This is a genomic window from Acutalibacter intestini, assembly GCF_034334985.1.
Lineage (GTDB): Bacteria > Bacillota > Clostridia > Oscillospirales > Acutalibacteraceae > Acutalibacter > Acutalibacter intestini.
The window spans coordinates 1-57,671 of record NZ_JAWXXL010000001.1 but is presented as its reverse complement, the minus strand read 5'-3'; the positions used below and the strand labels follow the sequence as shown (position 1 = coordinate 57,671).

The following is a 57,671-nucleotide window of genomic DNA, read 5'->3' as shown; positions in this document are numbered from 1 at the left end:
CATTGCTGCGGCCTGCCGGAGAAGATTTCTGATAGAGATATGCCCCATATCCGGGAAGCCGTGCGGACCTGCCACTGTGTGAACCTCCGGCTGTTGGAGTTCTGTGAAAGAATGGAGGCAGGCCATTGAAAAGTGAGGTGTTCGCCCCTGCGGATGATATCGCCGATGGCGAGATGTACCTACGGCTGGCGGCTGATATAGACAGTCGGATCGCGGAATTGAAAATACGCTTTAGGGCCACCGGGGACAAGAAGATTTATTACAGTATACAGGATTTGAAGAAGATCCGGCGGGAGCACCTGGACACAGCAGCGCTTTTGCTGTACCGGGGCGAGCGCCGGAGACAGGCGAAAGGAGCGATTGATTGAGCGATTACCATGTAATAGCCGCTTCTGGCGGCAAGGATTCGACAGCCATGCTCTTGCTGATGATTGAGCGAGATATGCCCATTGACGCGGTGCTTTACGCAGACACAAGTATGGAGTTCCCGGAAATGAGAGAACATATGCAAAAACTGGACAACCTGCTTTTTCGGGAACGGGGTCTGCACATCACCACCCTGCGGCATCCCCACGGCTTTGAGTGGTTGATGTTCGATGAGCCAAAAGTCAAGCTGTCCAGCATAGAGAACCGGCAAAGACTTGGGGAACCCATCTGCGGTAACGGTTGGCCTGGCCCCAAAGTGCGGTGGTGTACCGGCCAACTAAAGACAAAACTGATAGATGAGCACTTAAAGCCACTGAAAAAGAGCGGGTGTAATGTCATACAGTACATCGGGATAGCCGCAGATGAGTCCCGCCGGTGCAAGAATGAAGCCGGTATGCGCTATCCTCTGGTGGAGTGGGCCATATCCGAGGCCCAGGCACTGCAAATCAGTTATGACAGAGGCTTTGATTGGGGAGGATTATACCGGATTTACACCCGCTGCTCCTGCTGGTGCTGCCCATTGCAGCGAATCGGAGAACTGAGAAAGCTGCGCAAACATCACCCTGAGTTGTGGCGGCGGCTTTTGGATATGGACAAGCGGGCCAATGAGATGTTCGGAGATACTCCGCTGGGCCGGTTTAAGGAAAATTGGACAGTTGAGCAGCTGGACCAGCGGTTTGCAAAGGAGGAAAGACAGCAGAATTTTCTGGAATGCGAGGTGATACTATGAACATCAGAACAAACGCGGGCTACATCATTACCGACTCCATCCACGTTGGCGAGACGGAGTTTGTGCTGGGAGTACACAGCACTGCCGCCAACCAGTTCGTGACCTGGTCCTGCAAGGACGGTAAGGACTACAATTGGGGACACTACTACTCCGACCTGCTGTCGGCTACGAAAGACCTGCTTGAGCGGGCCACACAGGAATTGGAATACTGTATGAGGCCCGAGGAAAAGGACAAGGCACCCAAAAAGATGCCGGAGGAACCCTGTCTATGACGAAACTCCTGCAACGGCGGTCCAACTTTTTTGCGGCTTTTTCTGACTCTGTTGGGAGGTGGTGTCTGTGCAAGAAATGGAACGCTTGCATGGATTTATAGTGAAAAAGCTGTCTCAAAAGCCGGACTATCTCCCCATATCCCAGGAGGAATTTGTGGAGCGAACTTTGGCGGCATGGGTTGCTGGCGATGAGGAATCCCGCGTTTCAGCGGCCTTTCGTGGCGGGGAGCGGGAGTGGGCAGCGTTATGGAGTGATGAAAGCTACAAAGTTCGCGGCGCTGTTGCCTGTCGAGCCAGTGAAAAATACCAGATGAAACTGCTCATTGACCCTGTTCCGGAAGTCCGAAAGCTGCTGGCGGTTTATGGCACAGATGGTGTGCGACACGCCCTGCTCGATCGTGGCGAAACCGACCGGGATATACTCACCCAAATAGCCAAATACGGCAGTACAACTACCCGGCACCGGCTGGTAGATGTGGCCTGGAACGACCCAAAAACGCTGCATGAAATAGCCCGCTATCTGCCAGCTAGTGCGCTGGAAAAACTGCTTACTCACCCCAATATGGAAGTCCGAATTGACGCCGCATCCCATGGCAGCATAGACCAGTGCCAGCGTGTACTGGCTATGCCCTATTCACGCCATGACATTACAGTGGTGTTCATGCGGGAGTGGCTTATTGAGCGTATGAAGGAACTGGATGAGGCCGCAAATGCCATCAATGTTGGCAGAGATAGAACACGAAATATTCAAGAAATGGGGCTATCGTCATGAGCAAACTAAATCTTACCTATATGCGCCCTCAGAGCGCCAGGGGCTATCGGTATCTGGTTGTCCCCAAGGAGCTTATTGAGAACCCGGCATACTCCGGCCTGGACTTCGGCGCGGTGATTCTCTATTCCAAGATGCTGGAGAGGGCGGGCCTTTCTGCCCAGCATGAGGACAAGTTTACAGACGAGAAAGGGCGGCTTTTCATCATCTATACCGTGGAACAAATGGAGCGGGATTTGCAGCGCTCCCATCCCACCATTGTCAAGCTGACAAAGCAGTTAGCGGACATTGGCCTCATAGAAAAAGTGCGCCAGGGCCAGGGCAGGCCCTCTAAAATCTACATAATGGATTTCACTTCCGTGCCCCATGATGAGCCTGATAATCCCGCAAGTAAAGACCTTGAACCTCAAGAAGTTAAAGATTTTAACTTCAAGAAATCAACACCTTTAACTTCTGGAAGTAAAGATTCTGAACTTCAAGAGGTTAAAGATTTTAACCCAATAGAACTAGAGAATAAAGAACTTGAAAATAATGAACTTCCTTCCTACCAACCTTCTGCTGATTGGGAGGATGGAAGGGTAGAAGATGTGCAGGCTGATGTTCGTGACCAGATAGAGTACCCGGTGCTCTGCGAAAATTACGGCGATGAACTGGCAGATGAAGTGGTGGAGATCATCACGGAAGTGCGCTGCCGGGACAGCCCCAAAATGCAGATCGGCGCAAGTAAATATCCCATGGGCTTTGTTCGTGGCAGGATGAGTGCTCTGACCTACGAACACATCAGCTACGTGCTGGACAACCTGGGACGCGCCGGGCCGGTTCGGAACCCTCATGGGTATCTTCTGGCGCTTTTGTTCAACGCCCCTGCCTCCAGCAATGCGGCGGTGCAGGCTCTTTATAACGCAAATAACGGCTAAAAACTCTCAAAACAGGAGGATAATGCGATGAATAACAAGTACACGAATCTGGAAAAAGATTACCAAAACACAGTCAGAGAGCTGGCCGAGGTCACCGGCTGGACAGCACAGCAGTCGGACAAGGTCCTGTCGCTTCTGACCGGCCTGACCCGACGGCAGGCAAAGGAAACTGCCCGTCAGCAGCGCACGGCGCAGAAGAACGCAAAAGCCTCCACGGCCCGCAAGCTGCTGGAAAACTACCGCGCCCTCAAAGTTTCCGTTGCCTGCGGAACGGAGCATACCCTGAGGATTTTGGAGGACGCGGAGTACCTGCGCCTGATGCAGCAGGAAGAGAGTTTGCAAAACCAGTCCCTGCGCTCCCTCGCGGAACTCACTGCCGGGAACCGGGTGCTGTGGACCCAGCTGAACACGGCCCTGGATTGCTACAAGGAAATGTGCGAGCATGACAGCAAACCACAGATTCGCCGGGGTTATCCTCTGATTTACGCCCGTTACTTGTCAGAGAAGGAAATGAGCGTGGACGACATTCTGGATAAGTTTGCTATTGAAAAGTCTCAGTATTATCTCTGCATGAGCGAGGCGTACTCGACTCTGGGGGTGATCCTTTTCGGCAGCGGCTGCGCGGAGGATTTTTGCGCTGGGGCAAGCGTCTGACAAGAAGAAACCCTCTATCTTTTTGCGAAGAAATCTGCTATAATGTTCCTGCACACATCCGCAAGGGAGGCGTTGACATGGAACAGGCGCAGCAGCGCGCCGCCGCGGCCCGGTTTGCACAGGACTGGGCCGGCCGGGGCGATGAGAAGCAGGAAACGCAGCTATTCTGGATTTCCCTGCTCCAAGACGTGTTTGGCGTGGAGGAGCCTGCGAAATACATTCAATTTGAGCTGCCGGTGAAGCTGGACCACACCAGCTTTATCGACGGCTATATTCCTACCACCCGCGTTCTGATCGAGCAAAAGGGGCAAGACATTGATCTGCGCAAGGGCTACAAGCAGTCGGACGGCAGTATGCTCACGCCCTATCAGCAGGCCAGGCGTTATGGCGGCTACCTGCCCCACAACGCCAACCCCCGCTGGATCGTGGTTTGCAACTTCCGGGAATTCAGAATCCACGACATGAACCGGCCCAACGATGAGCCGGAGATTCTCTATCTGGATAATTTTGAAAAGGAGTACCACCGGCTGAACTTCCTGGTGGACACCGGCAGCGAACACATCAAAAAGGAGATGGAGATTTCCCTCCAGGCGGGCGAGCTGGTGGGGGTGCTCTATGACGCGCTGTTGAAGCAGTACAAGGAGCCCGACAGCCCCGAGACGCTGAAAAGCCTCAACAAGCTGTGCGTCCGGCTGGTGTTTTGCCTGTATGCCGAGGACGCCGGGATTTTCGGCGGCAGGAATATGTTCCACGACTACCTGGAGCGCCACCGCGCTGAGGACCGGCGGGCGCTGATCAACCTGTTCCGCGTTCTCGACCAGGACATCCCTCAGCGGGACAGGTATATGGATGAGGACTTAGCGGCGTTTCCCTATGTCAATGGCGGTCTGTTCGCGGATGAGGACATCGAAATTCCGCGGCTGGGTGATGAAGTGATCGACCTGATTTTGCACCGGGGCAGCGAGGATTTTGACTGGTCGGAGATCAGCCCCACCATTTTCGGCGCGGTGTTTGAATCCACCCTGAACCCGGAAACCCGGCGTTCGGGTGGGATGCACTATACCAGCATCGAGAATATTCATAAGGTGATTGACCCGCTGTTTTTGGATGGACTGAAAGCGGAGTTTGAAGAAATCAAGGGCATTGCTGTGGAGCGCACCCGCAAGGCAAAGCTGGAAGCCTTTCAAAAGAAACTGGCCCGGTTAATGTTCCTTGACCCTGCTTGCGGCTCCGGCAACTTCCTGACGGAAACCTACATTTCCCTGCGGCGCTTGGAAAACCTGGCTATCTCCCTGCTCCACCAGGGCCAGATCATGCTGGATGTGGGCAACCCGATCCAGGTGTCAATCGGTCAATTCTACGGAATTGAGATCAATGATTTTGCGGTCACTGTGGCGAAAACGGCCCTTTGGATTGCGGAAAGCCAGATGATGAAGGAGACCGAGGGCGTGGTGCATATGTCCCTGGACTTCCTGCCGCTGAAATCCTACGCCAACATCACCGAGGGCAACGCCCTGCGGCTGGATTGGGAGAGCGTGGTGCCTAAGCATGAGCTGAACTATATTATGGGGAACCCGCCGTTTGTGGGTGGTATGATGATGAATCGTGAGCAACATTCGGATCTTGAGGAGGCATTCCCTGAATGTAAAAAAATAGGTGAAGTGGATTATGTCGCCGGATGGTATGCAAAGGCTGTCAGTTTTATTCTACATACACAGATTCGCTGTGCATTCGTATCAACCAATTCCATATGCCAAGGTCAGTCTGTTGCATCAGTTTGGAAACCATTGTTTCAAAAGGGAACTCACTTTGACTTCGCTCATAGAACATTCCGGTGGGATAGTGAAGCAAAGCTGAAAGCTCATGTCCATTGTGTTATAGTGGGATTTAGTACAGCAAAAAACGGCACAAGCAAAATCCTTTATACAGCGGGAAAGCCAGATTATGTCCATAATATCAATGGCTACCTTTTGGACGCTGATAATATTTTCATAGAGAATCGAAACACTCCTATTTGCAATGTTCCAAGAATGTATTTTGGGAGTATGCCCCGAGATGGTGGTGGTTTTGTTCTGAGTGAAGATGAAAAGAACAAATTAGTTGAAAACGAACCATTGGCAGAGAAGTGGATACGTCCATATTTAGGTGCTGATGAGTTTATCAATCACAAAAACAGGTATTGCCTTTGGCTTGTAAATGCAAGTCCCAATGAGATTCGTGCCTGCAATGAGGTTAAACGTCGGGTTGAAAAGGTTAGAGAGTTCCGAGCATCAAGTAAAGCGGCAGCTACCCGAAAATTTGCTGAAACGCCCACATTGTTTTGCCAAATTGCGCAGCCGGATACAGATTATATCATTGTACCTGCTGTTTCATCCGAAAAAAGGCGCTATGTACCGATTGGATTTATGAACAAGGAAACGATTGCTTCTAACCTTGTCCAAATCATCCCCAATGCAGAGTTATATCACTTCGGTATAATAACCTCTAACGTCCATATGGCTTGGATGCGGGCTATCTGCGGGCGTTTGGAGATGCGTTACCGCTACTCAAAAGACGTTGTCTACAACAACTTCCCCTGGCCCACCCCCACCGACAAACAAAAAGCCAAAATCGAGCAGACCGCCTGGGCCATATTGGACGCCCGCGCCCTCTACCCGGAGGCCAGCCTTGCCGACCTCTACGACGAAACCACCATGCCCCCGGAGCTGCGCCGTGCCCACCAGGACAACGACCGCGCGGTGATGGAGGCGTATGGGTTCCCGGTGAAGGGTATGACGGAGAGCATGTGCGTGGCGGAGCTGATGAGGATGTATCAAAAGCTGACCGAGGGTTCTTAAGATGGTTTTCGGCGGAAACATATCGGAAAACCGTCGGAATACAAACGGAAGATTCTGTGTTATACTTGTATTGCTGAAAAAAGCAGGACCACTAAGTGGCCCTGCTTTTTCATATTTTTTCATGAAGGGAAGGATGCTTTTGCAGGAAGATTGGAAGAAATTCATTGATAAAATGGGGCTTGAGGACATGGACGACCCCATGGAAGAACTACCCACGGAGGTGATGCTGTATCGCTGGGAAAATGAATAGAGCGCGGGAGCAGCTGGCAGAAATGTTCCTGTCTTGCTTGCAAGAGGAGCGCCTGCCTTGGAACCAGCCTTGGGTGCAGGAGCTGCCCAGTTTTGGAACCCACCACAACCCCATCACCGGCACCCGGTATCGGGGCGTGAACGCAACCATGCTCTGGGCCATGAGCTTAGAGCACCAGTACCCTGACCCCCGCTGGTGTACGTTCAAGCAGGCGCAGAACAAGGATTGGCATATCAAGAAGGGCGAAAAGGGTACGCCCATCGAGTTCTGGTGCGTCTACGACACCAGGGAGCGCCGCAAGCTGACCTTACGGGAGGCAGATGAAATTGTCCGGCAGGACCCTGACCGGGAGAAAGATATGCGGCCTTGCAGTAGTGTGTATGTGGTGTTCAACGGTACGCAGATCGAGGGCATCCCCGAACTGCCCCAGGCCCGCCATGTGGCCCCGGAGTACACCAATATGCTGCTGGAAGGCTTTGCGGGAACGTATCTGTCCAATGAGGGTATTACGCTGATTGAGAGCAGCAAGGCGGCGTACAATTTCGCCGAGGATAGCATCAAAATGCCGCCAAAGCGGGCATTTCTCAGCGAGTTGGACTACTATGACACCCTTTTTCATGAGTGCGCACACTCTACCGGCGCGGAAAGCCGTCTCGACCGGGGATTGCAGACCAAAGACAAAGAGGAATATGCGATTGAGGAGCTCCGGGCAGAAATGGCCGGGGCTTTCCTTTTGTCGGCGGCGGGAGCGCAGGTGCCTGAGAGCATTTCTCAGAATAACCGGGCTTACATTCAAAGCTGGGCCGAGGACATCAAGGACGCGCCCAACACGCTGTTTCAAGCCATCAAGGACGCGAGTACCATCTGCAATTTTGTGTCGGCACGGGGTGAGTTGGAGCGGTTAAAGGCAGAGTATGAGACCGTTCCCGCAGCAATCTCTCAGCACTATGTTCCGGAAATTGAAATTGAACTCTAGGGAGGGAGCGAATGAATCCAAAAGTACAGACTTTTTCAGAGCTGGCGACCGGCACGTCCGGCCAGCTTACCAGCAGTTACGCCGAGTGGACGCACTTCTTGGAAACGGCGGCAAGGCTCTACAAATACCCATACCATGAGCAAGTCCTCATTTACGCCCAGCGCCCGGAGGCCACCGCCTGCGCCAGCTACGATGTGTGGAACACGCGCATGGGACGCAGTGTCCGCCGCAGCTCGAAGGGTATTGGCCTGCTGAGCGCCAATGGGGTGCGGTATGTGTTCGACATCTCCGACACCGTTGGCCGGGATGGGAGCCGCTTGCCTTACTTGTGGGCGTACCGCGAAGAACACGCCGAGGCGGTTGTCGCTGCCCTGGCCGAACAGTACGGCGTTACTGACGAGGGCGGTCTGCCCTACCAGCTGGAGGCCATTGCCCAGGAATTGGCGGGCGAGTATTGGGAGCAGAATTGGGAGGACATTTTAGCGAGTGTCCCCGGTTCGTTTTTGGAGGATTACGACGAGCTGAATGTGGAGGTCGAGTTTCGCAATGCGGTCACGGTCAGCACCACTTACGCGCTCATGTCGCGCTGCGGGCTGAACCCCAGCGAGTTTTTCACTAATGAGGACTTTCTGCCGGTTTTCGACTTCAACACGCCCGATTCCATCACGGCTTTAGGAACAGCAGTCAGCGGCAACAGCGAGCAGGTGTTACGGCAGATCGAGGTCACCATCAAGAATTATGAGCGCACACGGCGCGTGGAAAGGAGCGGTTTATATGGAGAACACCCTGACCTACCGGCAGGAGGGGGACTTCCTGCTGCCCGAATTAGAGACGGAAACACCATCGACTTTGGGGAAATACGGACGGATGAGGGAGCGGTATCTGAGGGAGGAACGCCCGGTGCTGTACAACCGGCTGATACTCAGCGGGAAGCTGACGGCACACCTGACGGAGATAGAGCAGACGGCGAACCAGAGGTTGGAGCTGATAATGCCGGAGCTTCAGAAGTCCATGGGCCTGACGGAACAGATGAAGGCCAGCGACCCCATGAAATGGGTGGGTCTGATGAACAACGCGAAGGCGAAGGCGGAGGAGATGATTCTCAGCGAATTGATATACAGTTAGGAGATGAACAAGAGGGTGAAATCCCCAATCTGTTTGACCTCGCTGGTTCGACAATCCCGTTAAGAAGTGGCAGTTCCGAAAGTGCTGCCACGGTTCGCCCCGGCCTTTCCCAAAGTGTGATAGACGCCGCCCTGACCTTGGGAGCTAACGACCCGGACAGCCGCCTTCGCATTATCGCGGAGTTCATGAAAGATAAGCCTTTGGAGGAAAATGCCCGGTTTTTGCAGACCCACTATAAGGAAAACGGCGCTGGGTTTTACATCGGGGAGCGCAAATATTCCCTCTGGTACGATGAGGCGGGTATGCAGATCGCGCCCGGTGAAAGCGCGCTGACATTTACCGCCACAGCGCTCACCTGGGAGCAGGCGGCGGAGAGAATCCGGGTGCTGCTGGACGAGGGCCGGTACGCCAGCCAGTCCATGCTATACCGGGCCTGGCCCTTTGAGAAGAACCGGGTAGCGGAGGCGCTGCAATATCTGCACAGGGATATTGACGAGAAGTACAAGGACATATATTTGCCCACGCTTACCGCCGCTCTGAGCGGTACTTTCGGCTATCCTGACGTGGTGGACAAGACAAAGGAAGTGCTGGAACAGCCGGAGCAGCTAAAGAGCGTGATTGACGATTTTGCGCTTTTCCAAAGGGATTACGCCCACAACCGGGATATTCTCCGTTTCCATTTCCACCGCCCTGACGAAATCATGCAGGGTTTGCAGGATTTGCAATGTGCCCCCCTCAAATTTACCGCCTCGCCGGACTATGCGCCGGTAGAGCGGTTTTTCATTTCTCAGGATGAGATAGACGATCTCCTGCGGGACCATCCTGACCGGCATGATTACCGCATTGGGGTCTACAACTTCTTTGAGCAGTACCCTGACCGCAAGGAGCGGGAGAAATATTTGGGCAATCTGCATGGCGAATACTCCGGCTACCATGGCGGCAACGACAACATCACCTATACCCACAAAGAGCTGACATTTACCCACGGCGACATTATTGAACCGTATGCTGCGGTGAAAATGAAGTGGTCTCAGGTGCGAAAGCGCATTGAGGAACTGATAAAGAGGGACGCTTTTCTCTCGCCGGAGGACAGGGGAATCATGGAGAGCCGTACACCGGAAACGCCCGCTGAACCCTCTGCATCCATTACTGAGCCGGAGTCCCTCTCAGAGCAGGACGCAAAAAAGCGCGACATTCTCATGGATAATACCAAAGCCCACTTCGCCAGCTATGAGGAAGTCAAGCAGGCCCACCCCGGAGATATCGTCCTTTTTCAGCGAGGGGATTTCTTTGAAATGTACGGCCCCGACGCGCGGGTGGCCTCTGTGGAGCTGGATATTCTCCTGACCAACCGCAATATTCCAGAGCTGGGCCGGGTGGCTATGTGCGGCGTCCTGGCAACTGATTTGGAAAGATATTTGGAGATTCTCCGCAAGGAACATGACGTTACAATTTCCGTTGTGCCCGATAGCGGTACGGAGCGGCAAACCTATTCCTTATCTTCTTATAAGGATGCTCCCGAAGTTTCCCCGGCTTCACCGACTACTGATTCCTTGAATCAGGCCAGTGAGCAGATGATCAAAGCAACACCGGATATGGTTCCCATCATAGACGAATATGCCAGAATTAAGGAACAGTTTCCCGGCTATGTGATAGGGGTACAGAATGGAGATACGTTATATTTTTACGGTTCAGATGCCGAAAAAGCTGGCCCTGCCTTTAATCATAACGTACTCTTGCGGGATATTTCCGGTATGGGCGCAGTTTCCATCACCGGCGACGCGGAAAGCTGGCAGGCGAGTCAGGAAAAGCTGCTGCGAAACGGACTGGACCTGACCTTTGTCCGGCTGGATGATGCCGGTAAATATGAGGTGATTACCTCCCGTACCGCGGCGGAGTATATTCCGATAGGCATGGAACTGGATGTGGATGGGCGGCGCTGCCGGATCGATAGCGTGGATTTTCAGCAGGACGCGGTGCGATTGGCCGTTCTGGATTCTGATATGACCCTGACGGAATCTGTCCGCTACGTGCGCGAATATGTAGAAGAAGCATATAACAAGGAGCTGGAAAAAGCTGCGGAAGAAGAAAAAGGCCAGCTCTTTGTGGAGCAAGTCCTGGGGGACGTGGAGCGGTTAACTGAGCCGGAGCAGGCCTCCACTGTCCGGGAACTGTACGGGCATTACAAGGAAATCCTATGGGGCAAGCTGATGGAGGACGAGGCGTTTCAAAACGCTTGCCTAAATTCTGACCGGCAAAACGCCATGGACGAGGGGCGTAACGCCGTAGAACGCGCAGCAAAAGACCTTGGAATTACACAAGGGGATATGCAGTTCTATCAGCTATACTTTGGCAATACGTCTTTTCACAACCAGCTGAAGGAGGAACTGGCAAACGAGGGTTATGATGCCTATATGGCCCTGTCCGCCGAACTGCCGCCCTGGGGAGTTGAAATTGGGAACCACTCCCCATGGGGTATCATACAGACTACTCATGAGCTGGCAGATGGTATTTTCAAGGTCGGCACACCGTCCCATGGCGGTATTATGATCCGGGAACCGTTGGCAAAAGAGTGCATTTCCCCGGAACTTTTGGCCCTTGGCGGTGAGGAAAACGGCTGGTGTTTTTTTGAGGAAGATGAGCTTGCGCCACTAGTGGAAGCGGAACTGGAAGGGAATCGTGTTCGGCAGGGACAGCCACAGGTAGCAGCAGATACGTCCGTTTCCACCCACGACCCTCTCGCCCCTGCTTACAGTGTTGGCGATACGGTGTACTTGGACAACACGGCGTTTACCATCACGGAAGTCGGCCTGTTTAATGTTCATCTGCAAGACCCGGCCATGACTTACCCTGTTTTCCGCGCAGAGAGCAAAGAGAATTTTGAAAAGCTGCTTCGCCGGGACGAAAGGAATTCGTCTATCACCGATTATTTGTCTGTTACAAGAATTGGCCCTGCCGACAATGGGGACGACCTCCGGGATGTTCTCACCAGCGAGGGCGGTCTGTTAGATGGACAGGCAAAAAATGAGGTCACAAGGTGGCTACAAGATGGTGTTGGCAACGCAGAAATCGCCCGCCGCCTGGGCGAAAAATTAGACAGAACCGTTGAAACCATGTCCCTTGAAACCGGGGAGCAGGTGGATTTCAGCATATTTGGCGACAGATTGACGCTGGATATACGGGGAGATTCCCGCGCCGTGATGATGTATGATCTGCGGACGGTTGCCGGTGTGCTCCGTGCCATGTACCAGCAGGAGTTGGGCGGTTTACGTCATGATGAGCCTTTGCAGGAACCGCCCGACGTAGAAGTTGCCCCTGCTCCGGTTCAGCCGGAAATTACCGTTCCGCCGTCCACCGCGCCATCCGACAAACCCAGTTTCTCCACAAAAACAGTAGCCGTCTACCCAGCCGAAAAGAATAATCTTCCCTTTGATGTTGTCATTGAAACGCTCCACGGTGATGAACCCCAGCGTGGCCCCAAGCCTCAGAACTTCCACATCACCGATGATAATTTAGGCGCTGGCGGTGCAAAAGCCAAGTACCAGATGAACATGGCAGCACTCAAGACTTTGCACAATATTGAAGCTGAGAACCGTACCGCCACGCCAGAGGAACAGGCCGTTCTCTCCAAGTATGTAGGCTGGGGCGCTCTTGCCGATGCCTTTGACGAGGATAAACCCTCCTGGGCTACCGAGTACAAGGAGCTGCTGGAAACTCTCACTCCCGAAGAATACGAATCGGCGCGGGCCTCCACCCTCAATGCCCACTACACGTCCCCAACCGTTATCAAGGCAATCTATCAGGCGCTGGAAAGCATGGGCTTCCATAGCGGCAACATATTGGAACCCTCAATGGGCGTTGGTAATTTCTTCGGCCTGCTGCCAGAGAGCATGGCAAGTTCAAAGCTCTACGGTGTGGAACTGGATGGCCTCACCGGGCGTATCGCGAAGCAATTATACCCCCATGCCCATATTGAAATCAAGGGCTATGAGGACACGAACTTTCAAAATAATTCCTTTGATATCGCCATCGGCAACGTACCCTTTGGACAATATCAAGTCTTTGACCCGGCTTACAACAAGCTGGGTTTTTCTATTCATAATTATTTCTTCGCCAAGACCATCGACAAGGTGCGGCCCGGAGGGATCATCGCCTTTGTGACTTCCCGGTACACCATGGATTCAAAATCGACAGATGCTAGGGAGTATATAGCGCAGAGAGCAGAGCTATTGGGTGCGATCCGGCTCCCGGAAAACGCCTTTCTATCCAATGCAGGGACAGAGGTAGTGGCGGATATCTTGTTCCTGCAAAAGCGGGAACAGCCCATTACAGAACTGCCCGATTGGGTACATACGGACAATAACAAAGACGGATTTGCCGTCAATCACTATTTCATTCAGCACCCGGAAATGGTGCTGGGAAGTGAAATCTCCGACAGTACGCGGTATGGGCAGGATTATACCATCAAGCCCCATCCTGATGTGAACCTTGATGAACAGCTAAAAGAGGCTATTTCTCATATTGATGGCCATTATGTAGAGGCTGAAATCGTCCAAATAGAGGACGAAAAGGAGCAGGAAACCATCCCCGCTGACCCGGATGTCAAGAACTTTTCCTATACTATTATAAAGGGAGACGTGTATTACCGGCAGGATTCCGTCATGGTAAAGATGGACTTGGGGGCAACAGCAAAGGCCCGCACCATGGCCCTGATCGACCTGCGGGACTGCACCCAGCGGCTTATTGCCGAGCAGATGGAGTTGTCCACCAAAGATGAAGATATCCGCTCTACCCAGGCAGAACTGAACCGACTCTATGATAATTTCACCGCAAAGTTTGGCCTTATCAACGATAAAACGAACGAGCGGGCTTTCTCCCAGGATTCTTCTTATTACCTTTTATGCGCCTTGGAAATTCTGGACGATGAGGGCAAATTCGTCCGAAAATCAGATATGTTCACCAAGCGCACCATCTATCCCCGGCAGGAGATCACCCATGTGGACACCGCTACGGAGGCCCTGGCCGTGTCCATTGGGGAGCGGGCCAGGGTGGATATTCCTTATATGGCGGGGATTACCGGTAAAACCGAGGAGGATATTATTAACGATTTGCAGGGGCAAATCTACCGTGTACCTTTCCGCGACCCGCCCATTTATCAGCCCGCGGACGAATATCTCTCCGGCAATGTGCGTGAAAAGCTCAAGGTTGCGGAGGTTGCAGCTGAGAGTGATCCGTCATACACAATTAACGTCCATGCCCTTGCCGCTGTGCAGCCCAAAGACCTGGACGCTTCGGAAATTGCCGTCAGGTTGGGCACGGACTGGATAGGGCCCGAATATGTGGAGCAGTTTATGTATGAGCTACTCAAGACACCTGGCTATGTCAGGGAGGACATTCATGTTCAGTATTCCTCAGTTATCCATGCGTGGAATATCACCAATAAGGGCTATATCCCCAAAAACGATGTGTCGGCATATACCACCTATGGCACAAGCCGCGTCAGTGCATATAAGCTGCTGGAGGACGCATTGAACCTGCAAAACACCCGCGTTTACGATACCAAAACGGTGGACGGTGAGGACAAGAGGGTACTCAATGCCAAGGAAACGACCCTGGCCCAGCAGAAACAGGACATGATTAAATACGCATTTCAGGATTGGATATGGAAAGACCCTGACCGCCGCCAGAAGCTGGTGCGAAAATACAACGACGAGATGAACTGTATCCGGCCCCGGCAGTACGATGGGAGCCATCTTGTTTTGGCTGGCATGAACCCGGAAATTCAGTTAGAGGAACACCAGAAAAATGCCATTGCAAGGGCAGTCTACGGAGGGAATACGCTGTTTGCCCATTGTGTGGGGGCAGGGAAAACCTTTGAAATTACCGCCTCCGCTATGGAGATGAAACGGCTGGGGTTGTGCTCCAAATCCATGATCGTGGTGCCCAATCACTTGACACAGCAATGGGCTTCAGAGTTCCTGCGGCTCTACCCCAACGCCAATATTCTCGTCACCACCAAGAGGGATTTTGAAAAGGATAGGCGTAAGAAGTTCTGCTCCCGCATTGCTACCGGCGATTACGACGCCGTGATTATCGGCTATTCACAGTTTGAGAAAATACCAGTCAGCAAGGAGCGGCAGATCAGGCAGCTTAACCAGCAGATGGACGCGATTATTGACGGTATTGCCCGCGCAAAAGAGGAGGACGGGCAGCGCTTTACCGTAAAAAGTCTGGAACGCACCAAACGAAGCCTTGAATTACGGCTGAAAAAACTGCAGGCAGATAGCCGTAAAGATACTGTGATAGACTTCGAGGAATTGGGTATTGACAGGCTGTTTGTAGACGAGTCGGACAATTTTAAGAACCTTTTTATGGTGACAAAAATGCAGAATGTGGCCGGACTTTCCACCTCTGACGCGCAGAAATCCTCTGATATGTTCAGCAAAACACAGTACCTGGATGAGATCACAGACTACAAAGGCGTGATTTTTGCCACGGGAACGCCCATCAGCAACTCCATCACGGAGATGTTTACCGTACAGCGCTATCTCCAGTATAATGCCTTGCAAGCCATGAATATGGAGCATTTTGATAGCTGGGCCAGCCGGTTCGGTGAGACAGTTACTACCATGGAGCTGGCCCCGGAGGGGACCGGATATCGCCCGCGAACCCGGTTTGCCAAGTTCTTTAATCTGCCGGAGCTTATGAATATCTTCCATGAGGTGGCAGACATCAAGACGGAGGACATGCTGAACCTGCCCACACCGGATGTGGAATTTCATAATATCGTGGCAAAACCTACTGAGTTTCAGAAAGCGTATGTGCAGGAACTCTCAGAGAGGGCTACTGCTGTTCGCGTGGGTGATGTGGAGTCTACCGAGGATAATCTTTTGAAGATAACAAACGATGGCCGGAAACTAGGACTTGACCAGCGGCTCATAAGCCCCTTAGCGGAGGACTCTCCCGATTCAAAACTCAATCTCTGCGTGGACAATATCATGCAGTTTTGGGAGGATGGCAAGGAGAATAAGCTGACCCAGCTTGTGTTTTCTGACCTGTCTACTCCCAAAAAGGGCGACAGTTTCAATGTGTATGATGATATTAAGCGGAAGCTCATGGAGCGAGGTGTGCCGGAAACTGAGGTTGCTTTTATCCATGACGCTGAAACAGAGGTCAAGAAAAAGGAGCTGTTTGCCAAGGTGCGCAGCGGGAAAGTGAGGGTACTGATTGGCAGCACACAAAAGCTCGGCGCTGGCACCAACGTGCAGGATAGACTTATCGCGTTGCACCACTTGGATTGCCCGTGGCGGCCTCGAGATTTGATCCAGCGGGAGGGCAGAATCATCAGGAGGGGCAATAATAACCCGCTTGTACACGTTTTTCGTTATGTAACTGAATCGACTTTTGACAGTTACTTGTTTCAGACCGTGGAGAAAAAGCAACAGTTTATAGGGCAGATCATGACCTCAAAATCCCCCGCCAGAACCTGCGAGGACGTGGACGAAGCGGCCCTTTCCTATGCGGAGGTCAAGGCTCTCTGTGCTGGCGATCCACGCATAAAAGAACGTATGGAGCTGGACGTTGAAGTAGCAAAATTGCAGGTCATGCAGGCCAGCCACCGCAGTCAGCAGTACGATTTGGAGGATAAAATCCGGCTCTACTTCCCTCAGGAGCGGCAGCGGTTAGAGTGGAGGATAGAGGGAATCCAAAGAGATATGGCTACTCTGGCGGAGCATCCTCTGCCCGTTGAGGGCTACATAGGGATAGAAGTTCTCGGCCAGCACTTTGACGAGCGCAAGAAAGCCGGTATTGTGCTTTTGAATGAGTGCAAGCAGGCCAAGGTGTTTACGAGTACGCTTGTCGGCAAATATCGCGGGTTGGAGGTGCTTGTAAAGAAGCATAATCTTCTCAGCGAGGTGCAGATTGTCCTCAAGGGCGCGGTAGAATACGCCTTTACCGCCAGTGATTCCGATATAGGAAATATTACCCGCATTGACAATGCTCTTGAGCGTCTGCCGGAGGAACTCGCTAAGGCCCAGGCCAGTTTGGAGAATGTCAAGCAGCAGTTTGAGAGCGCAAAGCAGGAGGTGGGCAAGTCTTTCCCGCAGGAGCAGGAGCTCAAGGACAAGCTGGCGCGGATCACTGAACTGGATATTGCGCTAAAGATGAATGATGGTTCCCAACGGGTGCGGGAGAATGAAGAAATCGTAGATACCTCGGTTTCTCTCTGAGCCATTTTCATCGGAGAAACATCGGAAAACTATCGGAAGACAAACGGAAAGTCATGTGCTATAATGTGTATTGTAAAGAAGTGCAGAGAGGCGGGACTGGAAACAGTTCCGCTTTTCCATGCTCAATTTATGGAAAGGAAGGATGCCATGTCAAGACAGTGTGAGGACCCGCCCATCTACCGCCAAACCGCGCAGTACGCTATGGAGCATGGCGAACGCGATGCTTATTTTGCCTGCCGGAGAGCCTATTGGGACTGCAAGAGAGCCTTAGAGGATTCTATCAACAGCCACTTTGACGGTATGTACTTGGGAAAGGATTGCATTTCGGAAGTCATGGAGCAATACGGCCCGGAACGTGTCAGAAATGTGCTGGCCTGCACCATTCAGCATAAGGAATGGGACGCGCGGTTTTCGCGGAGCAATCGGGAATGGGCTATGAAAGTTGATACCGCTCACATGGGAAGGGAGCCGTACCAGTTCATATGCGAGAGCCATTCGGCGGTGCTGGATGGCTTTGTATCTATGTTCCGCAGGGAGGTTTTGGAGCAGGGGAAGGCTCAAGAGACTGCGGCTCCTGCACAGCACAAGTCCCCGGAAAGGAGTGATGATTTTGAACTCTGACAACAATTCTGCCGCCGCAAGAGCGCCCCCTTGGGGGGTTTTTCTTGCAAAAAATCAATAATCTGCTTGGAGAAGGCCGGTGCTTTTCCGTAGGAAAAGAGAGGCGTTTCACGCCTCAGGACTTCACCGAATGTACGCCTTGCGTACATTTTACCACAGAATCGAGGTGAAAGCTATCTCAAAAAAGGAAAATATCGTGAGCTTTTCGGTGCCGTTTTCCTCTGAAAAGTTTGAGGCTTTGGAGTTCCATGCCCGGGAGCGCGGCGAAAAAGTTGAGGATTACATGGCTGAATCTTTGGAGGATTGGTACAGAAAAAAGGTGCCTGCTAGTATCCGCAAATACCTTGACGCCAAGTATGAGCGTGAATACGGAACCCCGCCGGGGCCTCTTAATATCCCTGCCCCAGAGCCGGAAGGGAGCACCGACACTCCCTCCTGGGACAGCTGACGAGGGGCAAAAGTGGGGGCGCAGCCCCCACAAATGGAGGAAATGTCCGAAGGGCGTTTCCTCCATGAGCCAGCATCGCATTTGTCGGACAAAGCGTCAGACATTCTGTCTGACACTCTGCCCGCAAATGCCCGCTGACGCGGCTGGGTAGGGGCGCTGCCCCTACAACCCTGCTATGATGAGAGCCCCGGCGGTTTTTGGAAAGGAGCTGTTGCACATCGCAAGTACAAATCGAACGCAGAGAATCACTCTGCGGTTAAATGAGGTGGAAAATCGGAGAATCACAAGGAGAGCCAGGTCCTGCGGGCTGAACAAGTCGGCGTATGTCCGGCAACTCATAGTTGGGTATGAGCCAAAGGAATCCCCGCCCGCTGATTATTTCGCCATGACCCGCGAGCTGAAGGAGATCGGCAACAATCTGAATCAGCTGGCGTTCGTGGCAAACGCCACCGGCCTGATTGACGAGGCGGCGTACTATGAGGAAGTCGTTCGTCTGCGGGACATCCTGCGGCGAATTGAGAAAGCAGTATTGGGGACATCAGATGGCGCAGACGAAGATATGGCCGATTAGTAATCACCTTGGCCGGTCTATCCGCTACATCATAAACCCGGCAAAAACTCAGGAGGGCAAGCTGGTGACCGGCGTAAATCTTTTTATCCCACAGAACGATTGGCAGGCTCCTGCTGATCAGATGCTGAGTACCAAGCTGCGCTTTGGGAAACAGGGCGGTCGGCTGGCCTATCACTTAGAACAAGGCTTTTTGCCGGGAGAGGTCACGCCGGAGGTGGCCCACGAGATTGGCGTGGAGCTGGCAAAGGAATTGTTCGGTGACAAGTACGAGGTGGTCGTTGCTACCCACACCGACAAGGAGCATATTCACAACCATATACTGTTAAATTCCGTTTCATTCGTAGATGGGAGCAAGTTCCACCAGCCCAACGCCATGTACTACGACCGCATCCGCAAGCTGTCCGACCAGTTCTGCGCACGATACGGTCTTTCTATTATAAAGGAGGCGACGCAGTCGCGCTATGAGGATTACCCGGCCCAGCACCACCAGAAACCGCAGCCCGCCCCTACCGTCCACTCCATCATGTATCAGGATATAGACCGGGCGGTGGATGCCGCGAAAGACCTGGACGATTTCTACCGTATCTTAACGCAGATGGGCTACCGGGTAAAGCGGGAGAGCGCACACCCGGCGATCTCCCCGGAGGGACACGGCTTTTTTCGACTGTACAAATTCAAGAGCGGATATACCGAGGAGGATATCCGCAAACGTATCGCTGAGAAAAGCCGGAACCCCCACCAGCGGCAGAAACCCAAGCAGGTATACGGTGCGTGGAAGAATCCAACGGAGCAGCAAGTGTACAAGAGACGCTATACCGGCTACTATGCCCGGAGATATAACCGTCGTGGTCTTAACGCCACCTATCTGCACTACCGCTATATGCTGGTGAGCATCCGGCGGCAGACCTATCCCCGCTACCCCACCATCGAGCAGCGAAAGGCCCTTGCCAAGCTGGACAGATATTCCCAAGAGGCGCGATTGTTAGTGCGCAACAAAATTCAGACGAGGGAGGAATTGAGTAAGCACCAGTCTGATTTGGACGAGCGTGTCTATGCGCTCCACAAAGAGAGGTGGTATTTGAACCGGGATTTGCAGAAAGGCCCCAGCGAGGGTGAAAGACAGGTGATTCAGCAAAAGATTTCGGAAATAAACCGGCAGCTAAAACCGCTCTACCGAGAGCGTAGTCTTTGCAAGGATATAGCGGAGCGCTGCGGTTTGGTGACGGCGGCAGTCAATCGTGAAAAGGAGGTTGCAGTCCATCAGTTAGAGAGGGAAAGAGGTGAAGAATTATCGACAACACATCAGAGGCAATAGATACCGTGTTCCGGGTGACATACAAAGGCATAGCCTATGTGTTCCGTATTATCGAGGAAGCGGCGCAGATGGCGAACCGCAGCAATGCCCGCCTTGCCGGGGTCATGGCTGCTATGAACCAGCAGGATTACAGAACCCGGAGCGCCATGGAGATGGAACGGATGCTCCAGCAGGGCAAGGGCTTCTGCCAGTTCGACCTCATGGAGAAAGATTACAAAACATTCTATGACGCGGCTATGGCGGCGGGGGTGCGGTTCTCCTGCGTCACGTTGGACAAGATTCATGAACCCGGCAACAGACTGTTTACCATTTTCTGCTCTCCCGACCAAGCGGACATCGTGAACCGCATTATCGAGATCAACGAGCTGAACGGCGTGAAGTCAGCCGACTATGAGCAGGAATCGGCCAGAGAGGTCACGCCCCAGGAGGTAGAGGCCATGACCGAGGACGAGCTGCGCCGGCGCAACCAGGCCATGAACGCCGACTTCATCACACAGTTTATGGACGAGGTGCAGCCCCACGCCACCCCAAACCCTACTACCCCGGCGGAGCGCGGGAGCGCTGCTCCGTCAGGGGGCTTGTCAATGTCTACCGCCAGCGGGCGGCAATCGGTTCGGGAGAGGGTCATGGAGATTCGGCGTAACCAGGCCGCGCCCCAGCCCAGCCGGGAGGAAGTTGCCCGGAATTTTTATGAGGCCAATTTGAAAAATCTTAGCGTTTCCACACGCGAATAAGGAGTGATTATTTTTGAACGAGAAAATCGAGTTCAGCCAGTTTGTAACAAGTCAGAAGCAGCTCCAGGAGGAAACCGGCAAGCTGACCGCCGACACCGTGGAACGTGTGTGGGGCGACATGGAGCAGTTCCCCCGCCTGCTGGACGTGGTGGAGCGGTTCAACCTCGCAAGCGGAACTTTGGGCGGCGGCAGCGCCAATGCCCTGCTGATTTACGCTCAGTGCCCCACGGCTACCCGGCTCGGCTCCTTTGAGGACTGGAAGAAGGAGCAGGCGTATATCCGTAAGGGAGAGAAAGGTTTGCGGATTTATGTCCGCAGCCCCGGCAAGGAGGACCCCAAGACCCACCGCACCAAGTATTTTTACAACGTGGAGCACCGCTTTGATGTGAGCCAGACCACGGCCCACTCCCAGCCCGAGGAAGTCACTTGGGCCGAGCCGGTGGATATCGTCAAGGCCATTGCCAAGGCAGGCCCCTTTTGGGTCAGGTATGACCCGGATATTCCCGATGGCGTGGACGCCACCTACATTCCCGATCTCCGGGAGGTGCGCGTCCGGCATGGGCAGACCGCCGAGGAGATGTGCTTTCCGCTGCTGACGGAGTTCTGCCACTACGAGCAGCACCGGCTCATGGGCAAGACCTATGAGCGTAACGCGGAGACCAGCTTTGTGGCCTACTGCGGGGGCTATGTGCTGGCGCGCCGGTTTGGGGTCAGTGCGGAAAAGGCCACCTTCCAGCGGGAGGTGTTCCCGGAGATCGTCAGCGGTAATGTGCAGGAGAAATGCGGGGCCGTGAAGAATCTGCTGTCGAATATCATTCGTGCCAGCGGCATGGCCGGGCAGGAGATTCAGCGGGGGATCGCCGAGATGGAGCGGGACTTCGGGGAGTATGTCAGCAGTCCACGGTATAGGCCAGAAGAAGCTCGGGCTGTATGAAACCCGGTCAGGACAAAGCTCCGGCCATCGCGGTAGGTATTGCCGGGGGGGTGGTAGCTGTCTGGCTGGGGATAGCGGTCGCGCCGGGAGCAGCCGGTGGACTGAAAGGTATGCTTTCGGCGCTTACTGCCGCCTTAAATGCTCCGTTACGCTTTCATATTGTGCCGTATACCCCGCGCTGTGTGCTGGTGTGCCTGTTCCTGTATGGGCTGGCGGTGCTGATGTTCGTGTCCTCTGGCATGAACTTTCGCCGGGGAGAGGAATACGGCAGCGCCAAGTGGGGCAGTCCCCGCGCCATTGACCGCAAGTATCGGAACCGCAAGAGTCCCAGTGCCAACCTGATTATGACTCAGCACGTTGCCATCGGCAGCTCTCAGGAGAGTATGTACCGGCACCGGCGAAACCTCAACACTGTGGTGATTGGGGGCAGCGGCTCCGGCAAGTCCACCACCCATGTGCTTATCAATCTCTTGCAGGCCAGCCACTCCTATGTTTGCCTTGACCCGTCCGGAGAAATGCTCCGGGCTACCGGGAACTACCTCAAAGAGCATGGGTATACCATCCATGTTCTCAATCTGATGGAACCGGAGCGCTCGGACAGATTCAACCCGTTTTTGTACTTGCGGAACGATGATGATGTAGAGCGCATGGTAAGCAACTTTTGGAAAGCAACCTCTGAGCAAGGGGCACAGAAAGGTGAACAGATTTGGGACGATATGGCGAAGGAGCTGCTTTCAGCTCTCGCCTATTTTTTGTATTACGAGGCCCCGCCAGAGGACCAGAACTTCCCCACCATTCAATTCCTGCTCCGCAACATGGCGCTGGTGGAGGGTGAAAAGGATAGCAGCCCGGTTGAGCAGATGTTTTCCGAACTGGAGCAGCGCGACCCGGAGCATATCGCCCTAAAGCACTACCGGGCGTACCATTCCGGCGCGACCAAAACCTTGCAGAGTATTCAGATCACCTTACTGTCCCGGCTGGGAAAGTTCAACCTGGAATCCATAGAACGGCTATCCACCACCAACTCGGACGATTTGGGTCTGCTGACCGCGCCGGAGGAAAGGACGGTGATTTTCGCGGTCACGCCGGTTGCGGATTCATCCTTTAACTTTTTTGTGAGCCTGCTCTATGGGCAGCTCTTTGAGATTCTTTACGACTATGGAAACCGGCATGGAGAGCTGAAAGTTCCCATGCACATCCTCATGGACGAGTTTGCCAACGTGACGCTCCCCAAAGATTTTGAGCTGCGCCTTGCTACATTCCGCAAATACGGCATATCTGCTTCGATTATTTTGCAGGATATGAGCCAGCTAAAGGCCCTCTATGAAAAGCAGTGGCAGGCCATGATGAATAACGCCGATTTGTTACTGTATTTAGGCGGCAATGAGAGCGGCACCCATGAGTATCTCTCCAAGCTGCTGGGCAAGCAGACCATCCGCACCAACACCTTCGGCCAGTCCAAGGGCCGTTCCGGGAGCTTTTCCAAGAACGAGCAGCAGCTGGGCCGGGAGCTCATGACCCCGGACGAAATTCGTATGCTGGATAACAAACTGGCCCTGCTGTTCGTGCGCGGGGAGCGGCCCATTCTGGACGAGAAGTACGACTTCAAGCGCCACCCCCACATCAAGGAAACGACCTACGGCGGGGCCGCGCCCTATGTCCACAACGAGCTTACCCACGTTGCCGCCAGCTTTGAGCCGGTGATGGATTTGACGCAGGAGCAGGTCATGGCTTTGCCCGAGGCCAAACCTGTGTGGTTCACATTTATTGACTAATCTAAAACGAAAGGAAGTTTGCAATGAAATCGAAAAGACTTTTTTTGAAATTGAGAAAGCTGCTGGCGGTGTTCGCCGCCGTCATGGTACTTATGAGCTGCGCTGCTATCCCGGCACAAGCTGCGGGCGCGGACGCGCTTACCATCCGCCCTCTCACCACCGGGGTGACGGAGGTGGACACCATGCTCACCAACCTCAACGAGCTTATCACCGGGCTGGTGAAGGTGATCGGCGGCATCCTCTGTATCTACGGTATCTTGCAGGTGGGTATGTCCTTCTCCGGCCACGACCCCAGCCAGCGCATACAAGGGCTGATGTGTATAGCCGGGGCAATCATCATCTTCTTCTCGCCGGAAATCCTGACCGCGATTCAGTCCTAAACGCCTATGTTCATACAATCCATTCTCGACCTCTTTGGCTTTGCCACAGAAACGAGCTACAATTTTCTGACCCAAGACCTAGAAGGCTTCGCCCCAAATGTGGCCCTGGCTATGGAGAACATCAACAACGGCTTGCAGGCGTTCTCTTACGCCCTGCTGGTGATTCTGACCCTCTGGAACGTGGTGAGAACTGCCGGTTCCTATGTGGAACTGAAAAGACCAGAGCACGTTTTCAAGTTGTTCATGCGGTTCATCCTGACGAAATACAGCATCGCGGTGGCATGGCGGCTGGTCAACGGTATCTTCATGATTACCGGCGCGCTCATTACCAAGGTGTTCATCACCAACGGTCTGACGGACGGCAATATGTGGGCTGGTATTACGGCCCCCGACTTCGACGATACCGGCATACTCAAAATTATATCAAACCTCATGGCGGTTATCAACCCACTGTCGCAGATACCCTCGCTACTGCTGGGGCTGATCGGATTTATCGTGGCAGTAGTGCTGTCCGTGACCCTGCTGCTGACGGTCATAGGCCGCTTTTTTAAGATATATTTATTCGCGGCACTGTCCCCTATTCCGCTGGCAACCTTCGGCTCGGAATCAACCCATTCTATTGGGCAGAACTTTTTGAAATCTTTTGCCGGAGTGAGCTTGGAGGGTCTGACCGTAGGGCTGGCCCTTATTGTGTTTTCGGCCTACGCCAGTTCCCCCGTGGTGGACTTCTCCGGCCTGGGGCTGTTCGACTGGATCGGCGACGCGGCGGAGGAAATGGCCTATATGTACAGCCTGATTTTCAATATGCTCCTGCTGCTGGGAATCATCAAGGGGGCCGACCAAGTGACACACAAAATTTTCGGATTGTAAGGAGGATGAAACGTGCAGATCAAAGCAAATCAAGACGTGCGGGAATACAAGGAGGTGGTCTACTTCGGCATGACCCTCCGGCAGCTCATTTTCTCCGGGCTGGCCGGGGCGGCGGCGCTGGGGGTGTACCTGCTTTGTAACCGCAGGATGAGCATGGAGGCCGTGAGCTGGCTCTGCGTGGCGGCGGCGCTGCCCTTTGGGGCCTTCGGTTTCGTTCGCTGGCATGGGATGGCCTTTGAGCAGATCATAGGAGTGCTTATCCGCTCCCGGCTGACGCTGGGCAAGCTCGTGTTTTTTCGGACAGATAACCCCCACAAGGCGCTGATTTCCAGCTACCTGCGGGAGAAAGGAAAGGTGAAAGATTGTTACCAAGCGAAAAGAAAATGAAGGCCCAGCACAGGGACCGGTTCTATTACAAGCGCCCCCGCTCCACCCAGGACCTGATCCCCGTGGACATTGTGTACCCGGACGGAATGTTCCTCAGCAACGGAAATATCTACTCCAAAAGCTACCGGTTTTCCGATATCAACTATGACACTTTGGAGGACAAGGCCAAGGAGGGCGTGATCCGCGCCATGAAGGCGATGGCGCAGAAATGCACCTTCGGCCAGCTGGCCCAGATCACGCTGGTGAACCGGCACATCAACCGGGAAATGCTGGACCGGCTGCAATATCCTCAGCGGGGGGACGGCCTGGACGGGCTGCGCGGGGAGATGAACGAAATTCTGGAAAGCCAGGCGGGCCGGGGCAGCGGCATCATCCAGGAGCGATACTTTACCATGTCCGCAAACAAGTCCTCCGCCAGGGAGGCACAGATCCACTTTGACCGGGCGGGCAACGAGATCGGCCTGGCCTTTGCGGGCATGGGGGCGCGGTTCGCTCCCATTGAGCTTTCGGAGCGCCTGCGGATTTTGCATGACTTCTACCGCCCCGGCGATGAAAACTACTGGCAGTTCGATTTTGAGGACCGGAAACGGCGGAAGATCAGCTTCAAGGACAGCATTGCCCCCATGAGCTTCCTTCCCGCCCCGGATTGCGTGAAAATCGGCACGAAATATGTGCGGGTGCTGGCTATGACTAAGCTGGCGGCTTGGGTGGACGACGACACCGTGACCAATCTCATTGGACTGGACACGGAGATGATCCTTTCGGTCAGCTTCATGCCCGTGACTACGGACGAGGCGGTGAAGCATTTCCAGAGGAAGCTGGATTCTCTGGAGGCCAACTCCATGCGGTTCCAGCAAAAGCAGCTTCAGCGGACCCACATCGCCGTGCCGGAGCCCTACAATTTCCGCAACGAGCGCAACACCATGACGGACAGCCTCAACGATATCACCGTCCGTGACTGCGGGCTGGTGGTGCTGACCGTTACCCTGGCCCACATGGCCTCCAGCCTGGAAAAGCTGGACGCGGACACGGAGCTGATCCGCAATGTGGTTCGCGGCAATAACTGCGACCTAAATGTTTGCACCGAGCAGCAGCTGGACGCCCTGAACACCGTGCTGCCCTTTGGGCTGGACCGGATTTCCATTGACCATAGCATCACAACGGAGACGATGGCGGCTTTGGTCCCCTTTAAGGCCCAGGAGATTTGCGACCCCACAGGGGTACTGTATGGCCAGAACGCAGTCACCAGAAATCTGGTCGTCGTTGACCGGCTGGCTAAATCGTCCGGAAACGGCTTCGTGCTGGGCATGACTGGCGGAGGAAAGTCCTTCTTCTGCAAAAATGAGCTGGTGTCCCTCCGGCTGAAATATCCCCCGGATAAGGCCGACTTTTTGCTTTTAGACCCCGAGCAGGAGTATGGGAAGGTGGTCACTGAGTTGGGCGGCGAGGTGTACCATGTAGGCCAGGACAGCATCAACCCCTTTGACCTGGAGCTGGATATGGACGAGCGGAACCCTCTGGCCTATAAGACGGAGTTCATCACCACCTTCTGTGAAAAGGTCAGCGAGGGGGACGGGCTGGACGCGCAGACAAAATCCCTCATAGATCGGGCCATCCGGGCTGTTTACAGGGATTTCTTGAAGTCGAAAGGCAAGTACCGGCCTCCTCTGCTGGGCGATTTCCGACTTGCCTTGCAGAAAATGAACAATCCCCGCTCTGAGGAACTGGCGCTGTCGTTGGAGCGCTTTGTGGACGGTGCGCTCAACACGTTTTCCAAGCCCACCAACATCGACACCGGCAATAGCCTGATTTGCTATTCACTGAGCGGTCTGCGGGACCAGATGAAACCCATAGGGACGCTTATTACCCTGGACCACCTGCTGGGCCGGGTCATGCGCAACTATAAGGCCGGGAAAATCACCTTCGTCTATGCGGACGAGTTCGCTCTGCTGTTTCAGGACGAGGATACCGGCAAATTCTTCTCTAACCTCTGGCGGCGCATACGCAAATATAACGGCTACTGCACCGGCGCTACTCAGAACGTGGAGGAGGTGCTGGACAGCGAATCCGGGCGGGCCATGCTCTCCAACACGGACTTTGTGGTCATGCTGAATCAGTCACCTTCCAATGCCCAGCGGCTCTCCGAACTCTACAAGATTACAGAGAACCAGCGGACCTACTTCACCAATACCCAGCCGGGCCACGGCCTCATGAAGATCGGCGGGGCAATGATTCCCTTTGTCAGCACTATCCCGGCTGATACCAAGCTCTACCGGCTGCTCTCCACAAATCCCAGGGAGGGAAAGTGGAATTGAGCATAAAACGAATTTAAGAAAGTAACCACAAAAAGGTTGCAATTTGTATTGAGGTATGCTATACTTAGGTCAATGAAAGGGAGTTCATGAGTTAAAACAAGTTTTAACTCAGCAAGTTTTCCTTTTCTACGAAAAGTAAAACTGAGAAAGAGGATGAATCAAATGCAAGCCCGAAACACACTTCAATACAAAAACTACACCTGCCTTGTGTCCTATTTCAATGTCAAGGACTGCCTGACCGGGCGGGTCCTGGGGATGAGCCAGATTCCGTCCTTTACCTCCAAGACCATTGAGGGGATCAAGGAGGAATTTCACCGGGCGGTGGATGATTATATTGCCGCCTGTGAGTTAGAGGGGAAGAAGCCCGCCCAGGCTTTCACCGGGAACTACACGGTTCGCACTTCTCCAGCTATTCATGAGGCGCTGGCCTTGTATGCGGCCCAGCAAGAGGTCAAGTTCTCTCAAATCATCCAGCAGGCATTCAATGAGTTCATCAAGAACCATGATATTGAAATACCAAACAGGGAGGGTAAGTGAAAATGAAAAAACTGGTTGCAGCCTTATTGGCACTAACAATTATGCTGGCCGGAGTTTCCGTACCGGCACTGGCAGCGGCAGAGAGATTCTCAGATGTGAAACCAGGAGCATGGTACTACACGGCGGTGGACTATGCTGTGGGAAAGGAGCTGTTTCAAGGCACATCTGCCAACACTTTTTCGCCCAACGGGACCTTTACTCGTGGCATGACCGTCAAGGTGCTGGGGGATATGGCGGGAATCCGCAAGGAGGATTATCCGGGAAGCCGGTTCTCCGATGTTCGTCCCGGCCAGTGTGGTATGCGCCCTATGTGGAATGGGCCGTGGAAAAGGGCATAGCGGAAAGCGCGGGGAATGACAGCTTTGCTCCCAACCGGAACGTGACGCGGGAAGAGATGGCGGTCATTTTCTATCGGTATGCGGAGTACATCGGCGCGGAGCTTACTGTCCGGGCGGGGCTGCTGGAGCAGTTTTCCGATGGACAGCGGGTCTCGAAGCCAGCGCGTTACTCAATGGAGTGGGCTGTAACCCACAAGGTTTTCCAGGGCAGCGGGGGCAAACTGGAGCCCCAGGGGAGCATTACCAGGGCCCAGGTGGCGCAGCTGCTCTATAATTGCCGGGACTTGTTTGAAATTGGGAATAGGCCCCAGGTCCCGGAAAGTACGCCTACCCCCGATGTGTCTCCCGATCCCTCTCCTTCGCCAGACACGAAGAAGCCGAAAATTTCTATATCGGATGAGGTCCGGGCCAAGCTCAAGCCTAACCAGGACCCGGAGATGATTCTGGATTACGTACTCCGTGGAAAAAAAGATGATCCTACTTTTTCCTTCGATGGCACAACAGCAATGTGGGATTCAACCTTGTCGAAATCCAAGGGAGTTGGGAAACTATATTTGGGCTCTTGGCTCAGTACAGAGGATGAGATGCAAGGTTCGTCGGTAGTGGCAAATGGATTTGTAATGATGCTAACACATACCGCAAGTGACCGATTCACTATCACAGCAGATGATGAAACTGGCAGTTTCTGCCTTTACTATCACCCGACCGACAAGTCCGACAGCTCCAAGATGCAAAAAATCAAGTCACTTCTCGATTTACCAGCCTCAATTCAGTATGACCGCAGCCTTTGCTATGAAGGCGCAGGCTGGGCTGGTCCGCTGCGCTGGGAACAGTATGGCGGCGCACAGGGGATAGCCATGAAGATTGAGTATTATCTGACTGACATGCACCAAGCGATACAGTATTATTTGGCGGAGCCGGAGCCGGGTGTGTTTTATCTTCTATACGGCGAATAGGTCAGTTCAGCGAAAGCCTTTCTGGAAACAGAAGGGCTTTTTTCTTTGCGACGAAAGGGGTGATGCCTATGGGTAGAGAATCAGAAATAAAAGGTGGTGATACGGGGCAAAATGCCCATGCTTGTAAAAAGATGCACATTAGTATAATCATTTTGAAAGGATGATGTTATGCAAAAAATCTTAAAAAGAACACTCTCTTTGATTTTGGTCGTGGTGCTCTGCCTGAGCGCTCTGCCGCTCTCGGCTTTTGCCTCTGAGCTTACGCCGGGTGAATCTGGCCCTACAAATGAATCATCTGGCGAGGCCTCTGTGGATAGCAGCCAGCCCGATTCCGGCGCGGAGCCTACTGCCAGCCCCACCATAACAGCTACACCCGGCCCAGAGGAATCCTTGCAGCCGGAAGAAAGTACAGAACCCCAACCCACACCGGAGGCAACTCCTTCCCCCGCTCCTTCCGCGGAGCCGGATGGCACCCCGGAACCGTCCTCTGAGCCGGATAATCCTTACGAAACCGAGCTTTCTCAGATGGAGGCAACACAAATCTGGCCCGCCCTCCGGAGAGCCAGGGCCAGAGCAGCTGCTGGCGTAGGCACAGCAGGTGTTCTGCAGATGGGCTACTACTGTTTTAAGTCTGAGGTGGGTACGCTTACCACATTGGGCGAGTATGTAAGCCAGCTGCCAGCCAAGACTATGATCATTAACGGAACAAATATAGCCGCGTATTGCCTGGAACATGAGAAGGGCGCAACCGGCGGAACCCCATATACATGGGCAGATATGTCGGTGAATGCACAGGATACTGTGGGTACTATTATGGCCCTTGGTTTCCAGTGGAGCGCCGCTGATTTCTGGAACGGCCCCAGCGACAACGGCGACAAGTGGGCGGTCACTCAGCTGCTCATTTGGGAAACTATCAACGGCCATGCCTTTATGCAGGGAGACGGCCTCTTTGGAGTGGAGGCCGCTGTGGACGCGGACATGGAGAAATGCGCGCCTCATGCCTATAATCCTACCAAGTTTTTGCAGTATTATCGGGACCTCAAGAAACGCCTCAACGACTACATGAAGATACCCAGCTTTGCGAATAAATCCGCCGATAAGGCAAATACAATCACTATGCGCTGGGATGGAAATAAATATAGTGCTAGTGTCACAGATACAAATGGTGTATTAAGCAACTACAATTTTGCGGGAGCTATCCCAGGAGTAACCATTTCCGCCAACGGTAATTCCTTAACTCTTTCTACGAGCGAAGCAATCCCCACACCTAAAACATCTTCGCGGATTAGAAATCAGAGGGCGGCTACTGGTGGCAAAGGGGCTGTTGCAGTCTGGCGCACCAGCGATGCCAGCCAGCAGAGCTTCGCCACCTACAATGCGGACGGCGGCGAACCCGTGAGCTGCTACATCAAGGTCAAAACGGATGCTACGGGCACCGCCGGTCTTGTCAAAACTGCCGAGGACGGCAAGGTTTCCGGCATCTCATTCCGCATCGATGGCAGCGACGGCAGCAGCACCACCAAGACCACGGATGCCAACGGCAACATCGACATCGACGGCTTGCCCATTTATGATGCCAGCGGGAAAAAGATCACCTACACCGCCACAGAACTCAATGTTCCCAACCGCTATATCAAGCCCCAGTCCAAGACCTTCCAGCTGACCGAGGGGCAGACCACTTCCGTACAGTTTGAGAACAGGCTGAAAAAATGGAGGGTGAATGTCACTAAATCCGACAGCAAGACCGGCTCCACGCCCCAGGGCAATGGCTCTCTCAAGGGCGCAAAGTACGGCGTTTATAAGGGGAACGAGCTGGTTAAGGAGTACACCACGGATGAGAAGGGGCAGTTCACAACCGACTACTATCCCTATGGTGACGACTGGACGCTCCGGGAGATTACCGCCAGCCCCGGCTACCAGGTGAGTACAGTAGTCACCAAGCTATGTGAGATTCCCGCCGGTTCTACCCAGGAAAATAACGAGAACACCGCCGCCGTGAAGGAGGACATCCTTCGGGGCGGTCTTTCTATTGAGAAACGGGATTCTGTCACCGGCAAAACACCCCAGGGCGACGCCAGCTTTGCGGGGATTGTGTTTGAGATCGTCAACAAGTCCAAGAACCCCGTAGAGGTGGACGGCAAGGTCATTGCTCCCGGTCAGGTTGCCAAGGAAATTACCACAAACGCCCAGGGCATCGCCACGACTGGGCCCAACGCTCTGCCCTATGGTGATTACCTCGTGCGAGAAAAGGCCACCAACGCCTCCATGCGCAAGACCTTTACGGAGGAAATCTCGGTGAAAGTCGCTGAGAATGGCAAGGTCTACACGTTCACCGCAGAAAATGACGTAGTGCGCGGCGGGCTGGCCGTACAGAAACGGGACAGCCAGACCGGCGAAACGCCCCAGGGCAACGCTGATTTCGCCGGTATTGTCTTTGAGGTTGTCAACAGCAGCGCCAACGCTGTGGTGGTGGGCGGCGAAACCTTCGCTCCCGGCCAGGTGGTGACAACGCTGACCACCAACGAGAACGGCTACGCCAGCACCGCCAACGATCTGCTCCCTTACGGGCGGTACACTGTGCGGGAGAAATCCACCAACGCATCCATGCTGCTGACCTTCCAGCCTCAGACTGTGAATGTCAACGAGGACAAGAAGTTGGTCACGGTAACTGCCAACGACGATGTGGTCCGGGGCGGTCTGAGCGTCGAGAAGCGCGACAGTCAGACCGGGGCTACTCCCCAGGGCGACGCTAATTTTGCGGGGATTGTGTTCGAGATTATCAATGATTCCAGGAATCCCGTCATGGTCGACGGAACCAGCTGCGCTCCCGGAAAGGTGGTCAAGGAGATCAGCACCAACGACCAGGGCATGGCGGCTACCGGTCCCAATGATCTGCCCTATGGCGATTACATTGTGCGTGAAAAGTCCACCAACGCCTCCATGCTCAAGACCTTTACCGAGGAAATCCATGTAACAGTCTCCGAGAATGGGAAGGTCTACACCTTCACGGCGGAAAACGATGTGGTGCGGGGCGGCATTGCCATCGAGAAGCACGACAGCCAGACCGGGGCCACACCCCAGGGCAATGCGGATTTTGCCGGTATCACCTTTGAAATCGTCAACAACAGCGCTAACCCCGTTGTGGTGGGAGACAAAACCTGCGCACCCGGCGAGGTGGTGGCCACTATGACCACCGATGAGAACGGCCACGCCAGCACCGCCGATGATGCCCTGCCATTTGGCCGGTATCTCGTGCGGGAAAAGGAAACCAACAAGTCCATGCTGCTGACTTGGCCGGAGCAGGAGGTCACGGTCAGCGAGAACAAGAAGGTGTATTCTGTCACTGCCGTTGACGATGTGGTTCGCGGCGGGCTGGCCGTGGAGAAGCGGGACAGCGTTACCGGCTCCACTCCCCAGGGCGATGCGGATTTTGAGGGCATCACCTTTGAGGTTATAAACAACAGCCGGAACCCGGTTATCGTCAATGACAAGAGCATCGCTCCTGGCGAGGTGGCGCTGACCCTGACCACCGATAGCGAGGGCAAATGCAGCTCTGCGCCGGATGCGCTGCCGTATGGGGAATATATCCTCCGCGAAAGCGCTACAAATGACTCCATGCTGAATACCGCTCCCGATCAGACTGTCACCATTGATGAACACCTCAAGGTGTATGATTTCCAGATGGATAACGAGGTAGTTCGGGGCGGTATACTCATTGAGAAGCGCGACCTGGAATCGAAGCTGCTCACTCCCTTGGGCGGCGCAAGCCTGGATGGGACGCTGTTCGAGATCACCAACAAAAGCCGCAATGCTGTGTATGTGGACGGCGCGCTTTATGAGCCGGAAACGGTCTGCCTGACCATTGAGGTCAAAGACGGCGTAGCGCAGTCCGATGTGCGGGCACTGCCTTACGGCACTTACACTCTTTCCGAAAGCAAGCCTGGCGTCGGCTATCTCTGGACAGACAAGAAAGTCCGTGATTTTACCGTCCGCAAAGACGGCGAGGTTACAGAGTTCCGGGAGGGTGACGCGGCCTATAACCAGGTGAAGCGTGGCGACCTCAAGTTCGTCAAAGTGGGCGAGAAAAATATGCACCGCTTTGCGAACGTGGCTTTCAAGCTGACCTCTCAGACCACTGGGGAGAGTCATATTCTCTGCACAGATCAAAATGGAGAAGTGCGTACCGAAACTAAGTGGAACGCCCACAGCCTCAATACTAACGGCAATGACGATAAGGCTGACGGTGAATGGACTGACGAGGCGGGTACCTGGTTTGGCAAGACCACCGAGGACTGGATGGTGGAAACCCAGGATGGGCTCTGTGCCCTGCCCTATGACTACTATACGTTGGAGGAACTTCGCTGCGAGGGCAATAAAGGCTATGCGCTGGTGACGGTTCCCAACATTTTCATCAGCCGCGACAGCACCGTGATTGAGCTGGGCACCATTGACGACCATGAGGAAGGGATGCCGGAAATCGGCACTACTGCCACCGTTGATGGTGAAAAGACTGCCGAGCCTCTGAGCGAAGTCACCCTGGTTGATACCGTGCGCTACTCCGGCCTGACGGCTGGCAAGACCTATAAGCTGTCCGGTGTTCTCATGGAGAAAGAAACCGGCAAGCCTCTGGAGATTGACGGCAAGCAGGTCACGGCAGAGAAAGAATTTACACCCAAGTCCGAGAGCGGCATCGAGGAACTGAGCTACACCTTCAATGCTTCTGCCCTGGCCGGGAAGTCCGTGGTGGTGTTCGAGGACCTCTTCGAGGGCGAGAACAAGGTCGCCAGCCACGCGGACATTGAGGACGAGGGCCAGACTGTGACCTTCACTGAGCCGAAGATCGGCACTACCGCTACTGCCAATGGGGAGCACACCGCCCAGCCGGTTGGGGAAATCACCATTGTTGATACGGTGAAATACTCCGGTCTTATTCCTGGCAAGGAGTACACGGTTAAGGGTGTGCTTATGGATAAGGCAACCGGCAAAGCCTTGATGGTGGAGGACAAGGAGATCACCGCCGAGGCAACTTTCCGGGCCAGCAAGGACGAGGGCAGCATTAACATTCCCTTTACCTTTGACGCTTCCGCGCTGGCTGGTAAGACTGTCGTTGCCTTTGAAACCCTGTATCGGGATAAGCTGGAAGTGGCTGTCCATGCGGATATCGAAGATGAAGACCAGACAGTGACCTTCAGCGAGAAGCCTGATATCAAGACCACTGCCACCGTCAATGGTGAGAAAAAGGTCAAGCCTGTTGAGAAAATAACCATCACCGATACAGTCAGCTACACCGGCCTGACTCCCGGTAAGACCTATAAACTCTCCGGTGTTCTCATGGATAAGGCCAGCGGTGCGCCCCTCCTGGTGGACGGGCAGCAGGTCACTGCTGAGAAAGAGTTCACCCCGGATAACGCCAGCGGTACAGAAGAAATGGCCTTTACCTTTGACGCATCTGCTCTGGCCGGGAAGTCCGTGGTTGTCTTTGAATCCCTGTACCATGAAGGCAAGGAAGTGGCCGTTCATACGGATATCTCCGACAAAGACCAGACGGTTGAGTTTGAAGAACCTGACAAGCCCGAAATTCGGACAAAAGCCACGGTTGATAACGAGAAGAAAGCAGAGCCCAAAGAGAAAGTCACCATCACCGATACTGTCAGCTACACGGGCCTTACCCCCGGTAAGCCCTATAAGCTCTCCGGCGTCCTTATGGACAAGGCTAGCGGTGCGCCCCTCCTGGTGGACGGGCAACAGATCACCGCTGAGAAGGAATTCACTCCTGAGAGTGCCGCTGGCACAGAGGAAATCGCCTTTACCTTTGATGCTTCTGCTCTTGCCGGGAAGTCTGTGGTAGTCTTTGAAACTCTGTATCATGAGGGCAAGGAAGTAGCAGCTCATGCGGATATTGACGACCTGGGCCAGACCGTAGAGTTCGAGGGACCCGAAATCAAGACCAAAGCCACCGTGAACGGCGAGAAAGAGGTTGATCCTCTGGAAACCGTAACCCTCACCGACACCGTGACCTACCGCAACCTGATTCCCGGCAAAACCTATCAGGTCAAGGGAGTTCTTATGGACAAAGGCACCGGTGAGAAGTTGTTGGTGGACGGCAAGGAAGTCACCGCCGAAAGCATTTTCATTCCCGAAAAGCCCACAGGCAAGGAAGAAATCACCTTTACATTCCCCGCAAGCGCTTTGGCTGGTAAGACTATCGTGGTATTTGAGAGCCTGTATCATGAGGCCAAAGAGGTAGCGGTCCACGCCGATCTGGAGGACGAGGACCAGACCATCGTTATCCGCCGCAAGGGTGGTCTGCTGATCCGCAAGACCTCTGAGGACGATTTTGTGGAGGGTATCTCCTTCATCGTGGCAGGCGAGGGTTACGAGGAGACCTTCAAAACTGACAAGCGTGGCGAGATTTATGTGCAGGACCTGGTTCCCGGCGAATACACCGTTACCGAGGTGGAGAACGATGTGACCGTCAAGTACATCATAGAGGCGGGCAAGACCGTTACTATCACTTCCGGGGACGAAGTTGCTGAGGTGGAGTTCCACAACAAGCTCAAACGCGGCTCAGTCTATGTGGTAAAGACTGCCGAGGGCGCTCCCAGCGAGAACCTCTCCGGCGCGGAGTTCGCGGTATACGCTGACGTGGACGGCAACGCCGAGTTTGACCCGGAAACCGATACCCTGTTTGGCAAGCTGAAATATGCGGAAAAGGAGTATTCGTTGGACGGCCTGCCCATGGGCGGTTATTTCATCCATGAAGAAAAGGCTCCCGAGGGCTACACCGCTGACGATGGGTACTATTTCTTTAAGCTGACCGAGGATGGCGAGCGTGTGGAAGTTACCAACACGGCTGACAAGGAGGCCGGTTTCGTCAACAAAAAGCAGACCGGCTCCCTGCGAATCGTTAAGGTGGAGAAGGGCACGACCACCCCGCTGGCTGGCGCTACATTCTGCGTCAAGGACGAGAACGGCCAGGTGGTAGCCGAGGGCAAGACCGATACGGATGGCGTGATCGTCTTTGAGGACCTGCCTTTCGGCAGCTATGTTTACCAGGAGGTCTACGCCCCCGAGGGCTACAAGCTGGACGATACCGAGCACAAATTTGAAATCAACGGCAAAAATAACCAGGTGGAAGTCACTGCTGAGAACGAGAAGATACCCACCACGCCCTCTAAGGATGTTCCCAAGACCGGCGATACCCGGCCCAATCCCTGGCTGATCGGCGGCGCGGCCCTGCTCATGCTGGCCTGCGCTGGGCGGCTGCTCTGGTATCTGCTGAAACACCGCCGCGCATAAGAAGGAGAATCCCATGAAAAAACTGAATAGACTGGCCGCTGTCTTTCTGGCAGCGGCCTTTGCATTTGCAGGCGCGCTCCCGGCTGGGGCTGTGGTGGTGACCGACGCTCCCACCCCTGACCGGGTTTTCTACCGGGAAACTGCCGGGGACACATTCTCCGGTGAGTTTGGATTGGACAAAGAAATCACCAATGTGGAGGCGGGGGAGGACCCCGCCTTTACTATTTCATTTGAAAAGAACACGTTGAAGTTTGATTCCCTCTACACATCCACCGAGCAGACCGTGAAAATGGTATGCGGAGAGGAAACGGTTGAAAATAAGCTGGGCCTTGCTGTGTATGACCCGGTGGACGTGGCCCCCGCAAAGGACAGTGTGACCCTCACGGTCAAGAACAGTCGCACCCTAAAGCCGGTCAGCAATGCCGCCTATACCTTATATAAAGGAACATCGGCGGTGAAGTCCGGCCTGACTACCGACAAAGCCGGACAGATCACCGTGGGCAGTCTGGAACCCGGAGAGTATGAGCTGCGGCCTGTTTCTACTCCAAAGGGGTATAAGGCTGCGTCCGGCGTGAAATTCTCCGTTACCAGCCTGGGAATCTCCGGTGGAGATAAGGAGATTCGTACTACCGAGGGCAAGAAAATCGTGGCCGGGGAAAATGAGGTACTCATTGCCGGGAAGTTTTCACCTGACGTGGAGCTGATTGCCGGTAACGACAAACAGATCGACAGTGTGACCGTAACCTATGAGAACTACGGCGCTGCGCTGGGCAAAAAGGGCGAGAGCAAGACCTTTGAGTACGTCACCCTGCAAGCCGCCCAGGAGGAATTAAACCACCTCAAGAACGGCGGCGGAATATGCGGCGCGGTGCATATCTCCTACAAGCTGGCCGAGAAGTCCGGGCGCAGCTACACGCAGTATCTGACGGAAAAGGAGCCAGACCCCACGCCGGTTCCCGCCCCGCCCGTCAATCAGGGCGGCACAGCCAATACGGTGACAAAACCCACGCCCACCGCAGTTCCCACGCCAAAGGTCACGGCTACTCCTGCCCCGACCGCTACGCCCAAGCCAACCTCCACCCCGAAGCCCACGGCTGTTCCCTCTCCCACGCCTATCCCGGATGGACAGCTTACCATTACCTGCACCTCTGACAAGAGCGGGCAGGCGTTTTCCTTTGAGGTCAGCGGGACAAGGGCCGAGGGCGGCAAGTATAATAAGGACTTTAAGACCGGCGCAGACGGGAAAATTGTCACTGTGATTCCCGCTGGCAAGTACACCGTTACGCCCAAGAGCGTGAAAGGCTTTGAACAGCCGGAGCCGCAGACCATTGAGCTTGCAGGTGGCGGGAGCGCCTATTTGACCTTTAGCTTTGTGGCGAACCAACGCGACTTGACCCTGACCGTTCTGGACGATGACGGCCAGCCGGTTCCCGGTGTGACTGTGGGGCTGTTTGAACCGGGGGAAGCACCTTTGCCGGAGGTCAAAAAGGAGAATGAGAGCGGTAGCACCGACATCAGCGAAACCCTGGCGCAGATCAAGAATCAGAAAGCCGCCGATGAAAAACGCGCTGCCCCGTATACCAAGGTCAATGCCCTTTATGTGGGCAAGACCGGCGAGGACGGCGCGGCGGTCATTCAGAATGTGCCGGTTGCGGAGTTTGTGGCCGTGCCCATCGAACTGCCGGACGGTTACTCTAGCGAGAAAATCGCCACGGAGATACCGTCTGGGCTGGGGAGCAAGTTCACGGTCGGATGTAAATATGTGGCGGTTGACCTGTCTGTGTGGAGTACCGCCACTAACTCCCCGGTTGTTGGTGCTGACTTAGCACTCTTGGGTAAGGACAATACCGAACTGGCAGAGTGGAAATCCGGGGAAACCGCCCATCGGCTGATCCGTGTGCCCCAAGGCGAGTATGCGCTGAAAATCACCCAGGATGGGCAGAGCGATACGGTCCATTTTGAGGTTAGCAAGGAGAAGTCCTTGCAGGAAACCCGCCTGGAAACTTATCTCCCCGGCGCAGTTTCGGAAAGCGACCGGCAAGAGCTTTCTCTGAAAGACCTTGAGCATCTCATCCCCTTTGTTGCCGGCGGTTTTGTGTTGCTGGCGGGGATTGTCATAGGGCTTATCATCTACCGGGACTCCCGCAAGCGCTCCGGGGGGCACCGATGAGAAAGTTTGCGATGGTGCTGGCCGTGCTGATGTTTCTTGGCGCTGTGGTTGCCGCCTGTTGGCTGGTGAATGTCTGGCATGAATCGGATACGCAGGAGACTAAAATCATTGAACTGCGGAAAATGGCCGCAAAATCGCCTGCCACTGACCTGAAGGGAGGAAAGCCAGTGGCCGAGCGGCCCGCTTTGCCGCAAAATAATACCTCAAAGGTGGATTCTGACACGCCTATTCTCCATGATCTGGCCCTGCTGAAGGAGAAGAACCCGGACTGTGTGGCTTGGGTGTCCATCCCCGGCACGTCCATAGATTTCCCGGTCATGCAGAACAGTGAGTATTACCTAAAGCACGACTTTGACGGGAACTACACCGACTACGGCCTGCCATTTCTGGACGAGCGGTGCAGCCTGGACAGTTCCGACAACCTCATTATTTACGGCCACCACATGAATGATGGCAGTATGTTTTCCGCGCTGTTGAACTATGCAGACGAGGACTACTGCGCCGCCCATCCCGAGATTGTCCTGGAAACAGAGTACGGCGCTGAAACTTACCAAGTGGCGGCGGTACTCAGGGAAAAGGGCAGCTATGTGGATGGAGAGTGGAGCCTGTTCGACCAAATCAATATAAGCGCTGGCGCTTTCAACATCCTTGTGGAAAATCTTGATGGAAGGAGGCTTTATGATACCGGGCGGGAGCTTGTCTTTGGGGACAAGTTCCTCACTCTTGTGACCTGCGAGTATTCGCAAAATAACGGAAGATTGGCGGTGATAGCTGTTAAGGAGTAACTGAGAGGACTGCGGGAAACCGCAGTCCTTTCCCATGTCCCCGGTTTCGGTCGGGGGTGTGGGAAAGGGCTTATACTTTTTTATAACTGCCGGGTTGATAGGGAAATAAGTAAAATAAAGGATGCGGCCTGCCCACGGTGCAGAAGTCGTTATGAAATCTGATTAGGAGAGATGCGTATGATTTTTGGCTATAGCCGCGTTTCCAGCACGGATCAGAACGAGGATCGCCAGTGGATCGCTATGGAAGCAAAAGCTGTGCCCAGGAAGAACGTCTACATAGACAAGCAGTCAGGCAAGGACTTTGAGCGGCCGCAGTATAAACGGCTTGTCCGCAGGCTCAAGCAAGGCGATCTGCTCTATGTGTTAAGTATTGATCGTCTTGGGCGAAACTATAAGGAGGTGCAGGAGCAATGGCGGGTCCTCACCAAAGGGAAGAACGCAGATATGCTTCTGCAATATTTCAAGGCAGAGGTGCGTTATCGTCTATTTGACATCGATCCAGCGCATATTCTATAAAAGTCCCAATCAGTTCGTTCCTGCTGCGGCCTGTCATTTTTGATACCTCATCAACTCGGTCCACAATCTCCTCCTTGACTCTTATCGAAAAAGTCTTGTAGCCATCATCACCCTTGGCTCTTTTAGGCTTAATAATCAACGGCTCGTTTTTCATAGTGAATCACCTCAAACATATTCTATGCTTGTTATAGCGTATGTTATATGTTATAATATCTGTTATATTTCCTAACAGATTCATAGGAGGTGATTGATATGCCGAAAACCGCAAAGAAAGCATTTCTGAAAAAGCCTTTTTTGCGGTTTTTGATTTTGAACGACACGCGATTTTTGAAATTTCTATTGTAAAGAAAGGAGGTTTTGACATTGATTGTGATTGCCTTTGTGGACGAAAAAGGCGGCATGATGTTCAACCACCGCAGGCAGTCCCGAGACCGGACAACTCTGCAAAGGATTGTGGACATGACCGCTGGTTCTACGCTTTGGATGAACGAGTACAGCGCTCCGCTATTTACGGACTTTGCCGCACCGCAGATTCATGAGGACGCGCAGTTCCTGGATATGGCTGGGCCGGGAGATTATTGCTTTGTGGAAAACGTGGATGTCTCACCATACCTGTCTTTTGTTGAGAAAATCGTGCTGTTCCACTGGAACAGGAGCTATCCATCCGATGTGAAGTTTCCCATTAAGTTGGACAGCGGTAAATGGCGGCTCATTTCAACGGAAGACTTTCCGGGCAGTTCCCATGAAAAAATCACTTTGGAGGTCTATACAGAATGAAGCAAAGTTTGAAATTCCTTGCTCTTATCTTGTCACTGACACTTCTATTCACCGGCTGCTCTCTGGACGAAAGCACCGGCAGTGTTGTGGAGAGTTCGTCTACCGTTTCCAGCGAAGCGGCAACGCCAACGCCCGTTCCAACGGAAAGCCCTACCCCGGAACCGACAGCCACTCCGTCCCCTACCCCCACGCCTACCCCAACGCCATCACCTACACCGTCTCCAACACCGGCACCTACGCCTATTGCGGTTGACACAGGGAGTATCCCGACTTACGCGGGAAACGCTTACGCTGAAGTCAATGGTAATATTCCTTATTTCTCTGAGGCCGACTTCACAACGACTTCCTTTGAAACCTACTCCGACCTGGACAACCTGGGGCGCTGCGTTCTGGCCTATGCCTGCGTGGGCGAGGACATCATGCCTACTGAAAAGCGCGGCGAGATCGGGCAGGTAAAGCCCTCTGGCTGGCAGACTGTGCGATATGACGGTCTGGTGGACGGCAACTATCTTTACAACCGTTGTCACTTGATTGGGTATCAGCTTTCCGGCGAGAACGCCAACACCAGCAACCTTATCACCGGCACACGATATCTCAATATCGAGGGTATGCTGCCATTTGAAAACATGGTGGCCGACTATGTGAAAGAAACGAAGAACCACGTTCTCTACCGGGTAACGCCGGTCTTTGAGGGTGATAACCTCCTTGCCAGCGGTGTGCTGATGGAGGGCTACTCCGTGGAGGACGAGGGTGCGGGCATCAGCTTTTGCGTGTATGCCTATAATGTTCAGCCGGGAGTCACTATCAACTATGCAACCGGCGAGAGCGAGCTTGCGGCTACTCCAGAACCGGAACCTACGCCTACGCCGGTCGTGGAAGAACCTGCGGCTGTGGGTGGGAACTACATTGGCAACGCGAATACCGGCAAATTCCATTATCCCAGCTGTTCAAGCGTCAGGCAGATGAAGGAATCCAATAAGGTTGCGCTGTCCGGGACGCGGGATGAGATCATTTCGATGGGATATGAGCCTTGTAAGAGGTGTCGGCCCTGACAGGTCCTGACAGGATAAAAATATGAACCGAGAGCCACCGTGAAACTGAGATTTCACGGTGGCTTATTTTGTTTATGGGAGTGATTTTTATAGAGATTGTTCCAATCAGTTTGAGAGAGGCGAACGCTTTTGTCAGCGCCTACCACCGGCACCACGGCCCGGTAGCCGGACACAAATTCTCCATTGGGCTGTCTGACGGTGAGAAGATAGTCGGTGTGGTGATCGTAGGCAGGCCGGTCAGCCGGCATCTGGACGATGGCTGGACACTGGAGGTGAACCGCCTCTGTACCGATGGCTCTCGCAACGCCTGCTCCATGCTATATGGGGCTGCATCGCGGGTAGCGCGGGCCATGGGCTACAAGCGTCTGATTACTTACATCCTGGAAAGTGAAACCGGGGCCAGCCTGCGGGCCGCTGGCTGGAAGTGCATCGGGCAGGCGGGCGGTTTACGCTGGACAGGCAAGCGCTGCCCCACGGTTGATCTCTACCCAGCGCAGAAGAAGGTGCGCTATCAGCGGGAGGTGGGACAGTGACAATTGGTCTGGAATTTGCGCAGAGATATATTTATAGCGGCTGTTTTTGCCGGGAAACATGGCCGGACTACATCATGAGGAAGGGGTTGGTTTTTTGAGCAACGATTTACAGACAAGGGACAAGCAGAATCAAGATGTAGAAAGCTCAGAGCAATATGCCATCAACGCCATTGGAGACCGGGCGTTGCAATCCGCAGAGTTTGTGTTAAAAGAAGGCAAACGGGCACTAGAAGATGCTGCGCCAAGAGAAGTTCAGTTTCAGCCGCCGCGACGAAAAAAGACGGCTAAAAAACGACAAAAAGTCGGAAAAAACCGTGAGGAAAGCAGGAATTATTCAACCCAAAACGAGCCGAGCACGCAAGACCTTAACCAGGAAAGTTTTCGCCGCGCTGATGAGGAAAAATTGGCTTTAAAAAGCAGTATCAGTCCGCGCCCAATTTTGACAGTTCGGAACGATTCTCGTTTGATATCTAACTCGGAAAAACCCCGTAAAGCAGATTCGCGTTTTGAATCGCGCCAGGATAAAAATGGGGTTTCCCATGTTGTGCATCAACAGGTGTATGTAAACGATCAACCAAGAGAAACCGATAAAATTTCGCGCACCTTGAATCCTTTACACACCCCGAAAGATTGTGCTGCTTCAAACAATGAAGTACATACCGATGTGGATACACAAAGGTTAGGGGATCCGCACATCCAACCACATCTGGAAGATGAAACACAGGTGGTGGAACAACCGGAGAATTCCGATGATATTGTGCCCATTTCCGCCGAGCAGGAGCCTTATTCCACGGATTTGCCTGCCTTAAATAATCAGCCAGTATTTTCGGGTACAACTACAAAAGCCCAACGCACACGTCCCAAGAAAGAAGTGCGCCGTTCAACTTCCCAGGCCGAGAATTCATCCGGTTATGCGGAAATCGCCATTGAGCCGGAAACCACGTCCTATCCGGAGGCGGAAAGCGGACTCCACAGGAAAGCAACCAGCCAGACGTTGCGAACCTATACAGATCATCCGCTCAACACGTGGCAAAACGATACCTTTTCAAGTGGTTTGAAGAACGAAGGGGCAGCTCTTAACATCCACAGTGAATCCGGCGTTGCCATGCAATCCCTCCAAACAGCTGGACGATCCGCGGGCAGCGCCGGAGCCTCTGCCGCTGCCAATGCCGCTGCGCCGGGAGTGGGGGCCGCAATCCAGGCCACAGAGAAAGCAGTTACGAAAGTCAAGGAAACCGTAGAGAGTATTGCCGCCAGCGCGTCCCGCAGTTCATCTTCCTGGGGAGCGCTGGCGGCGCTTTTTCTTATGCCGCTGCTGATCATCGTGGCCATAGCCGGGGCGTTCCGGGGCGGCGGTTCGGCGAGAAACACGAACCTTTCAGCTGATGTGATTGCCCTCATGCCCCAAATCAGTGCGGCTTGTCAGGCTAATGGAATCCCGGAGTATACGCCTCTGGTGGCGGCGGTCATCATGCAGGAATCCGGGGGCAGAGTCGCCGATGTGGGCGGCGATGTGATGCAGTGCGCGGAAGGGATGGGTTTGCCTGTGGGGACGCCGGTCAGTGTGGAGGATTCCATCAACTTCGGCACCGGCATTATCGCCCGGAACCTGCGGGAGGCCGGGGCTGCTGGACCAACCGATATTCCCAGAATTAGCCTTGCCTTGCAAGGTTACAACTTCGGCAACGGCTACATATCCTGGGCACTGGCAAGGGGAGGTTATTCAAAAGAGAACGCTCGGGAATTTTCAGAGTGGCAAGCCGGTTTGCATGGTTGGAGCGGTTATGGCGATATTGACTATGTGGACCACGTGCTGCGGTACTATCAAGTAAGCGTAGGCGGCATGGGTGATACTAGCGCCATAGCTGATGGGCGGTTTGCCTATCCGTTCCCTGGACGCCCCTGGGACACCTATCCTGGACACAATGGTATTGATATTTCTTTTGCTAATTGTTATGGTGAGCCGGTCTATGCGGTTGCCGCTGGGACTGTGCGCTATACGCAAGACGGTTGGACACCAGCTCATGGTGTGGGCGGTATGTGGTCCTTTGGCAATAGCGTGTTTATTGAGCATGGTGACGGGTGGATTTCGGCATATGGACATCTTTCGGCGCTGGCTGTGGCGAGTGGGGAAACTGTCACCCAGGGCCAGCTCATAGGGTATATCGGCAGCACAGGCAACTCCACCGGGCCCCATTTGCATCTGGCGCTGTATCATAATGGGGATGCTGGTATCGGCGGGCAGAACTTCGCTGAGCTGGCTTGGCCGCAGTTACGGGAATAAAATGGAATCGGAGAACTTCTTTCTGGGATGTTGTTTTACAGCTCGTTTGGAAAAGGAATCCACATACCATGGAAACAGATGTTGAAAGTGATTCATGAGTGGTGTAGAATAAGACCATCTGCAAGGAGGTTTGCACATGCCAAAGAAAAAGAAGAACCGTCCCCATGGACACTACTGCAAAATCTGCGGCGAGAACAAGGCCAATGAAAAGTTCAGCGGCAAGGGCCACGCCGCCCATATCTGCAAAGCCTGTTCCAGGCTCTCCGCAGCCGAAAAGGCCGAGCGTATGACCCTGAACCGCCTGGACAACATGCTGAGCGGCAGCATCAGCAAAGAGCAGAAAAAGTGGCTGGAAAACCGTCTCCACGACCACCGTCCGGAGGTGGCCGATGCGGCCCGGATGGTGTATTACTCCTGCTTTCCATTTGCCGAACGAAATGAGAGAAAGCATCAACTGGTCATAAATACGTTGGAATTTGAAATTAACACAGAGGTCTCCGATGAGTTCGGAGATGAGGAAAAGGTACATCAGATTTTCACCGCCGACCGGCATACCAGGGTGCTGACGTTCCGGGATTTGGACAGCGATGAGCCGGAACAGTCTGCAGTGCTGGACGGCGGCAGAATGGCCAAGCTGCTGCGCTGGGCTGTCCATACGTTGGAGATTTTTATGTGGGCGGAAGACTACTGTTCCGTTTCATCTACGTTTGATTACGACCCATATGAGCCAGATTGGGTCGATGAGGTGCTGGATGATGAAGATTCCTTGGAAGAATTCGATCAGTATGAAACATCAGAGCCGCCAGAGCTTGACCCATCCGAAATCGCTTGGCGGGTGCAAATCAGCTACAACAACGGCGAGCAGCAGGACATCCGCTGCGGCGAGGAATATCTGCCGGACCGGGTGGAGGAACTTTGGTGGAGAATGCGGGAATATTTTGAGGACGAATAAGCGCCTTTTCCCCTTCCTTGTCAGCGTGAGCTCAAGATTTCCCTGGATGGTCCCGCCAAAGGTCCGTTTAAAGTAAGCGCATCAAACTATATTCAAAAACCCCCCCTCCTACCCAACTTAGGGAGTGTACATTGCGGCCCCTATGCGGTATAATGTGGTATTATAGGTCTGGAATTGCCTGGAATAGGCTGAAATTCACAAAAAATTTACAGAAAAGGGGTTGAAATTACGAAATGCGCGCAAACAATTGTGTAGCAAGCAAGGCATAACTGCGCCCATTTTGACCCCATACCGTATAGAAAGCCACAGGAACACTTTGGTGTTGCCTGTGGCTTTTTTGCGCAATTTTACGGAGCGGAGGTGTGAGGGTTGGAGCAATACATCAAGCCGAGAAGCGCGAACCGCAAGCTGAACGCCGCCAGAGTTCTTGAACAAACCGCCTTTATCTTCGGCGCGACCGGCTACGGCAAAACGTCCTTTGTGCAAAAATATCTGGCGAAGCGATGCCACACTTATCTGTCCTGTGCCGACCGCCGCTGGGGCGAGAGCGAATTTCCGGCCCAGGGCATCGTTGTGCTGGACGATCTGCATCTGCTTGATGAACCACGGCGGAAACTGGTCAGGAACCTTATGACCGCGCCGGAGGTTTGGCTGATTCTCATAAGCCGCAGCCCTGTGCCCGCCTGGCTCATGCCGGAATACATCAACGTGGGGTTCATGATTATCAACGAGAACGACTTGCGCCTGGGCAGTCGGGAGATTGGCGGGTATCTGGATAATCTGGGGCTCAAGTACACCCCGGAGGGGCTGGAACTGCTGGTAAAGAACTCCGAGGGCAACGCATACGCAGTGCGTCACGCCGCGCTGAAAATGGCTGAGGGGATGGTTCCCGGCCCACAGATGCAGAAGGAGATTCAAGACGCATTTATCCGCTATCTAACCGGCTATGTGATGGCGGAGTGGGACAGCGAACTGCTGGAATTCCTCATGAAAATTAGCGTGGTGGATGAATTCACTTTGCCGCTGGCCGAGCTGATTACCGCGAACCGGCTGGCCTCCGCTTTCCTACAAAAGGCCGCTGAGACCGGAAACTTTCTCACCTTAGAGGGCGAGGTTTACCGAGTACGCAAGGTGCTTTTGCACGCTCTGCGGGAAAAGGCCAGGCAGTCGCTGGGGGAGGAACAAATAAAGACATGCCAGAAGAACGCCGGGATTTGGTACGAGATGAACGGAAAGATCACGGAAGCGTTGGAGATGTACGAGCGTTGCGGCGATTGGGCGCAGATTCGGGAGCTGCTCATCCGCAACGCCAGGCGGAACCCCGGCGCGGGGCACTACTTTGAGCTGCGGCGGTACTATCTCAGCATGGACGAGCGGGAGGCTGAGAAAAGTCCCGTGCTTATGGCAGGCTTCTCCATGCTCCACTCCATGCTTATGGACCCGGAAAAGAGCGAATATTGGTACAAAAAGCTGGCCGATTTCGCCAAGACCGCTACCGGCGGCACAAAGCGCGAGGCCCAGAGCCGCCTTTGCTATCTTGACATCGGCCTGCCCCACCGGGGGAGCCGGGATGTGCTGAAAATCATGCTGAGAGCGCCCGCTATGCTCCTGGACCAGGGAGTGCGCCTGCCGGAGTTCTCCGTCACCAGCAACGCCCCCAGCACCATGAACGGCGGCAAGGATTTCTGCAAGTGGAGCCGCTCCGACCGGGCGCTGGCCAGGACGGTTGGCCCCATTGTGGAGCGGGTGCTGGGGAGCTACGGCAGGGGATTGACAAAAATCGCGCTGGGAGAGAGCCTGTTCGAGAAGGGCGAGGACGCTTTCGAGGTGCTGACTCTGCTGTCCCGCGGGCAGGTGGAGACCGAGAGCGGCGGCAGGCCGGAGATCGCCTTTTCGGCGGTGGGCCAGCGGGTGCGGATGATGGTCTTGCAGGGCGACCTTGCCAACGCCGGGGCGCTTCTGGACTCCTTCCAGTCGGCGGTAAAGGAGCAGCGGGTGATGCAGCTCCTGCCCAATATAGAGGCCACGCGGTGCAGGATTGCACTATATCGTGGGGATATGGACGCGGTCAGGGAATGGCTGAAGGCCGCGCCCAACGAGGACAAGGAATTCATCACCATGGAGCGCTACCGCTACCTGACGAAGGTGCGCTGCTACCTGGCGCAGGGGGAGAACCTCAAGGCACTGGCCCTGCTGGAAAAGCTCAACGAGTACGCCGGACGCTGCCATCGGACGTACATCCGCATGGAGGCCGGAGTGCTGGGGGCCATCGTGCGCCAGCGGCTGGGGACGGAGTGGGAGCCCATGCTCACCGCCGCTCTGGACGAGGCCGAGAGCTATCGCTTTGTGCGGTTTATCAGCGAACTGGGGGCGGCGGTGCTGCCGCTGATGAAGGCCCAGAGCCGGGACGGCCCCTGGTTCGGACGGCTGATGGAGGAAACCCGGATGATGGCCCGGCGCTACCCCCGTTACCTTCTGCCGGGGGCGGCAAGGGAGGACTTCTCCCCCGCCGCGCTGGAAATTCTCCGCCTGCAAGGCGAGGGCCTTTCGGCAACGGCAATCGGCCAAAAGCTGGGGATGAAGCCGGACACGGTGCGCTATCACATCAAGGAAAACTACCGCAAGCTGGAGGCGGGCGGCAAGGTCGAGGCCATTGCCGCGGCCCGGCGCTTGGGGTTGATATAGAACTATAACGGAGGTATTACTCATGAAGAAAATTATTAGTGTCCTGCTGAGCCTGGCGCTGTGCTTGGGAATGTGCCCGCCGGTGGCGATGGCAGAGGAAACCGGGACAGGATCGACAACCTACATCGACGCCGACAAGGTCGAGCAAACGCATGACTGCACCCCCTGACAAGTTCAGGCGACCCTGTCGCCCTGCAGGGCGGCTGGTATGTTGCCAGCGGGGACGTCACCATCAGCAGCACGCTCACCTTCAATGGCGAGACCCACCTCGTTCTGGCTGACGGCTGCAAGCTGACGGTGAGGGACATCGACACTACGAACCTGACCATCTACGGCCAGAGCCAGGGAACCGGCTTATTGAAGGCGGGATCCAGTTCATTGCCAGACTCGGCCATCGGCAGTTCTGACCAGGCGACAACCATCACCATCAACGGCGGCTGTGTTGAGGCGGTGAGTAATCTTTATATGGCGATCACTTTAAGTTTGTCAAAAAAACCTGTGTCTGTAATTGGCGGTCTGAAAACAAGCGGCAGCAGCCTGACCGTCAATGGCGGCATTGTGGCCGCACATGACAGCGAAGACTACGGGTTCCCCTATCCCGAAAACTTCCAGCATAACAACTGCATCATCAGTACCGATGGCAAAGCCACCGTCTATGGGGATGTTGTGCTGAAGGACAACGCGGGGAATGGCATGACGCAAATCAACTCCCTGCATATCCCCTCCGGCGCAGGGCTTAACAGCCTTGGCGGGCTGAACCCCTCCACCCGTACTACGGATGATCTTATAGAGCCGGTTGAGATCGTCTGCAATTCGAGCATCTCCCGGGTGTCAACCATTGAGGAGATACAGAATGGCATCAGCGCCTATGTCCTGATCAGCGGCAAGCAATTCACCATCAATGGGCTTGAGGCGATTGAAGTAACGGGGCCGGCAGACGATGGCTATACCTACACCGCCATCTGTAAAAAAGGCGATGCTACCGTAACGGCGCAGTTTACCCCGCCCCCACTTTCGATTACCCATAGGAGTGTTGCTGTTCAAATTGACACTGGAACCTTCAAATATGAGGGCGAACCTGTTACGCCCGGAGTCTCACTGAAACGGAACGGGAAATACTTGTCGCAGAATACTGACTTCACGGTGACATACAAGAACAATAACGCCGTGGGGACTGGTACGGTGACAGTACAAGGTATCGGCAAATACACCGGGACCATCACAAGAAATTTCACCATCATAGATAGGTATAACATTGCGGAGACGAGCTATATCGACGAAAGCGGCCAGCTCCAGGAAATCACCGCCGCGCTCCTACCCAACACTCCCAATAATGAAGAATCCCTGGATTCCGGTTGGTATGTTGTACGAGGCTCAACAACCCTGAACAGGCTTACAATCAGCCAAAATCAAAACGTCTGTCTTATCCTGGAGGACGGCGCTTCCCTGACGCTGCAGGAAAAAACTATTTTAATGGGTCTAACGGAAAAAGTGAGTGGTGGAAATTTGGTTCAAAATCCAAATAGCCACCTGACAATTTATGGGCAGTCTGAAAACAGCGGCAGGCTGACTGCTCTCGTCAGCAACAAGAATCGCGGTACTTCTGCAATCAAAATAATGGGTAATTCCTTTCTCTCCATCAACGGAGGTAGTATTTCAGTAAGTGCGCCGACTGGTTCTGAAACGGAACATGCCTTTATGCTCGCCCCGAGCGCAGTTTTCACCTACAACGGTAAAAGTGAAAACCTCACTGTCACTGGTGGTTTTATGAACAACGACAAACTCCAAACCGAGCTGCTGACGGCGGATATGATTGCCGTTAATAGGGAAAATCTTCCCCGGGGCAGCAGCGAGGATTTGTCTGCCGCGGTCGGGGAGTGCGTCACCCTGACTAACCCCACCTACGCCGGGAAGACCTTCACCCTCACTGGCTGGGAGCAGTCGGTCGCTAAGGTGGATGACACCACTTACACCGTCACCTACACCCACGAACAGCGGGGGACGGTCAGCAAGACCGTGACGCTGACCCCACCCTGCGCGCACACAAACCTGACCTTCCAAGATAAAGGCGACGGCACCTGCGGCGGCACTTGCCCGGACTGCAAACAGGAAGTTAAGGAGCCGCACCAGTGGAGCGAAGCGGGGGTTTGCGGGAACTGCCAGACCCAGGCCGTGGCGAAGGTGGAGAAGGACGGCGCGGAGAGCTACTACACCACCATTGAAACCGCCTGGGCGGCGGCACAGACTGCCGAAACTGCCGCCGTGACCCTGCTGGCGGACGTGACGCTGGCCGCAGAGCTGTCAACCAATCCCATAATTCTGGGAAGTTTAACCCCGAATATCACCTTCAACGGTGGAAATCATACTGTGACCGGCTATCCCGGACAACGCATTTTTTCCGTGGGGTCCGGCAGCACACTGACCATCACCGGCGGTACATTTACGGCGAAACCAGATGAGAAAGGAAGAACCAGCGGCTGCGTGGATGTGAAATCTGGAGGCACTTTAATCGTTACCGACGGCACATTGGAATTGGAGGGGATAAACGGGTGTATGCTGACTGCCCAGAGCGGGAGTACCACCCGTCTGAGCGGCGGCACGTTCACGGGCGGTGCAACCCCGGTCTTGTGCCAAGACGGCCTGCTTCTCAAGGACCTCCTGCTGAACTACGGCAGTGAAAACGGCCCGTACTACGCCTTTTATCAAGGTTCCAGTCCCTACGCGCCTTCGAGCAGCAGCCTGCCCAGCGGCACCTTCACCGTGCAGGAGTGCAAACACGATGGCGTCAAGCCAACCTCCAATCACAACGGCACCCATGCGCTGAAATGCCCATATTGCGGATATAGTGACGCTGCGGCGAACTGTGCCTACGTTTTCAGCGGGACAACCGGCACCTGTGCGGTGTGTGGGGACAGCGTGATGGTGGCGGTTTCCGGTACGGAGAACCTGATTTATAACGGCACCGAGAAAACGCTGGGCGTGACTGTCACGCGGGATACTACGGAGCTGACGGTGGGCACGGACTATGCAGTAGCCTACACCGACAACACCAGCGCCGGTACAGCCACAGTGACCGTCACCATCGGGGGCGGCAAATATTCCCAGGATTTCACCATCGGCAAGGCCACCCCTACGCTCATATGGGGCAGCACATTGCAGGAGTTGGACTATAACGGCCACCAGGCGATTATTTCCGCGCCGGATGTGACTCTGGTGAATAGCGAAAAATTCGAGGGGACGATCAGCTATTCCTACGCGGTGAGCGGTTCGGACAGCTATACCCCTGGCCTGCCCACCAACGCCGGGACATACACAGTCAAGGCCAGCATTGCGGAGCAGGGCAACTACACCGCCGCCGAGAGTACGGGCGGGCTTACGCTGACCATCAACAGGGCAAACCAGGACGCTCCCGCCGCGCCCACCGCGGCGGCGGTTATGGACACCAGCGTCACGCTGAATACCATCGAAAACGCGGAGTACAGCATGGACGGCAATACCTGGCAGAACAGCCCGGAGTTCACCGGGCTTAACCCCAATCAGGAGTATACTTTCTTCGTCCGTCTGAAGGGGGACGCCAACCACAACGCCTCCCCCAGCAGTTCGGGCACGGCCATCACTACCAGTAAAACCATGCTGAACGGGGCTGTTGTGACTGTCACAGGCACATATACCTACAACGGGGCGGCGATTGTCCCGGAGGCGGGGAGCGTGACGGTAGAGCTAAACGGAACAACAATCAGCTCCGACCAGTACACTATCAGCGCCAGCAGCAACATCAATGCGGGTAAGGCCACGCTGACTGTTACCGCCACTGATAACGGCAACTACTCCGGTTCTGCCAGTACGACCTTTACCATCAACCGGGCCGCGCTGACCGTCAAGGCCAGCGACCAGACTATCACCTACGGCGGGAGCATTGCCCAGGGGGCAGGGCAGGTAGATGTCACCGGGCTTTGCGGTGGCGATACGCTGGAGAGCGTCACCCTGGAGGCCAGCACCTCCAATGTTCCCGGAGGCACAATTACCCCCTCCGCCGCAGTTATCAAACGCGGCGGCGAAGATGTAACGGCAAACTATAATATCACCTATCAGCCGGGGGCGCTGACCATCAACAAGTCCAAGCCCGCCATCGCCTTTGCCAGCGGGTTCAGTATGGATAAGACCTATGACGGCCAGACAATCCCCAATCCTGTTGCGGACAACCTGACCATCACCGGCGCTAATTTCAGCGATGTGACCTTTGAATGGAGCGCCACACCCAAGGATGCGGGAACATACACCCTCACCGCCGCCATTGAAGAGACAGCGAACACCGAGGCGGCGTCCGTAACCCTGTCCGTTACGATCAGCCCGAAAATTGTCAGCAACCCAACCATTGAGTTGTCCCCAAGCACCTTTGAATATGACGGCACGGCGAAAGAACCAACGGTAACCGTCAAAGACGTCGGCACAGTCATTCCCGACAGCGAGTACACCGTGGAATACAGTGACAATATCAATGTCGGCGAAAGTGCTACCGTCACCATCAAGGACAAGGAGAATGGTAACTACACCGTCAACGGAACCCAGACCTTCACCATCACCAAAGCAGCCCAGGCTCCGCTGACCATCACCGGCGCGCCCGGCGCTGTAACCTACGGCGATACCTTCCAGCTGAGCACCAGCGGCGGCTCTGGCACCGGCGCGGTAAGCTGGACCGCGACCGGCGCGACAGTGGACAATGCGGGAAATGTCACCATCACCAGCGCGGGGCAGGTGGTGATCACCGCGACCAAGGCCGGGGACGACAACTATTCTGAGAAAGAGACTCAAATCACCCTAACCGCAGGCAAGAAGGCTTTGACTGTCACCGGGGCCACCGCCACCGGCAAGAAGTACGATGGCATCAACACGGTGGAAATCACCGCTGTTGCGCTTGACGGCAAAGTCGGAAGTGACGATGTGTCCGTCAATACCACCGACTTGACCGGCACACTGAACGGCTCCAATGCGGGGGACTATACCGCCGTCACCCTGCCGGCCCTGACCCTCACCGGCGACAAGGCAGATAACTACACCTTGACTCAGCCTACCGGGGCCGTAAGCGCCAATGTGACAATCCAGAAAGCCGATGCCCTCACCCCTAAGGTCGGCGACCTGGCCGTGGCCAATAAGCGGGCGCACACCTACACCTTCGGTCTGGGCGCACTTCTGCCCGACTTGACTGAGGGAATGAGCTTCGGCAGCGGGGCAGTCACCTATGAGCTGGGCACGGTCAGCTTGGGCGATTACTACGTCGAAGGTGCGGAGATCGACGGCCAGACGCTTATCCTGCCCATTGAGGCGGTGGAGAGTGATGAGGCCAAAGATATCGGAACTATCACCATCAAAATCATAACTGATAACTTCATGGATATGACCGCCACCATCAACGTGCGGAGCGTCAACAAGATCATCCCTACCGGCGCGCCCGCCCTGAGTGCGGCAACCATCACCTACGGCCAGCCCATCAGCACTATCACCCTGTCCGGCAGTATGATGGACGGCGAGGAGTCCGTGCCTGGTACATTTGCGTGGAGCAGCCCCGAGAACAGTCCCGCTGTGCAGGACAGCTATTCTGCGGCGTGGGTGTTCACTCCCACCGATAACGAGAAATATGCCAAAGTCAATGGCACCAGCGCAGTCAAGGTGCTCCCGGCACCCATTGCAAGCGCTGTTATCGTGCTGAGGCCAACTGCTTTTAAGTATGACGGCAGCGCCCATAAGCCCGCTGTTGAGAACGTGAAGCTGGGCGAGATCACCCTGACCGCAGATACAGACTATACCGCCGAGATCCCCGAAGAAACGGCGGCAGGAGAGTATACGGTGACGATCACCGGCAGGGGAAACTATACCGGTGCCGCAACAGCGAAGTATACCATCAACCCGGTGGAGCAGAAGCCCCTCGATATGACTGACGAGGATGGGCATGAGCTGCGCCTGGAAGTTGAAACCGGGCTGTCTACCGTTCCGGCTGCTCTGGAAAGCAATGCGAGTTTGAACACCCCTGAGAAGATTACAACTGCCTTGCAGACGAAGGTCGCAGAGGTGATGGCCGATGCGGGGAAGCAGATCGCGGTGCTGGACGTGACCTTACAATACAAGGACGAAAGTGGGAATTGGCATAATGTTGATGCTGCTAATTTCCCGGATGACGGCGTCACGGCGATCCTGCCCTACCCAGAGGGAATCGGGGCCAGTGGTTACACCTTCACCGTGCAGCACCTGATTTCCAGCGGCCCCAGTGCCGGAACCATTGAAACCCTCAACTATGTGTTGACCTCTGATGGCTTGAAGTGCAAGTTCAGCAGCCTGTCCCCTGTGGCAATCGGCTATAAGAAAACCCCCAGTTCTGGCGGAAGTTCCGGCGGCGGCTGGTATCCATCCGTCAGTTACTACACCGTAAAGGTCGACAAGACTGAGCATGGCACGGTCACTGCCAGCCCCACCAGCATCTATTCTGGCGGCACGGTGACGCTGACGGTCAAGCCTGACAGCGGCTACAAGCTGGGCAAGATCATCGTCACAGACAGCCAGGGCAAGACAGTGGAGAGAACCGAGAAGAACGGCAAGTTTACCTTCAAAATGCCCAGCCGGAATGTAACTGTAAAGGCTGATTTTGTGCCTGCCGTATCACCCAGCCCGGAACCCACCGGTTCGCCCAGCCCCTCGCCGAGTGGTTCGCCTACCCCCACTCCATCCCCCAGTCCTTCGCCAAAGCCGTGGAAGAGTCCTTTCCCGGACGTGAGCGATACTGGTTGGTATATCAAAGCGATCGAGTATGTTTGCACCAACGGCCTGATGGACGGCTACGCGAACGGCAAGTTTGGCCCCAACGATGATCTGACCCGCGCCCAATTCGCGCAGATTATTTATAATAAGGAAGGGAGGCCCCAGGCCAAGAGCGGTGCGTTCACCGACGTAACTACCGGCTGGTACGCTGACGCGGTGAATTGGGCGGCGGAAAAGGGCATCGTCACCGGAATTGGCGGCGGGAAGTTCGCCCCGGACCGGCCCATCACCCGGCAGGATCTGGCGGTAATGCTCTGGCGCTACGCCGGAAGCCCCGAACCGCGTAAGAATGAGGTCGATTTCTGCGATGCCGGGAAGGTCAGCGGCTACGCCTGGAAAGCAATCTGCTGGGCCAACGAGAATGGTATCGTCAACGGCAAGGGGAACGGAATTCTCGATCCGCAAGGGAGAGCGACCAGAGCCGAGACGGCGCAGATGCTTATGAATTATTTGAAGAAGTAGAATTGTGATAGATTTATGCCCGAGAGCGAAAATGCTCTCGGGCTTTTCTTGTGCAACAAATTAGGGTACATTAAGTCCAAGACGAGAGGAGGAGTTTTCATGAAAACTTACGGTTATATCCGTGTTTCCAGCACCGACCAGAACGAGGACAGGCAGCGGATCGCGCTGAATACAAAGGAGGTGCCACCCCGCAACATTTATATGGACAAACAGTCCGGCAAGGACTTCGAGAGGCCGCAATATCAACGACTGGTGAAAAAGATAAAGCCCGGCGATCTGCTCTACATTCTGAGCATCGACCGCCTGGGCCGCAACTACAAGGAGATACAGGAGCAGTGGCGCATCCTCACGAAAATTAAAGATGTAGACATCTGCGTGATTGATATGCCGCTGCTGGACACCAGAACAGCCAAAGACCTGATGGGAACCTTTATTGCTGACTTGGTGTTGCAGATACTCTCCTTTGTGGCGGAGAACGAGCGGGTCAACATCAAGAAAAGACAGGAGCAGGGTATCGCGGCAGCGAAAGCTAGAGGTGTGCGGTTCGGCAGGCCGGAGAAGCCGGTGCCGGAGGATTTCGCGCAGATCGTGAACCGATGGCAAGAAAAAGCACTTGACATAAGTCAAGTGCTTGAGCTTTGCGATATGAGCGCCGCCACGTTTTATAAGCGTTTACGTGAATACCGGATAGCAAATGGGACAAAAAGGGAATCAGGTCAACTATGAAAAGGTGTACTTTTCAAGAGTAATTCATTTTTCGTCATTATAACATATAACCCAAGAAAATGCAAGGACCTTTTTGCCTATTCCGTCCACAATTAACCCCATGGATTCCACGTAAGACATACATATTTTGGTGTTTGTAAAAAAGTACACCTTACTCATTTTGACGCACTTATTCTCGCTTGATAGGACAGCAGAGAACTGCTACGCATTTGCAGGGCACATTAGGACAATTTGAGCAAAATAAGTTCGAGCAAGCTACTAAGAGCCTGTTTAAAATCTTCTGACAAGGACAGCAATGAGGGCAAAAGTAAGAATCTGAGCAGAAATACAGAGTTTGCGCTCACAATTTTTCCAAAGCCTGCGGAATTTGTCAAGCCAGCCGAATAGGCGTTCTACCACCCAGCGGCGCGGCAGTACGACAAATTTGTGTAATTCGTTGCGCTTTACAACTTCGACCTGCGCGCCACAAATCTCCTTGATCTGATTGGCAAAGCGTTCGCCGGAGTATCCTCCATCTACCAGAAACTTCTTTACACAGGAAAGACTGTCCAGGTTGAGAAGGATCATCTGAATAGCCCCATCCCGGTCTGTAACATCAGCGGTTGTTACGGCTATGGCATGAGGCAGCCCCATTGTATCTACGACAACGTGGCGCTTGATTCCTGATACTTTTTTCCTGCGTCGTAACCTTTCTCTTCTGCTGTGTCGGCATTCTGCACGCTTTGCGCGTCAACGATTCCAAAGGTGGTCTTATCCTGCCTCAGGTCTTCATTCCATATCTGCTTTACCAGTTTATGCAAAACCTTGTCGAGAATACTGATGCCTGTTTTGTCTTTTTCAGACCATACCCGAAAATAGTATTACTTTCGAAAGAAAAGCTAGGAAAGCGGGGGCAGGAGTGGTAAAATGGAAGGTATGGAATACATCGACATGAGGAAAGTAGGGAGAGAGGGACTCAAGGAGATACGCAGGCAGGTAGTACGGCTCAAGGAAATGGGGAAAACGGGAAAAGAAATTGAGGAATTAACCGGTGTACGCCAGAATCGCGCGAGCGAAATATGGACAGCGTATCAACGAGAAGGATCGGCCTCCCTGGAACGGAAAAAATACGGGCGAAAGCCCGGGAGCCATATGGTTCTAACCCCGGAAGAGCAAGAGAATGTCCGGAAGACAATTGAGGAGAGAGTGCCGGAAGAATTCGGAATCACCGGCAGGTTGTGGACATTGGGACGGACGCGGGAATATATCCAGA

The 57,671-nt window shown here is 54.3% G+C and carries 39 protein-coding genes and 3 pseudogenes (1 of these 42 running past the window's edge); 40 read left to right on the top strand and 2 right to left on the bottom strand.

What is annotated here, in order from left to right; all coding sequences use genetic code 11:
- The 30 genes and pseudogenes from U8U68_RS00205 to U8U68_RS00065 form a co-directional block, all read left to right on the top strand.
- Nucleotides 1-129, top strand: partial view of a hypothetical protein gene (locus U8U68_RS00205; protein ID WP_322198842.1) — the 3' portion only. Its footprint begins 66 nt before the window's first position; only the last 129 of its 195 coding nucleotides appear in the window; its start codon lies beyond the left edge, outside the window; the stop codon is at nt 127-129.
- Complete coding sequence (locus tag U8U68_RS00200; RefSeq protein WP_322198841.1) at nt 126-368, top strand: hypothetical protein; 243 nt, start codon at nt 126-128, stop codon at nt 366-368. The genes U8U68_RS00205 and U8U68_RS00200 overlap by 4 nt, the downstream gene beginning before the upstream one ends.
- Nucleotides 365-1,156, top strand: a complete 792-nt coding sequence (locus U8U68_RS00195) for a phosphoadenosine phosphosulfate reductase domain-containing protein (RefSeq protein ID WP_322198840.1) — start codon at nt 365-367, stop codon at nt 1,154-1,156. Before U8U68_RS00200 ends, U8U68_RS00195 begins: the two co-directional genes overlap by 4 nt.
- On the top strand, nt 1,153-1,428 hold the full coding sequence (locus U8U68_RS00190) for a hypothetical protein (RefSeq protein ID WP_322198839.1): 276 nt from the start codon (nt 1,153-1,155) through the stop codon (nt 1,426-1,428). Before U8U68_RS00195 ends, U8U68_RS00190 begins: the two co-directional genes overlap by 4 nt.
- 67 nt (nt 1,429-1,495) lie before the next feature.
- Nucleotides 1,496-2,200, top strand: a complete 705-nt coding sequence (locus U8U68_RS00185; protein ID WP_322198838.1) for a hypothetical protein — start codon at nt 1,496-1,498, stop codon at nt 2,198-2,200.
- Nucleotides 2,197-3,114, top strand: a complete 918-nt coding sequence (locus tag U8U68_RS00180) for a replication initiator protein A (protein ID WP_322198837.1) — start codon at nt 2,197-2,199, stop codon at nt 3,112-3,114. The genes U8U68_RS00185 and U8U68_RS00180 overlap by 4 nt, the downstream gene beginning before the upstream one ends.
- A 27-nt stretch (nt 3,115-3,141) precedes the next feature.
- Nucleotides 3,142-3,768 (top strand): hypothetical protein, encoded by a 627-nt coding sequence (locus U8U68_RS00175; protein WP_322198836.1) that lies wholly within the window; start codon nt 3,142-3,144, stop codon nt 3,766-3,768.
- A gap of 77 nt (nt 3,769-3,845) precedes the next feature.
- Nucleotides 3,846-6,605 carry a DNA methyltransferase gene (locus U8U68_RS00170; RefSeq protein ID WP_322198835.1) on the top strand — a complete coding sequence of 920 codons (2,760 nt, stop codon included), beginning with the start codon at nt 3,846-3,848 and terminating at the stop codon, nt 6,603-6,605.
- Between the two features lie 242 nt (nt 6,606-6,847).
- Nucleotides 6,848-7,831, top strand: a complete 984-nt coding sequence (locus U8U68_RS00165; RefSeq protein WP_322198834.1) for an ArdC family protein — start codon at nt 6,848-6,850, stop codon at nt 7,829-7,831.
- Between the two features lie 738 nt (nt 7,832-8,569).
- Nucleotides 8,570-8,956: a TnpV protein gene (locus tag U8U68_RS00160; protein WP_437124408.1), complete on the top strand. Its 387-nt coding sequence runs from the start codon at nt 8,570-8,572 to the stop codon at nt 8,954-8,956.
- Nucleotides 8,884-10,428: pseudogene (locus U8U68_RS22770) on the top strand (MutS N-terminal domain-containing protein); the annotation flags it as partial. The gene U8U68_RS00160 and the pseudogene U8U68_RS22770, both read left to right, overlap by 73 nt.
- A 102-nt stretch (nt 10,429-10,530) precedes the next feature.
- Nucleotides 10,531-17,187 carry a helicase-like domain-containing protein gene (locus U8U68_RS00155; protein WP_496196372.1) on the top strand — a complete coding sequence of 2,219 codons (6,657 nt, stop codon included), beginning with the start codon at nt 10,531-10,533 and terminating at the stop codon, nt 17,185-17,187.
- Between the two features lie 147 nt (nt 17,188-17,334).
- Nucleotides 17,335-17,808 carry a DUF3849 domain-containing protein gene (locus U8U68_RS00150; protein WP_322198831.1) on the top strand — a complete coding sequence of 158 codons (474 nt, stop codon included), beginning with the start codon at nt 17,335-17,337 and terminating at the stop codon, nt 17,806-17,808.
- A 130-nt stretch (nt 17,809-17,938) separates the two neighbouring features.
- Nucleotides 17,939-18,256 (top strand): DUF6103 family protein, encoded by a 318-nt coding sequence (locus U8U68_RS00145; RefSeq protein WP_322198830.1) that lies wholly within the window; start codon nt 17,939-17,941, stop codon nt 18,254-18,256.
- A 211-nt stretch (nt 18,257-18,467) separates the two neighbouring features.
- Nucleotides 18,468-18,827 (top strand): plasmid mobilization protein, encoded by a 360-nt coding sequence (locus U8U68_RS00140; RefSeq protein WP_322198829.1) that lies wholly within the window; start codon nt 18,468-18,470, stop codon nt 18,825-18,827.
- A complete protein-coding gene (locus U8U68_RS00135; RefSeq protein ID WP_322198828.1) occupies nt 18,733-20,142 on the top strand; it encodes a relaxase/mobilization nuclease domain-containing protein in 1,410 nt (469 codons plus the stop codon). Before U8U68_RS00140 ends, U8U68_RS00135 begins: the two co-directional genes overlap by 95 nt.
- A 5-nt stretch (nt 20,143-20,147) precedes the next feature.
- A complete protein-coding gene (locus U8U68_RS00130) occupies nt 20,148-20,876 on the top strand; it encodes a DUF3801 domain-containing protein (RefSeq protein WP_322198827.1) in 729 nt (242 codons plus the stop codon).
- Nucleotides 20,877-20,889: 13 nt separating this feature from the next.
- Nucleotides 20,890-21,810, top strand: coding sequence for an ArdC-like ssDNA-binding domain-containing protein (locus tag U8U68_RS00125; RefSeq protein WP_322198826.1), 921 nt, complete (start codon nt 20,890-20,892; stop codon nt 21,808-21,810).
- The gene (locus U8U68_RS00120; protein WP_322198825.1) at nt 21,807-23,585 is read left to right on the top strand and encodes a VirD4-like conjugal transfer protein, CD1115 family; all 1,779 of its coding nucleotides are present in this window, start codon (nt 21,807-21,809) and stop codon (nt 23,583-23,585) included. The genes U8U68_RS00125 and U8U68_RS00120 overlap by 4 nt, the downstream gene beginning before the upstream one ends.
- A gap of 23 nt (nt 23,586-23,608) precedes the next feature.
- Nucleotides 23,609-23,965: a TrbC/VirB2 family protein gene (locus U8U68_RS00115; protein ID WP_322198824.1), complete on the top strand. Its 357-nt coding sequence runs from the start codon at nt 23,609-23,611 to the stop codon at nt 23,963-23,965.
- Between the two features lie 6 nt (nt 23,966-23,971).
- The gene (locus tag U8U68_RS00110; RefSeq protein WP_322198823.1) at nt 23,972-24,835 is read left to right on the top strand and encodes a hypothetical protein; all 864 of its coding nucleotides are present in this window, start codon (nt 23,972-23,974) and stop codon (nt 24,833-24,835) included.
- Nucleotides 24,836-24,847: 12 nt separating this feature from the next.
- The gene (locus U8U68_RS00105) at nt 24,848-25,222 is read left to right on the top strand and encodes a PrgI family protein (RefSeq protein ID WP_322198822.1); all 375 of its coding nucleotides are present in this window, start codon (nt 24,848-24,850) and stop codon (nt 25,220-25,222) included.
- Nucleotides 25,198-27,537, top strand: a complete 2,340-nt coding sequence (locus U8U68_RS00100) for a VirB4-like conjugal transfer ATPase, CD1110 family (RefSeq protein ID WP_322198821.1) — start codon at nt 25,198-25,200, stop codon at nt 27,535-27,537. The genes U8U68_RS00105 and U8U68_RS00100 overlap by 25 nt, the downstream gene beginning before the upstream one ends.
- 162 nt (nt 27,538-27,699) lie before the next feature.
- Nucleotides 27,700-28,074, top strand: coding sequence for a type II toxin-antitoxin system HicB family antitoxin (locus U8U68_RS00095; protein ID WP_322198820.1), 375 nt, complete (start codon nt 27,700-27,702; stop codon nt 28,072-28,074).
- A 2-nt stretch (nt 28,075-28,076) separates the two neighbouring features.
- A complete protein-coding gene (locus U8U68_RS00090) occupies nt 28,077-28,412 on the top strand; it encodes an S-layer homology domain-containing protein (protein ID WP_322198819.1) in 336 nt (111 codons plus the stop codon).
- Nucleotides 28,397-29,368, top strand: a complete 972-nt coding sequence (locus U8U68_RS00085; RefSeq protein ID WP_322198818.1) for an S-layer homology domain-containing protein — start codon at nt 28,397-28,399, stop codon at nt 29,366-29,368. The genes U8U68_RS00090 and U8U68_RS00085 overlap by 16 nt, the downstream gene beginning before the upstream one ends.
- 168 nt (nt 29,369-29,536) lie before the next feature.
- Nucleotides 29,537-36,667 (top strand): VaFE repeat-containing surface-anchored protein, encoded by a 7,131-nt coding sequence (locus tag U8U68_RS00080; protein WP_322198817.1) that lies wholly within the window; start codon nt 29,537-29,539, stop codon nt 36,665-36,667.
- A 13-nt stretch (nt 36,668-36,680) separates the two neighbouring features.
- Nucleotides 36,681-38,837 carry a SpaA isopeptide-forming pilin-related protein gene (locus tag U8U68_RS00075; RefSeq protein WP_322198816.1) on the top strand — a complete coding sequence of 719 codons (2,157 nt, stop codon included), beginning with the start codon at nt 36,681-36,683 and terminating at the stop codon, nt 38,835-38,837.
- A complete protein-coding gene (locus tag U8U68_RS00070; RefSeq protein WP_322198815.1) occupies nt 38,834-39,622 on the top strand; it encodes a class B sortase in 789 nt (262 codons plus the stop codon). The genes U8U68_RS00075 and U8U68_RS00070 overlap by 4 nt, the downstream gene beginning before the upstream one ends.
- 171 nt (nt 39,623-39,793) lie before the next feature.
- Nucleotides 39,794-40,069, top strand: a pseudogene (locus U8U68_RS00065) (recombinase family protein); the annotation flags it as partial.
- A gap of 13 nt (nt 40,070-40,082) precedes the next feature.
- Here the strand turns inward: U8U68_RS00065 and U8U68_RS00060 are convergent.
- The gene (locus U8U68_RS00060) at nt 40,083-40,292 is read right to left on the bottom strand and encodes a ribbon-helix-helix protein, CopG family (RefSeq protein WP_322198814.1); all 210 of its coding nucleotides are present in this window, start codon (nt 40,290-40,292) and stop codon (nt 40,083-40,085) included.
- A 215-nt stretch (nt 40,293-40,507) separates the two neighbouring features.
- Here U8U68_RS00060 and U8U68_RS00055 point away from each other — a divergent pair, with 215 nt between their 5' ends.
- The 9 genes from U8U68_RS00055 (at nt 40,508) to U8U68_RS00015 (ending at nt 56,419) form a co-directional block, all read left to right on the top strand.
- A complete protein-coding gene (locus U8U68_RS00055) occupies nt 40,508-40,915 on the top strand; it encodes a ribonuclease Z (protein WP_322199233.1) in 408 nt (135 codons plus the stop codon).
- Nucleotides 40,912-41,967, top strand: a complete 1,056-nt coding sequence (locus tag U8U68_RS00050) for a DNA/RNA non-specific endonuclease (RefSeq protein WP_322198813.1) — start codon at nt 40,912-40,914, stop codon at nt 41,965-41,967. Before U8U68_RS00055 ends, U8U68_RS00050 begins: the two co-directional genes overlap by 4 nt.
- A 74-nt stretch (nt 41,968-42,041) precedes the next feature.
- Nucleotides 42,042-42,500 carry an XF1762 family protein gene (locus U8U68_RS00045; RefSeq protein ID WP_322198812.1) on the top strand — a complete coding sequence of 153 codons (459 nt, stop codon included), beginning with the start codon at nt 42,042-42,044 and terminating at the stop codon, nt 42,498-42,500.
- Nucleotides 42,501-42,594: 94 nt separating this feature from the next.
- Nucleotides 42,595-44,784 carry a peptidoglycan DD-metalloendopeptidase family protein gene (locus tag U8U68_RS00040; protein WP_322198811.1) on the top strand — a complete coding sequence of 730 codons (2,190 nt, stop codon included), beginning with the start codon at nt 42,595-42,597 and terminating at the stop codon, nt 44,782-44,784.
- A gap of 136 nt (nt 44,785-44,920) precedes the next feature.
- A complete protein-coding gene (locus U8U68_RS22255) occupies nt 44,921-45,736 on the top strand; it encodes a hypothetical protein (protein WP_367575772.1) in 816 nt (271 codons plus the stop codon).
- A 369-nt stretch (nt 45,737-46,105) separates the two neighbouring features.
- Nucleotides 46,106-48,421 carry a winged helix-turn-helix domain-containing protein gene (locus U8U68_RS00030; protein ID WP_322198810.1) on the top strand — a complete coding sequence of 772 codons (2,316 nt, stop codon included), beginning with the start codon at nt 46,106-46,108 and terminating at the stop codon, nt 48,419-48,421.
- Between the two features lie 22 nt (nt 48,422-48,443).
- Complete coding sequence (locus tag U8U68_RS00025) at nt 48,444-48,590, top strand: hypothetical protein (protein WP_322198809.1); 147 nt, start codon at nt 48,444-48,446, stop codon at nt 48,588-48,590.
- A 128-nt stretch (nt 48,591-48,718) separates the two neighbouring features.
- A complete protein-coding gene (locus U8U68_RS00020; RefSeq protein ID WP_322198808.1) occupies nt 48,719-55,693 on the top strand; it encodes an S-layer homology domain-containing protein in 6,975 nt (2,324 codons plus the stop codon).
- 99 nt (nt 55,694-55,792) lie between these two features.
- The gene (locus tag U8U68_RS00015; RefSeq protein WP_322198807.1) at nt 55,793-56,419 is read left to right on the top strand and encodes a recombinase family protein; all 627 of its coding nucleotides are present in this window, start codon (nt 55,793-55,795) and stop codon (nt 56,417-56,419) included.
- Nucleotides 56,420-56,689: 270 nt separating this feature from the next.
- On the opposite strand, the pseudogene U8U68_RS00010 reads toward U8U68_RS00015, so the two are convergent.
- Nucleotides 56,690-57,109, bottom strand: a pseudogene (locus U8U68_RS00010) (IS5 family transposase); the annotation flags it as partial.
- A 216-nt stretch (nt 57,110-57,325) separates the two neighbouring features.
- Between U8U68_RS00010 and U8U68_RS00005 the strand changes: the two are divergent.
- The coding region (locus tag U8U68_RS00005; RefSeq protein ID WP_322198806.1) for a COG3415 family protein at nt 57,326-57,671 on the top strand (346 nt) is incomplete at its 3' end.

What these genes read in the sequence shown, in the direction of transcription:
- U8U68_RS00150 (WP_322198831.1), top strand. Translation starts at nt 17,335, where the DNA reads ATGTCAAGACAGTGTGAGGACCCGCCCATCTACCGCCAAACCGCGCAG.
- U8U68_RS00135 (WP_322198828.1), top strand. Translation starts at nt 18,733, where the DNA reads ATGAGGAAGTCGTTCGTCTGCGGGACATCCTGCGGCGAATTGAGAAAG.
- U8U68_RS00080 (WP_322198817.1), top strand. Translation starts at nt 29,537, where the DNA reads ATGCAAAAAATCTTAAAAAGAACACTCTCTTTGATTTTGGTCGTGGTG.
- U8U68_RS00155 (WP_496196372.1), top strand. Translation starts at nt 10,531, where the DNA reads ATGATCAAAGCAACACCGGATATGGTTCCCATCATAGACGAATATGCC.
- U8U68_RS00110 (WP_322198823.1), top strand. Translation starts at nt 23,972, where the DNA reads ATGTTCATACAATCCATTCTCGACCTCTTTGGCTTTGCCACAGAAACG.
- U8U68_RS00180 (WP_322198837.1), top strand. Translation starts at nt 2,197, where the DNA reads ATGAGCAAACTAAATCTTACCTATATGCGCCCTCAGAGCGCCAGGGGC.
- U8U68_RS00070 (WP_322198815.1), top strand. Translation starts at nt 38,834, where the DNA reads ATGAGAAAGTTTGCGATGGTGCTGGCCGTGCTGATGTTTCTTGGCGCT.
- U8U68_RS00190 (WP_322198839.1), top strand. Translation starts at nt 1,153, where the DNA reads ATGAACATCAGAACAAACGCGGGCTACATCATTACCGACTCCATCCAC.
- U8U68_RS00095 (WP_322198820.1), top strand. Translation starts at nt 27,700, where the DNA reads ATGCAAGCCCGAAACACACTTCAATACAAAAACTACACCTGCCTTGTG.
- U8U68_RS00165 (WP_322198834.1), top strand. Translation starts at nt 6,848, where the DNA reads ATGAATAGAGCGCGGGAGCAGCTGGCAGAAATGTTCCTGTCTTGCTTG.
- U8U68_RS00075 (WP_322198816.1), top strand. Translation starts at nt 36,681, where the DNA reads ATGAAAAAACTGAATAGACTGGCCGCTGTCTTTCTGGCAGCGGCCTTT.
- U8U68_RS00050 (WP_322198813.1), top strand. Translation starts at nt 40,912, where the DNA reads ATGAAGCAAAGTTTGAAATTCCTTGCTCTTATCTTGTCACTGACACTT.
- U8U68_RS00145 (WP_322198830.1), top strand. Translation starts at nt 17,939, where the DNA reads ATGTACGCCTTGCGTACATTTTACCACAGAATCGAGGTGAAAGCTATC.
- U8U68_RS00025 (WP_322198809.1), top strand. Translation starts at nt 48,444, where the DNA reads ATGAAGAAAATTATTAGTGTCCTGCTGAGCCTGGCGCTGTGCTTGGGA.
- U8U68_RS00115 (WP_322198824.1), top strand. Translation starts at nt 23,609, where the DNA reads ATGAAATCGAAAAGACTTTTTTTGAAATTGAGAAAGCTGCTGGCGGTG.
- U8U68_RS00170 (WP_322198835.1), top strand. Translation starts at nt 3,846, where the DNA reads ATGGAACAGGCGCAGCAGCGCGCCGCCGCGGCCCGGTTTGCACAGGAC.
- U8U68_RS00160 (WP_437124408.1), top strand. Translation starts at nt 8,570, where the DNA reads ATGAGCGCACACGGCGCGTGGAAAGGAGCGGTTTATATGGAGAACACC.
- U8U68_RS00045 (WP_322198812.1), top strand. Translation starts at nt 42,042, where the DNA reads ATGGGAGTGATTTTTATAGAGATTGTTCCAATCAGTTTGAGAGAGGCG.
- U8U68_RS22255 (WP_367575772.1), top strand. Translation starts at nt 44,921, where the DNA reads ATGCCAAAGAAAAAGAAGAACCGTCCCCATGGACACTACTGCAAAATC.
- U8U68_RS00175 (WP_322198836.1), top strand. Translation starts at nt 3,142, where the DNA reads ATGAATAACAAGTACACGAATCTGGAAAAAGATTACCAAAACACAGTC.
- U8U68_RS00060 (WP_322198814.1), bottom strand. Translation starts at nt 40,292, where the DNA reads ATGAAAAACGAGCCGTTGATTATTAAGCCTAAAAGAGCCAAGGGTGAT.
- U8U68_RS00090 (WP_322198819.1), top strand. Translation starts at nt 28,077, where the DNA reads ATGAAAAAACTGGTTGCAGCCTTATTGGCACTAACAATTATGCTGGCC.
- U8U68_RS00120 (WP_322198825.1), top strand. Translation starts at nt 21,807, where the DNA reads ATGAAACCCGGTCAGGACAAAGCTCCGGCCATCGCGGTAGGTATTGCC.
- U8U68_RS00015 (WP_322198807.1), top strand. Translation starts at nt 55,793, where the DNA reads ATGAAAACTTACGGTTATATCCGTGTTTCCAGCACCGACCAGAACGAG.